Here is a 57,671-nt window from a genome sequence, read left to right on the forward strand (position 1 = left end):
GTATATTTGTAAATGCAAAAGCAATTGTTGCACAATGCTGAATGTACGGAACGCCGACGATATGACGGTCGGGAGCGGGATGACTTCAGTATGTGATATCGGATCGGACTGAAATGTCAGGGCTTTTCTGACGGGGAGCACGGAGTACATTCGTGAGCCTGCGCCGCTCGGGCAGGGAGGTCGGAAAAGATATAAAATGCGATTGCAGAGCACATAAAGAAAACTAAAGACACAAGTCTAGGTTATAGCTTCAAAGAACAGAAGCAAGGGAAGGCATAACGGTTGCAGGACGTCAGCGGTGAGCACAATCATCGGACAGAAAAAAGCCGCGATGTTGCCCGCACATTAATAATTCACGAATATAATACACAAGGATGTATTATATACATATTTAAGGAGGAAAAATCTCATGAACACACTTAAGAGAACTTTAGCTTTAGTAGCTACACTTGCAATGGCAGCTACAGCATTCGCAAGCTGTGGAGATGACAAGAAGGATTCATCTTCAAAGGCTGACGAAACAACAACAGCTGCAGCTGATACAACAGCTGCTGATACAACAGCTGAGCCCGAGCCCGACGGCTCACTCGATGCTTCAGTTGGCACAGGCGGAGACACATTCACAGTTGCTGCTTGGAACCACGACGACGTTCCTTACCTCATCGCTGAGTGGAAGGGCCTCGATTTTGATTCAGTAGTTGCTGATCTCGCTGACAACAAGGTTGACGGCATCAAGTTCATCGACTTCGGTGTAGGCGGCGGCCAGGCTTCCGAGAACTACGACCAGCTCTTCAATGACGGTGGAGACCTCGACGTATACTTCTGTGAGGCTGACTGGGCTCTCAAGTACATCAACGACGATACAAAGACTCTGGCTCTCACAAAGCTCGGTCTCGGCGACAGCGATTTCTCTAACATCTACAGCTACACAGATGAAATCGGTAAGGACAAGAACGGCGTTCGTAAGGGCGTTTCATGGCAGGCAGCAGCAGGCGGCTTCGCTTACAGAGCTGACCTCGCTGAGGAGTACCTCGGTGCTAAGACACCTGCTGAGATGCAGGAGCAGATCGGCACTTGGGACGATTTCGTAGCAGCTGCTAAGACAATTTCTGATAAGTCCAGCGGCGGTGTTGCTCTTGCTGATACTCTCGGCGGTCTCTGGCAGGCATTTGCTTGCGGACGTACACAGCCTTGGGTAGTTGACAACAAGCTCGTTGTTGACGATTTCTGCAAGGACTTCGCTGACACAGCTAAGGAGCTCTGGGACTGCGGCGGTATCACAAAGAACAGCCAGTGGACAGATGAGTGGACAGCTGCAGGCGTTTCCGGCAACTGCATGGGTTACTTCGTTTCAACTTGGGGCTTCGGCGGATTCTTCCTCGATGCTGCAGGCGGCGAAGGCGGCGCTCAGTATGGTAAGTGGGCACTCTGCCAGGGCCCGACACCTTTCTACTGGGGCGGTACATGGATCGTTGTTAATCCCAGCACAGATAACGGTGAAGAGGCTCGTGACTTCATCATCTCTGCTACATCAGACGAGGCTAAGATGTCTGAGTACGCTACAAAGAAGCCTGAGTATGTAAACAACTCTAAGGTTATGGATGACCTTATCGCTGGCGATACAGTATTCAACGAGAAGATCTCCGGCAACTTCAAGGACAAGCAGAACTACTTTGCAGAGCTTGCTGAGAATGCTAAGGGCATCGACTTCAAGGGTCTCATCACACCTTATGACTCAACTGTAAAGGGCAACTTCTGTGACGCTGTTAAGGAGAACTACCTCGATGGCGGCAAGGACTGGGATGCTACTGTTGAAGCATTCAAGGACAAGGTTGCTGAGTCAGTACCCGATCTCGACGTTGACTAATTTCTGTTAACTTTTACAGAACAACAAATGCAGATATGCCTACGGAATACTTTATGTATTCCGTAGGTGTATATTTATCTGTACTATTATTCCGAGAGGGTGTGTGTTATGGCATCAGGCGCGCAGAGACGTATAAAGTCTATCAGCTACGCTAAGTATGGCTATATTTTTATATTGCCGTTTTTTTGTGTTTATTTCTTTTTCCAGTTATGGCCGCTGATCAACACCTTTATTGTAAGTTTCCATGGCAACGGTAAAAACGTTGAAGCATGGGTCGGACTTCAGAACTATAAGGATATTCTTTTTGGCGGTGAAGGACGTAGAGTAAGAGTTATCCATGAGAGCTTTTTCAGATGTCTGAAGAATACTGTTATCCTTTGGGTAGGTAACTTCATTCCTCAGTTGGCTCTTTCACTTTCTCTTGCTGTATGGTTTACGGAAGCGCAGTTAAAGATCCCGGGCAAGGGCTTCTTTAAAGTTGTTATGTATCTTCCGAATATCATTACCGCTGCCTCTGTAGCTGTTCTTTTCCTGCAGCTCATGGGACAGTCGGAAACAAACCCCGGTGCTGTTAATTTCCTGCTTTATAAGATGGGAATAGTTCATCGTGACTCGGCATCAGGACTTTATGACTCCATTCCCTTCGTTGAAGGTATATGGCAGTCAAGAATCGTAATTATGTTCATACAGACATGGATGTGGTTCGGTAATACCATGATCATGCTCATGTCAGGTATCCAGGGTATCAACCCATCACTGTTCGAGGCTGCAAGCATCGACGGTGCAAGCTCGGGACAGGTATTCAGAAAGATTACTCTGCCCCTTCTGACTCCTATCATGGCTTATACACTTATTACTTCCATGATCGGTGGTCTCCAGATGTTCGATATTCCTTATCTGTATACTAAGACAGGTAACGTTAAGGATCATCTCAAGACTGTGGCTGTTATGATCTTCCAGTACTTCCATGCTCAGGCTGACGAAAACAAGATGGGCTATGCAGGTGCTGTATCGGTACTGTTGTTCTTCATTACTCTTGCCCTCGGTCTTATTGCGTTCTACATGACTCGTGATAAGGATGAGATCGCAAAGAAGAAGCAGCGCAGGAAGATCGCTAAGCAGAATAAGCTTGAAAGTAAACAGTTCGGAGGTATCAGTATATGAGCAAGGAAATGAAGTCTGTTTACGGAAAAGCTAAGGATAATTACACCTTCAAGATCAGACTGAAGTCAACTATCCTTTTTGTATGGTTCCTTATACTGACCATAATCTGTTTGCTTCCTATCTATATTCTTGTTATCAATGCAACAAGAACCCATACGGATATTGCTAACGGATTAAGCTTTATTCCCGGAACCAATCTGAAGGGAAACTGGCAGAAGGTTTTCAATGAGCCCGGTTTCAAGCTCTGTTATAACGCACTTCACGGTTATAAGAACAGCTTGATCATCACCTGCTGCTCAACATTCCTCACAGTTTTCTTCTCAGCACTTACTGCTTACGGTATCCACGTTTACGATTTCAAGATCAAGGAGTTAGCTTACTCTGTGATCCTCCTCGTAATGATGGTTCCTATGCAGGTAACGTCAGCAGGTTTTGTAAGCTTTATGTCAGACCTTAAACTTACAAATACATACTGGCCTCTTATAATACCTTCAATTGCAGCTCCCGCAGTTGTTTACTTCATGAGGTCATACATGAAGTCGTCATTCCCCCTCGACATCGTTGAGGCTGCAAGAATCGACGGATGCGGCGAGTTCAGGACTTTCTTATCTATTGCAATCCCTATGATGAAGCCCGCTATAGCAGTTCAGGCTATATTCGCCTTCATCGCAAGCTGGAACAACTTCTATACACCTAACATGATCCTCATCAGTGTTGATCTGAAGAAGAAGACCCTCCCTATGATGGTTTCCGCTCTCCAGTCATCTGATAAGTTCAATGATTACGGTGCTATCTATCTGGCTATTGCACTTTCTATTATTCCTATCATTATCGCTTACGTTCTCCTTTCGAGATTCATCATTGCCGGTGTAGCTCTTGGCGGCGTAAAGGAATGATCAAAAAAACTACAGCACACTTCGGTGTGCTGTTTTTTGTTATGTACACAGGGCGAGTCCTTCGGGACTTGCCCTTTTTTGTTCTATGTCCGTTTTCTGCTGCATAGTATTTAGTGTAAGGAGATGATACAAATGAACGGCAGTACAAGCTACAGGACAATAACAGACCATCTTCCGCAGAAGCTGAGGGATATGCTCCTCAGTTTGAACGAAGGCCTGCTTCATGGGCTTATGGAGGTCAGGCTCCGTTCGGGAGGGCCGGTTTATTTTGTGTATCCGGAAAGGATATTATTTCTCGGCAGGAACGGTGAACTGCGTTCCGACAGCAGGGAGCTTTACATTGTCTCCGCAGCTGAAATAAAAGCGATACTTGACAGGCTCTGTCACTTCTCGGTGCACAGCTGCCCGTCACAGCTGTCTCAGGGCTGGTTTGTCATAGGAAACGGCGTAAGAGTAGGCCTTGCCGGAATGTATTCCTCAACGTCTCCGCCTGTAATCACGGATCTAAGTTCACTTAACTTCCGTATCTCGCGGGAGGTCAGAGGCTGTGCTGACGGACTGTTTCCGCAGATATACGACAGAAACGTGATCATATGTGGCGGAGTGGGTTCGGGAAAGACCACCATTCTACGCGAGCTCTGCCGTCTTAACGGCAGCCTGCGAAAGACCGCGCTCATAGACGAGCGCAATGAGATATCCTGCTTCTGTGACGGTGCTCCGCGGTATGATGTTGGGCTCATGACCGATATACTGGTAAACTGTACCAGAAGCTTCGGTATCAGTTCAGCGGTCAGAACTATGTCTCCAGAGCTGATAATCTGCGATGAAATAGCTTCATCGGAAGATACGGAGGCCATTGTTTCGGGCATAGCCTGCGGTGTGCGCTTTATTGTCACGGCTCACGGTGAGAATATGCAGGAGGCCTGCAAGCGTCCCGAGCTGAGATATCTTACGGAAAGCGGCCTGTTTCATCGTATTGTATTCCTGAAAGGCGCATCCCGTCCGGGAGAAACAGGGGAGATAATAAGGCTATGATATACATTCGGTTTACGGCTGTTGTACTTCTTGTACTGTGCGGCGGAGCCTGCGGCATATATAATGCCGACAAGCTAAGAAGGCGTGTGGAGCTCTGCACCGAAGCTGAAAAGGCCATGCGGCTTTTTGAGGCGCTTATAAGGACAAGCGGTGCGGACGTTTACAGGCTTATTGCTGCGGTGAAGGCGGAAAGACCTCAGAGACTGGGCTTTGTATACGGTCTTCCCGACAGCTTTTCATCGGACTGTGATATACGCCAGTGCTGGCGGGAGCTCTTAATGCGGGAAAAAGACATACCCGACGAGGAAAAGCATATACTTCTCGATTTGGGAAATCTGCTTGGCACTACGGATATAGAGGGACAGCTCAGCTGCATATCAGCGCAGCTTGCTCTGATGTCCTCACTGCGTGAGCAGAGAGCCGCAGAATACCGACAAAAGGGAAGACTGTACCGCAGTCTCGGAGTAATGGCAGGGATATCAGTGGGAATTATAATGATTTGAGGGCAGAAAATGGACATAGATCTCATTTTTAAGATCGCAGGGACAGGCATAATCGTGGCGGTGCTGAATCTTGTTCTGAAAAGGGCTGAGAGAGAGGAACAGGCCATGATGACTACACTTGCGGGACTGATAGTGGTACTCGTGGTCATAATCGACGAGATAAGCGAGCTTTTTGAAAAGGTGAAAACGGTTTTCGGGCTATGGTAGACAATTGCTTTTCCGTAGGGATATTCTGCGTGTGCGGAGCGCTTATATCCGTCATTTTGAAACAATATTGCTCTGAGGAAGCCCTTGCGGTATCCGTAGGAGTCTGCGCTTCTGTGCTTATTGGCTTTGTAGTCATGCTGGACGCCCCGTTTGCGGAGCTCCGCGGCATGATGCTCTCGGCAGGCATATCTGAGGGCTGTATATCCGTGATATTCAAGGCTGTGGGGATATGCTGCATCACTCATATCTCTGCTGAGCTCTGTCGTGACAGCGGTGAGGGCGCCATGGCTGCGGCGGCAGAGCTGTGGGGACGGGGAGCCCTTATCGTTATTGCGGTCCCCGTTCTTGAGGAGTTTGTGGGCCTGCTGGACACACTGATATAGGTGGAATATGAAAAGATCATTTGGAATGCTTTTTATCATTATATTGCTGCTGTTTTTTGCAGTTCCGGTCAGAGCAAATGCGGAGGATGAAACTGCTTCCGGGTCTTGTTTCTGCACTGAGCTTGACGGCATACTCAGCGATAACGATATCGGGTACAGCACCGATGAACTGACCGATATGAGCTTTTCTCAGCTTAGCGGAGAAGTAGCTGACAGAGTCAGCGTCCGCGGTCTCCCGGCACTTCTGGGGACTATTATTCTTGTAACGGTAATAACGGCGGCTGTAAGATCAGCAGGCACATTGTCACCGTCCAATTCAGATATATCGGGAACCGTCAGCGTTCTTGCAGCTGTTACGGTCATATCTCCGCACCTGTTTGACGTTATGGGAGCTTCCGTTGAAGCAGTTCAGACGGGAGGAGCCTTTATCGCGGTATTCATACCTGTTTTTGCTGGAGTTACGGCGGCTATGGGAGGAATTACCTCGGCAGGTATCTACGATATGGCAGTGCTTGCAGCCTCTGAGCTCATAGTTCAGCTGACAGGGAGCCTTCTCATGCCGATAGTCAGAGCCTCAGTCATGCTTTCGGCAACGGGCAGCGTTTTCGGCGGTGAGGGTCTCGGCAGTCTTGTTAAGCTCATAAAAAAGCTTATCACATGGACTATGACGGTGGCGATGACACTGTTCAGCGGCCTGCTTACGCTGAAATGCACACTGGCAGGAAAGGCGGACGGAGCAGCCTCAAAGACAACCCGTTTCGTTATATCGGGACTTGTCCCCGTTGTGGGCGGAGCCGTAAACGACGCATATTCAACAGTCCGCGGCAGCATTGATATCGTGCGGAGCTCCGTGGGCACGGCAGGCTGTATCGCTGTTGCGCTGATCTTCCTGCCGCCCATAATACAGCTTCTGCTGTTCCGAGCGGTCATGTGGACAGGGGCAGCGGTGGGTGAGCTTTTTTCCGTGGAGAGTATGTCGGAGCTGCTCAGATCACTTGACGCAGCTCTTGCCATAGTACAGGCCGTTCTGGTCTGCTATGGCATGATGTTCATACTTTCCTCGGCCATACTATTACAGACGGCAGGTGGTTGAAATGAAGGAACTGACATCGGCAGCAGGGGGAGTGTGCGCAGTATCTGCGCTGATATGCGTTCTGCGCATGATATCGGGCGGCACAAGGCTGAAGTCTCAGGCGGAGCTGCTGATGAAGCTTATCCTCGGAATGGCTGTGGCGGCAGTTTTCACCGACGGTATATCGGACTTTGAGATGCCTGAAGCATTAAGCGGCAGCGGTACGGACTACAGTATCATGTCGCAGGTCTGTGACGAGGAGGTGGCTGCCAGGGCAGGGGAGAATATCTCGGAGGTGCTCCGCGGACAGCTCCGCGCGGCGGGGATAGATGCGGAAAAAATAAGGACAGAGGTTAATATTTTGCAGGACGGCAACATAACTATTAGTAGGGTCGTAATAAGCACAGAGGATATCGAAGCTGCCGCCGCAGTTATCCGCAGCAGTCTCGGGCAGGAAACGGAGGTCGTGAATGGAGATGGCTGAAAAAATAAGGGAGCTTATAAAACAGAGGAAATGGGCTGTATTCATGACAGTCTGCGGCTGCGGGGGAATGCTGCTGATAATGATATCGTCCCTTATACCTGATAAGGCGGAGCCTGTAAAAGCTGCGGACAGCAGTTGTTTCAGTATATGTGACGCCGACAGCTTCTGTCATGAGACAGAGCAGAGGCTGGCAGCATTCCTCAGCGATATCGACGGTGCAGGAGAGGTAAAGGTCTATCTTTCGGCAGGCAGCAGTCAGCGTTACATCTATGCCGCCGAGGGTCGCCGAAGCCGCTCCGACAGCAAAACAGAGGAGGAAGAAAAGTATGTTATGATCGGCAGCGGAAGTGAAAAGAGCGCCCTTGTGGAGACCGTTGAGCTGCCCGAGATAAAGGGCGCCGTCATAGTATGCGGCGGCGGAGACGACGCTGCCGTAAGGGAAAGGATGTACAAGGCCGCTTCGGCGGCACTGGGTATATCAACAGCGAAGATATATGTTTCAAAACTAAGATAAAAGGAGATAATTCTATGAAAAAACCATCACTTATCATCGGAAAAAAGCAGATAATCATGACCTGTCTCACACTTATGCTGGCGGTGGCGGTCTACATAAACTATACCGCTTCACCGAAGCTTCCCGACGATGGCGGCTCTGCGGTATTTTCGGAGGAGACCGAAAAGGTCAGATACGGCGAGACTGAGTTCGTCAACGCTGATGCAGAACCTATGGCCGCAGACTATTTTGCACAGGCGCGTCTCGATAAGCTGAAGGACAGGGACGAGGCTGTACAGACTCTCCAGACAATGATAGGAGGAGGGGACGTCACAGAGGACGAAATGGTGTCCAACGCCCTTGACGCCGTACAGGTATCGAAGCTCATTGAGAGCGAGGGCACCATAGAATCACTGATAAAGGCTCAGGGCTTTCAGGACTGCATTGCCTATCTTGATGGAGAGAATGCAAAGATAGTAGTCAAGACCGAGGGACTTGACAAGGGGCAGGCAGCGTCCATAAAGGAGATCATTCTGGAGGAAACAGATGTCCCCGCAGAAAATATCAGAATTTTTGAGGTAAAATAGTTGAACTGAGAGAAATTATTTGGTATAATATAATAGTAAGGGTGTAAGCACAGCTTTGATTAAAAAATACACTCAAATATTTGCCAACGGAGGTCCGACATGGAAGTTGAAGAGATGAAGCCTGAGGTATCAAGCAGACTTAAAATATCAGAGGACGTACTCATATCTGTCGCAAAGCTTGCGGCTCTTGATGTAAAGGGCGTTGCGAGCCTTGGCGGAGAAGTGGGCAAGATGAGCAAGCTTCGCAGGAACGGCCCCATAAAGATCAGTATGATGGGCGATGTAGCGGCTATAGATATGAAGATAGTCATTAAGAGCGGCGAGAAGGCCTGCAATGTAGCTCAGGAAGTACAGACCGCGGTCAAGGAGAATGTCCAGAATATGACAGGAGTTCCCGTTGCAAGAGTCAACGTAACAGTCAGCGGAGTTGTATTTGAATGATCCGCAGATACGCGCAGACCGATCTTGAGGGAGCAGCGGAGGTATTCCGTGCTGCCTTTGCGGGAGAGCCGTGGAACGAGGACTGGTCCTATGAGCTTGCAGCCCGCAGGATAAGCGAACTGATGTCCGCACCTCAGTCGGCAGGCTATGTGAATGAGGAAAACGGCGTTATCACCGCCATTCTCTGCGGAAGGGTACTGCACTATCTTCGCGGTGCCGAGTATGTCATTGACGAGTTCTGTGTTTCTCCCTCGTCGCAGAGACAGGGGACGGGAACAGCCGTTATTGAATACGCAGCCTCGGAGCTGAAAGCAGAGGGCGTTGCGGCAATGGCGCTCATGACCGCAAGAGGCTTCCCCAGCGAGAAGTTTTACCTCAGAAACGGTTTTGAAGGAAACGACGGTATGGTATTCATGTACCGTTCAATAAAAGGAGAATGTAAATGACAAGACGTGAAATAAGAGACAGCGCATTCAAGCTGGTATTTGAACAGCTTCTGCGCGACGATGATATAAACGAGCTCTACGAGATCGCCGAGGAGATTGACGAGATCACCGTCAACGACGAGGTGAAGAAGATCGTTGAGGGCACACTCACTCATGCAGAGGAGCTTGACGGTATAATCTCCAGATACAGCAAGTCCAGGAGCATTTCCCGTATCTCAAAGCTGAATCTTGCTATACTCCGTATCGCTATGTACGAGTCGCTCTATGACGACAATACTCCCATGAATGCGGCTATAAGCGAGGCGATAAAGCTCTCCATGATGTATACCTATCAGGAGGACACAGCCTTTATCAACGGAGTTCTCGGCGCATTTTCAAGAGATACCCGGAAGGCAGATGGCGAAGATGCCTGAGTTTCTCGGAATAGATACCAGCAATTACACTACCTCGGCGGCGGTATACGTCAGCGGGGAGAACAGGATATACCAGACGAAAAAGCTGCTCCCCGTCAGGGAAGGCGAGCTGGGACTGAGACAGAGCGACGCAGTATTCCATCACACAAAACAGCTTCCCGAGATGATAGAGAAGCTGTTCAGCGGAAACATTCTCGGGGCTCCCCGTGTTGTGACCGCTTCTGCGAGACCGCGGAATACCGAAGGCTCCTATATGCCCTGCTTTCTTTGCGGAGAGGGCTTTGCGCGTTCTTATTCGGCAGTAACGGGCGCAAGGCTGTACACCACCTCGCATCAGGTGGGACATATACTTGCGGCTCTGTATTCCGCGGACAGGCTGGATCTTGTCAGGGAGCCCTTCATTGCTTTCCATGTGAGCGGCGGCACAACAGACTGTCTGCTGTGTGAGCCCGACGAGGAGGAGGTGCTTCGCATCACCGAGATCGGAACTTCCCTCGATCTGAAGGCGGGACAGGCCGTTGACCGTGTGGGCGTTATGCTTGGACTTCGCTTCCCATGCGGCGCAGAACTGGAAAAGCTTGCCGCAGCCGCCGACAGGCACTATAAAGTAAAGCCTGTACTGAAGGACGGCAGCTGCTGTCTTTCGGGAGTAGAGAACAAATGCAGGAGTATGCTGGAAAAGGGAGAGACTCCCGGGAATATTGCGGCATACTGCCTTGATAATATTGCAGAGACAGTGATCGCCATGACGGCTTACGCCGTGGAGAACCGCGGGGAGCTCCCGCTGGTTTTCGCAGGGGGAGTGATGTCGGACGTCATTATCCGCGACAGGATAATTTCCCGATTCCCCTCGGCAAGCTTCGCACAGCCGCAGTTCTCCTGCGACAATGCGGCAGGAGTGGCGATATACGGCTATCTGAAAAGCACAGGAGATAAATGATGCCTGTAATCACAGTTACACAGATAAACAGATACATCGGCTCCATACTGAAAAATGACCGTAATATCCAGGGTATAATGGTCCGCGGAGAGATATCCAACTATGTGAAGCATTTCCGCAGCGGCCATGTTTATTTCACTCTGAAGGACAGCGAGAGCGCGGTAAAAGCCGTGATGTTCGCAAATTCCGCAGCCCGTCTGAAGTTTGAGCCCGAGGACGGCATGGCGGTGATAGTTTCGGGAAGTATAGGAGTATACGAACGTGACGGAGCCTATCAGCTCTACGTCAACGACATAATCCCCGAGGGTGCAGGCGCGGCAGGCGCAGCTCTGGAGCAGCTGAAGAAAAAGCTGCAGAAGGAGGGCATATTCGATACCGCCCACAAGCGGCCCATACCGCCCATGCCGAAGAAAATTGGCGCAGTAACCTCACTCAGCGGCGCGGCGGTCAGGGATATCATAAATGTACTTTCAAGGAGATACCCCATAGGCGAGGTCTATGCGGTAAATGCACAGGTACAGGGCGAGGGCGCTCCCGAGTCGGTATGCAGGGGCATACTTCGCGCAGAGGCCGCAGGCTGCGACGTTATAATCGTGGGACGCGGCGGAGGCTCCAGCGAGGATCTCAGCGCGTTCAATACGGAAAAGGTGGCCTATGCCATATACAACTGCAAGGTGCCTGTGATCTCGGCCGTAGGACACGAGACCGACTTTACCATAGCCGATCTGGCCGCGGACCTGAGAGCTCCTACTCCTTCAGCGGCGGCAGAGCTGGCAGCTCCCGATATCTCACTGCTGTATGAGAAGATATCCGTGCTGGAACGCCGCGAAGAAAAGGCTGCCCTTGCGGTCCTTGACAGGAGCACGGACAGGTTCATCGCACTGAATGCCCGGCTGGCAGCTCAGTCGCCCGACAACAGGCTGAAGTTGACCGAGGAAAGGCTTTCGTCTCTTGACAGACGCCGTGAGACCGCGTTTCTCCGCTATATGGAGAGCCTTGAGCGTAAGCTGGGCGAAAAGGCGGCAAAGCTTGACAGCCTTAGTCCGCTGAAGGTGCTTTCCAGAGGCTATTCTCTGGTCTACAAGGAAGACAAGCTGCTCAGCAGCTCCGAAAGCATAAGTAAGGGCGACAAGGTCAGGATAACCTTCGGAAGCGGCGGTGCTGAGGCCGAAATAACTGATAAATGGTGATAAAATGGCAAAGAAAGTAACTTTTGAGGATAATATGACGCGGCTGGGACAGATAGTTGCGGAGCTTGAAAAGGGCGATATTCAGCTTGAAAAGGCAGTGGAGCTCTACGGCGAGGGCGTAAAGCTCTCGGCAGCCTGCCGCAGACAGCTGGACGAGGCACAGATAAAGATAACGGAGGACGGCGGAGAAACACCGCCGGAGGATTAATTATGGCAGATTTCAAGGAAAAGCTCAATGAGTACATCACCTTCACGGAAGAAAACCTGAAGAAATACAATACACATTCGGACAGCATGGCTGCGCAGAAAAACCTTATCGACGCCATGAATTATTCTCTTGAGGCTGGCGGAAAGAGGATCCGTCCCGTGCTGGTCTACGCCTTCTGCAACGCACTTGGCGGAGACTACAGGAAGGCCTGCGCACCTGCTGCGGCTATCGAGATGATACACACATTTTCATTGATACACGACGACCTTCCCGCAATGGACAACGACGATTTCCGCCGCGGAAAGCCATCGTGCCACAAGGCCTTCGGCGAGGCTATGGCCATACTTGCAGGCGACGCTCTTTCGGTGCAGCCCTTTGAGATCATCGCCGACGACCATAACCTCACAGCAGAACAGAAAGTAAAGGTTATATCCTGTCTGGCAAAGGCAGTGGGCAGGGCAGGCATGATAGGCGGACAGGTCATTGACATGGAAAACGAGGAGCGCAGCGACGTGGACGAAGCAAATCTCCGCAATATGTACCGCCACAAGACGGGGCAGCTCATAGCTGTGTCCTGCATGATGGGCTGTATATGCGCAGGCGCCGACGAGGAAACTATAGCAACAGCCGCTGATTACGGCTTCAGGCTTGGCCTTGCCTTCCAGATAGTGGACGATATACTTGACGTCACAAGCACCACTGAGGAGCTGGGCAAGCCCGTGGGCAGCGATCAGGAGGAAAACAAGACCACCTTCGTGACGCTTTACGGCGTTGAAAAGGCTCAGGAAATAGCAAATGCAGTTACAGACGAGGCTCTCGGCTGCCTTGAAAAATTCGGAAACGATCCATTCCTCACACAGCTGACGGAAATGCTTCTGAAAAGAAAGAATTAACGTAAAGGAGCTGCGGAGTGTCTCCGCATTTCGTAAAAAATGAAGGAAAATATAAATAACAATGAAAAGGTGACCCTTGAGGAGCTGGAGCTCCCACAGGATCTGAAAAAGCTGACTATACCCCAGTGCTCGTCGTTGTGCAAGGAGATCAGGAACATACTTATATCCACCGTTTCAAAGACAGGCGGACACCTGGCCTCAAATCTGGGCGCTGTGGAGCTTACCATGGCTATACACCGCAATTTCAACTCTCCCGAGGACAAGATAGTGTGGGACGTCGGTCATCAGGCCTACACCCACAAGATACTTACGGGCAGACTTGACAGCTTTTCCACGCTCAGGCAGGAAAACGGCATATCAGGCTTCCCCAAGCCCGAGGAGTCGGAGCACGATACGTTCATAAGCGGCCACAGCAGCACATCCGTATCAGTGGCCTGCGGTATCGCAGAGGCTATGGAGCTCCAGGGCAAGGACAACTATGTTGTGGCAGTGATCGGAGACGGCGCCATGTCGGGCGGAATGTTCTACGAGGCCATGAACAACTGCGGCAGGGACAAGCAGAGAAATCTCATCGTCATACTCAACGATAACAATATGTCTATCTCAAAGAGCGTGGGTTCACTTTCAAAGTACCTCACCTCGCTGAGAAACACGGAGAAGTACCTCCACACCAAGCGTGCGGTTGAGCGCGGCCTGGAAAAGATACCGCTGGTGGGAACAAGTGTTGCCAAGGGCATCAAGAACGTGAAGGATTCGGTGAAATCCAATATCCTGGAGCAGAGCACCATGTTCGAGGACATGGGCTTTATATATCTGGGTCCTGTAAACGGACATAATCTCTCCGAGCTGGAGGAGATTTTCCACATGGCGAAGTCCTATCATCAGCCTGTTTTCATACACGTCAAGACCGTAAAGGGCAAGGGCTACAAGCCTGCCGAGGAAAACCCCGGAGAGTATCACGGCATATCCAAATTCGATATAGCTACGGGCAATCCCGAGGTAGCTGCCGCTGACAGCTATTCCACAGTATTCGGCAAGGAGCTGGTAAGGCTGGCAGAGAATGATGACAAGCTCTGCGCCATAACAGCGGCCATGAAGTACGGAACAGGATTGCAGTTCTTCCACTTCAAGTATCCGGATAGGTTCTTCGATGTAGGTATCGCCGAACAGCACGCCGTGACCTTTGCAGGCGGACTGGCCTCCATGGGCATGACGCCTGTATTTGCGGTGTATTCCACATTTCTCCAGAGAGCCTACGACCAGCTTGTCCACGATGTGGCCATAGGAAAGCTCCATGTGGTACTGGGAATAGACCGTGCAGGCATAGTTGGCGAGGACGGCGAGACCCATCAGGGACTTCTTGATGTGCCGATGCTTACGTCCATACCAAATACGGTAGTTTACTCGCCCTCATGCTATTCCGAGATGAAGATGTGCATGAAAAAGGCAATATATGAGGAAAAGGGACTTGCGGCCGTAAGGTATCCCAGAGGCGCCGAGAAGGTGGATTTCAGCGAATTCCACCTGACTACGGAGCACCTGTTCATACGCGAGGACAACAGCCGTACCCTTATCATCACTTACGGACGGCTTTACAATGAAGCCTACAAAGCTCAGCAGAAGCTGAAGGCCGAAGGCGTAAACTGCGATATACTGAAGCTTACAAGAATTTATCCCCTTGCCGACGATCTGGGTGAGTCCATCAGGAACTATGAGCGTATAGTATTCTTTGAGGAGTCCATCGGCGATGGCAGTATTTCCGAAAAGGTGGGAAATGTGCTTTCTGAGCTTGGCTACTGCGGAGATTACAGCAGAGTCACTGCCCACGGCTTCGTAAAGCAGGCCTCGGTAAGGTCATGTCTTGAAAAGCTGGGACTCACTGCTGAGAAAATGGCGGAATATATTATAAACAGGAGCAGCGCTCATGGCAAGGCTTGACAGTGAGCTCGTCTCCCGCGGACTTGCAAGGAGCCGTGAGCGTGCAAAAGAAATGATACGCTCGGGAAGCGTTACCGTAAACGGCGTCAGGGCGAAAAAGCCCTCCGACGAGGTGACGGCTGATGACAGGATAGAGTCCTCCGAGACGGATATCTATGTGGGCAGGGGAGCCCTCAAGCTTGAAAAGGCTTTTGAGGAGTTCGGACTTGACCTTAACGGCAGGGTCTGTCTTGATATAGGCGCTTCCACTGGCGGATTTACCGATTTCATGCTTCAGCACGGAGCGAGGAAGGTCTTTGCCGTAGATGTGGGCAACGGCCAGCTGGCGGAGTCTCTCAGGAATGATCCCCGTGTGGTGAATATGGAGGACACCGATATCAGGAACGTCACCGCCGAGGATATAGGCGGACAGGCAGATTTCATATCCGTTGACGTATCCTTTATCTCTCTTACAAAGATACTCCCCAAGGTCTGCGAGCTTCTGAAGGACGGCGCTGAGGCGGCCGTGCTCATAAAGCCGCAGTTTGAGGCAGGCAGGAGCGATATAGGCAAAAAAGGCATCGTCAAGGACAGAAAGGTTCATATCCGCGTACTTTCGGAGATAGACAGCTTTGTAAATGCAGTGGGACTTACGGCGGAGAGGTATACCTTTTCTCCCGTCCGCGGAGGAAGCGGCAATATAGAATATCTGGCAAAGCTGCGCAAAGCCGCAGGTGAGCCTGTGATACACGATTTCAGGGAGCTGGTGGACAGCTCCTTCAGTAAACTATAAGGAGTGCGTTTATGAAGGCAGCATTGTACCCTAATTTTCAGAAGCCCAATGCGCTCAGCTGTGCCCGCGAGGCCTGCGACGTTCTTGCGGAGTGCGGCATTGAGGTGACTGTAAGTGAGATGTTCAGGAAGGATTTTTCCGACAAGCCTCACGTCAGATTTGAAGATATAACCGAGTCTGCAAAGACCTCGGACATAGTGCTGGCCATAGGCGGCGACGGAACCATACTCCGCTGTGCCAAGCTCCTTATCGGTACAGATACAAAGCTTCTCGGCATAAATACGGGAACTCTCGGTTTTATGGCAGGCCTTGAGGCCGACCAGCTGGACAAGCTGAATCTCCTTACCACAGGAGAGTATGAGATATCCCAGCGCATGACCCTTGATGTGGTATACCACGGCAAGGACGGGGATATCACAGCTGCCGTCCTGAACGAGGTTTCCGCACGCTCGGGAAGCTTCCATATATGCGACTTTGAGGTCTTTGCGGACGATTATCTCATAGGCAGATACCGTGCGGACGGCGTTCTTTTCAGCACCCCGTCAGGTTCCACTGCCTATGCCCTTTCGGCAGGCGGACCCGTTATCGAGCCCGACCTTGAATGTATCGAGATGACTCTCATATGTCCCCATTCGCTGTTTTCAAGAGCCACCATGTTCAGCCCCGGGCGCAGACTAAGAATGACGGACACCACCACCCGGGAGGACTGCATGGTCATAAGCGTGGACGGAGAGCATTTCGCCAGCATTGGCATAGGGGAGTCCATAGACATCTGCCGCGGAAAGAACAACATCAATTTTGTGAACCTGATAGGGAATTCATTCCATGAATCTCTCTGCAAGAAAATGTGCAAGCCTATAAAATAAGGAGCAGCTTTGTATTATGAAGAACCGCAGACATGAAGCAATACTTGAAATAATCACGGAAAAGCCTGTAGCCACACAGGAGCTTCTTATCCAGCTCCTTGCGGAACGCGGCATAAAGACCACACAGGCTACGCTGTCACGGGATATACAGCAGCTCTCGCTTGTAAAGCAGAGGGACGACAAGGGAGTATACCGCTATTCGCTGCCTGCTGCGGCGGCTGCGGAGAAGTCCCTTTTTGAGGAGGCTGTCATATCCGTGGATTACGCCATGAACACCATAGTGCTGAAGTGCCGTGCAGGCATGGCGCAGGGCACCTGTGCCGCCATAGACTCCGTGGAGCACCAGGGCATAGTGGGTACTATCGCAGGGGACGATACCATATTTATCCTTGTCCGCAGCGAGGCTGACGCGAAAAAGCTCTCGAAGAAATTCCGCAGCGAGCTGTTTCCGAGGAGGTAAGCTCTCAGAATGTTAAAGGAGATCTATATACAGAATCTTGCCGTGATAAAGGAAGCAGTCATACCTCTCGGCGGCAGGCTCAATATATTCACAGGCGAGACAGGCGCAGGTAAATCCATACTGATAAACGGCATAAACGCTGTTCTCGGACAGCGCTGCACAAAGGATATAGTCCGCACAGGCTGCGACAAGGCGGTGATAACCGCCCTTTTCACCGATCTTTCCGACGAGGTATGCGGGAAGCTTGACGAGCTGGGCATCGCTCACGACGACAGGGAGATAACAGTTACCCGTGAGATAAGCGCCGACGGCGGCAGCGTTTCACGAATAAACCACAGGACAGCCTCGGCAGCTCTTCTCAAAGAGATCGGAGCCATGCTGATTAACATACACGGACAGCACGACAACCAGATACTTCTCGACAGCGACAAGCATCTGAAGATACTTGACGACTTCGGCGGAGATGATACGCTTCTCAGTGAATACCGCGTCACCTTCAGGGAGCTCCAGCAGACGGCCCGCAGGCTTGGCGAGCTTAAAAAGCAGGAGCAGTCCCGCATGGAGCGCAGCCGCTATCTCAACGGCATAATCGACGATATAGGCGAGCTGGAGCTCCGCGAGGGCGAGGACGATGAGATAGAGAAGGAGTACGAAACGGCTAAAAACTCCGAGAATACCATAGCCGCCGTAAAGAACGCTGTCAGCCTCATAACAGGCGATCAGGCCGCAAATGACATGATAGTATCGGCCGAGACAGAGATAGCACGATTTACCGACAGCAGTACTGCCATTAACAGCCTTTACGAGAGGCTTTCCGCCGCTGAGATAGAGCTTGCGGACATAGCCTCCGAGCTGGAGGCTCTTGCGGACAAGGTGGAGCTGGACGGTCAGCGCCTTGAATATCTCGCCGCAAGGCTGAACAATATCAACAAGCTGAAGCGTAAGTACGCTCTGGACTGCGACGGACTCATAAAGCTCTATGACGACGCCTGCCGTGAGATAATGCAGCTTGAGAGCTCCGACAGCGAGATAAAGGAGCTTGTACAGAAGCGCGAGGCTCTGCTCCACAAGGTCACCGAGCAGGCAAAGGCCCTGTACGATCATCGTGAGGCAGTTGCCGTTCGCTTTAAGGAGCGCGTCACCGAGGAGCTTGAATTCCTCAATATGGCGGGAGTCATAATAGCGGTACGCCATGAAAAGGGCAAGCTCACCGTGAACGGCATGGACACGGTGGAGTTCCTTATATCAGCCAACAAGGGCGAGGAGCCGAAACCCATATCCAGAATAGCCTCGGGAGGCGAGCTTTCAAGGATAATGCTTGCTCTGAAAAGCGTTATCGCCGACAAGGACTCTATCCCCACCATGATATTCGACGAGATAGACACGGGAGTCAGCGGAAAGGCTGCCCAGAAAATAGGCATAAAGCTGCGCAGCATAGGCAAGGTCCGCCAGGTCATCTGCGTTACACATCTCTCGCAGATAGCGGTCATGGCGGATAACCACCTGCTCATCGAAAAGCAGATAGCAGGCGACCGTACAGAGACCCATGTGATACAGCTGGATATGGATGGCAGAGTTGCCGAGATAGCGCGTATAATGGGCGGCGAGGATCCCAGCAGCCTGATGCTGGACAATGCAAGAGCCGAGATCGAGAAGGCTTCAGAGCTTTAATGGAGGAAGTATATTGATAATTTATTCCACAAGACACGGACAGACCTCCTTTAACAGACAGGAGATCATCTTAGGCACTACCGATATAGAGCTTGACGGGACAGGCGAGGAGCAGGCAGAGGAGCTTGCCGAAAGGATAGCCGCAATGGGAGAGATAGACATTATAATAGCCTCTCCCATGAAAAGAGCGCAGAGAACTGCCGCTGTTGTCGCAGGCCGCTGCGGACTTGACGTTGTCACCGATGAAAGGCTCCGTGAATGGGATTACGGCGATTTTGAAGGCAGGAGCCGTTTTACGGAGGGCTTTGCGGATAATAAGGTGAACTTCGGAGTGAGGATGGGAAGCAGCGGAGAATCCCTGCTTCAGCTCTCTCACAGGGTCTATTCCGCCCTTGACGATATCATAGAGAGATATCATGACAAGACCGTGCTGATCGTATCACACGGAGGAGTATGCCGCGTGATCGAAACATACTTCAACGATATGACAACGGATCGGTTCGCAAACTGGTTTATGGACAACTGCGGACTGATAAAGTATATTACAGAATGAGCGGAGGGATATAATGAAGATAGGCGTTGACTACTATCCCGAACAATGGGACAAGGCACTCTGGAAGGCAGATGCCGACCTGATGAAGAAAACAGGAGTAAAGCTAGTAAGACTGGGCGAGTTTGCTTGGTCACGGCTGGAGCCAAAGGACGGCGAGTTCGATTTTGACTGGCTCGACGAGGTGATAAGCACCTTTTCGCGCCATGCCATGGGTATAGTCCTCTGTACTCCTACAAGCTGTCCGCCTCTGTGGATGTATGAGTCTCATCCCGAGATAGTACAGGTGGGAGCTGACGGCAACAGGATCCAGACGGGCATAAGGGGACACCGCTGTCTCAATTCACCCGTGTTCCTTGGCTATGCAAAGAGGATAACGGAGCAGCTTGCAAAGAGGTACGCCAATAATGCCGCAATAGCTGCCTGGCAGATAGACAACGAGCTTGAGGCATATCCCTGCACCTGCGAGGTATGCCGAGGACTTTTCCGCGACTGGCTTTTGGATAAGTACGACGACCTTGACAGCATCAACGCCGCCTTCGGCAATATTGTATGGAGCGGAGAATACAGCGATATATCACAGATTCAGCCGCCCAATGCCTACCCGAAGGCCTGGCAGAACCCTGCCCTCTGCCTTGAATACGCAAGGTTCTCGTCGGATATGACAGCAAAGTTCGCCCATGATATGGCAATGATAATCAAGCGTGAGAATCCCAGAGCAAAGGTAACGACAAATACGCTGTTCTGCAAGGATACTCCCGATTTCTATAAACTGTTCGCAGGCCTTGATTTCGTCTCATACGACAACTATCCTCCTGTAAGGCTCAGGGACGGAAACGGACGCAGCTGCTCCCATGCACTGTATCTCGATCTTATGAGAGGCGTCAAGCAGAAGAATTTCTGGGTAATGGAACAGCTCAGCGGCCCTACGGGCAGCTGGATGCCCATGGGACCTACGCCCCGTCCGGGACAGATAAAGGGCTATGCCATGCAGGCAATGGCTCACGGAGCCGATACGGTCATGCACTTCCGCTGGCGTACAGCAAACAAGGGCGCCGAGATGTACTGGCACGGCCTTATCGACCACAGCAATGTTCCTGGACGCCGCTTCAGAGAGTTTGCGGAGCTTTGCAGGCTTTCATCGAAGCTCAGCGTTATCGAGACCACAGAGCTGGTATCCGAGATAGCCATACTCTACTCACCCGACAATGATACCGCATTCAGGATACAGCCCCAGACCGAGGGCTTCGACTACTTTGAGCAGATCAGGTGCTTCCATGCGGCCTTCTCCAGGTACGGAGTAAATGTGGATATAGTGTCTCCCTACAGCGATCTCTCCAAGTATAAGGCGGTCATAGCGCCGTCCATGTATGTTTATGAGAAGAACGCCGCAGAGAACATCTACCGTTATGTCATAAAGGGCGGAACGGTGGTCATGACCGCAAGGAGCGGCGTGAAGGATAACTGCAACAACTGCGTGATGGAGCCTCTGCCCACGGTATACAGGGAGATGATAGGCGCCGAGATATCGGAATACGATCCTATCGGCAATGAGGAGCAGACCATCGTTGATTTTGCAGGCAACTCCTACAAGTGCAGTCAGTGGTGCGATATTCTGGAGCTGGGCACAGCCCGTGCCTATGCGGAATACAAGGACTGCTTCTACAGCGGAAGTCCCGCAGTCACCATGAACCGCTATTGCAGCGGTGTGGCCTATTATATCGGCACTATATGCGGAATGGACTTTTATGAGAAGTTTGCAGGCAATATCATGAAGCAGACAGGCATACCACGTCTGAAGGACCTTCCCGAGGGAGTTGAGGTCACCACAAGGACAAACGGCCTGGACGACTATATCTTCTTCTTCAACAATTCGGAGCAGGAGGCGGATATAACACTTCCAAAGGCTATGTACAGCATTATAGACGACAGCGAGAAGGACAAGCTGAAGCTGAAGCCCTTTGACATGGATATCGTCAGAAAGTAGGAATAAATGAGGATCGTTTTGCAGAGAGTGACCTCGGCAAGGGTCACAGTTGACGGAGAGGTCACAGGAAGTATAGGCACGGGATTTCTGTTGCTTTTCGGAGTAGGCCATGAGGACACCGAGGAGGACTGCCGCAGACTGGCGGACAAGATATCGGGACTTAGGATATTCTCAGACGAGAACGACAAGATCAATCTTGATCTTGACAGCGTAGGCGGAGCTATACTGGCAGTGCCACAGTTCACACTGTATGCCGACTGTCGCAAGGGAAACCGTCCCAACTTCATACAGGCGGCGAAGCCCGGAAAGGCCAATGCTCTCTTTGAATACTTCGTGGAGTATCTCCGCGGGAAGGGCAAGCAGGTGGAAACGGGAGTATTCGGCGCCGATATGAAGGTAGAGCTCCTTAACGACGGCCCGTTTACAGTAATACTCGAATAAAAAACAAGGTCTGAGAACGCTTCGTTCTCAGACCTTTTCATTTATGTTACGAAAAAGTCAATATACCGTATAAAGCCGTGATTTCTGCCAAGACTTTAACAGAGGTGATGATATGGTCAGAAAACGCGGCGAACACGGCGTCATAGTTCTTACGGCGTTATTTTTCGTTGTATTCACGCTGATAGCCTGCAATTTCTACAGGCTGTCCTGCGGAGAGAACGGCGTACCTGCGGCCTATATCCGCAATACGGTCACAATAGAGGCAGGGAACTGTCAGGGGACTATATACGACAGGAGCATGAGACCACTTGTAAATGCGGATACCGAGCGGCTTGCAGTTGCTGTTCCCACGGCTCTGGACAGGGATATATGCGCGGAATATGCCACAGACAGGGAGAGCTTCCTTGCGGAATGGGATAAGGGGCAGCCCTTTGTTTTTCAGTGTACGGAAAAGGCTCTGGAATCGGAGGGACTTACGGTTTTTGAGGTGCCTGTAAGATATTCGGAGGATCAGACAGCACGCCATGTTATAGGCTATCTTTCCGAGGACAGAGGGGCGGACGGCATAGAGTATGCCTATGATTCGGTGCTGCGAAGCGATCTTCCGCAGAACAGCGTAACTTATAACACCGACGGCTTCGGCAATGTCCTCATAGGAGACAGCAAGAAGGTATTCCGTTCAGGCTCCTACAAAAGCGGAGTCGTGCTGACTATCGACAGGGATATACAGCGTATATGCGAGGAATGCGGCAGGGGGATATCTGCGGGAGCCATTGTCTGCGCCGATATAAAGACAGGAGATATACTTGCCATGGCCAGCTTTCCTGATTATTCTCCCGAGGATATGGAAAAGGCCATGACCGACGAGCACAGCCCTCTTATCGATCGCTGTCTCTACTCCTACAGTGTGGGCTCCGTATTCAAGCTGGTAACAGCCGCAGCCGCCCTTGAACAGGGGAACAGCGGTTATATGTACAGCTGCAGCGGAAGCATAGATATCGGCGGCAGAGTATTCAACTGCCATAAGCTTGACGGCCACGGATTGCAGGATATGCAGGCAGCTATGACGAATTCCTGCAACACCTACTTCATCGACCTTGCAAGATGTCTCGATATTGCGAAATACAGGCAAAAGGCCTCATACCTTGGCTTCGGCAGGGAAAACTATCTCTGCGCAGGGATAACGGGCTCGGGAGGAGTGCTGCCCACAGAGGAGGAGCTCTCTGTTCCTGCGGAGCTTGCCAATTTTGCATTCGGACAGGGGAGACTTACGGCAACGCCCTTACAGATAACACAGCTGACCTGCGCCATAGCCAACGACGGGAAAATGCCTGTATTGCGTCTTATTAAGGGCATGACCGCAGAGGGCACAGTCATAAGCGGAGAAAAGCCGCCCCAGCTTTCCGGGGTAATGAGCAGCGAGGACGCGGAAGCACTGAGAAAAATGATGATACTTGCAGTGCGTGAAAATGAGAACTCAAAGGCAAAAAGCCGCAAAATAAGCGTGGGAGCCAAGACCTCCACAGCTCAGACCGGCAGATTTGATGAAAAAGGGAATGAGCTGTGCCATGCGTGGATAACAGGCTTTTTTCCGGCAAGGAAGCCCAGATATGCAGTGACAGTTCTTGTTGAGGACGGCGGTTACGGGAATGATGTGGCAGCGCCTGTGTTCAGGAGGATAGCCGAGAAAATGACAGACCTTGAAAAACCGAAATAATGCAGTATTTTTTTTGAAATAGTTGACATTTCCGAAAAACAGCGCTATAATATTAAATGTATAGCGTTGAAGGGACTGACTGTCTGTAAGCGGAGTTCAGAGAGAAGGCGTCTGGTGCGAGCCTTTATCCGCAGGGCAGGTGCTTACCCTGAGCTACCTTTGGAAACAAAGGCGTATTTCTGCGTTAAGGATATCGAGGAGGGAGCACTGCTCCTTCAAATTTGGGTGGTACCACGAGAGCCTTCGTCCCATTTGGCGGCGGGGCTTTTTTTGTATTACTAAGTTTTATATTTTTATTAAAGGAGATATATTTATGCAGTGGACAGGTCTTAATGATCTTCGTGAAAAGTATCTTTCGTTCTTCGAGAGCAAGAACCATACAAGAATGGCAAGCGCTTCTCTCGTTCCCCAGGGTGACAAGAGCCTTCTCCTCATCAATTCGGGTATGGCTCCTCTGAAGAAGTTCTTCCTGGGTCAGGCTACTCCTCCCAACAAGAGAGTGACTACCTGCCAGAAGTGCATCAGAACTCCCGATATCGAAAGCGTGGGCAAGACTGCCCGTCACGGTACATATTTCGAGATGCTTGGCAACTTCTCCTTCGGCGATTACTTCAAGACCGAGGCTATCGAGTGGGCGTGGGAATTCCTTACAAAGACTCTTGAGATACCTGCCGAAAAGCTCTGGATCACAATATTCGAGAGCGACGATGAGGCTGAGCAGATCTGGGAGAAGCATATCGGTATCCCTCACGACAGGATAATCCGTCTCGGCAAGAAGGATAACTTCTGGGAGCACGGCTCAGGTCCCTGCGGCCCGTGTTCAGAGATTCACTTCGACCGCGGCGAGGCCTACGGTCCCTTTGAGAGCTTCGAGCAGGCCAGCGACTGCGACAGAGTGATCGAGATCTGGAACCTGGTATTCAGCCAGTTCGACAGCGACGGCGAAGGCCATTATGCCGAGATGAAGAACAAGAACATAGATACAGGTATGGGTCTTGAGAGACTTGCCTGTGTTATGCAGGGCGTGGACAATATCTTCGAGGTAGATACTGTTCAGAACATCATGAAGCACATCTCCTCCATTGCAGGTGTTGAATATAAGAAGGACGCAAAGAAGGACGTTTCCCTCCGTGTTATCACAGACCATATCAGAAGCACTACCTTCATGGTCGGCGACGGTATCCTTCCTTCAAACGAGGGACGCGGATATGTTCTCCGCCGCCTTCTGAGAAGAGCTGCCCGTCACGGCAGACTCTTAGGCGTTAAGAGACCTTTCCTCACAGAGGTCTGCGATACAGTTATCAACGAGAACGCCAACGCTTACCCCGAGCTTGCCGAGAAGCGCGACTATATCAAGAAGATCATCGGCGTTGAGGAGGAGGCTTTTGCCAAGACCATCGACAAGGGCACTGAGCTTCTCAACCAGTTCACAGACAAGCTTGCTGCCGAGGGCGGCAAGGTGCTCTCAGGCGACGACGCATTCAAGCTTTCCGATACATACGGCTTCCCCATAGATCTTACAGAGGAGATATGCGAGGAGAAGGGCTACACCGTAGACCGTGACCGCTTCACTGAGCTGGCTAAGGAGCAGAGAGCAAGAGCCAAGGCAGACCACGCTGCAAAGGCAGGCTCATCATGGGCTGACAACAGTATAAAGGTCGATGCTCCCGCTACCATATTCACTGGATATACGGACTTTGAGGCCGAGGACGCCGAGATCCTTGCCATATACAGGGACGGCGCAGAGGTTGAGACCGCTGTTGAGGGCGATAACGTTGTTATCGTTCTCGATGTTACTCCTTTCTATGCAGAGAGCGGCGGACAGGTAGGCGATACAGGTATGCTCCTCAACGGTGCAAATATCGCTGCTGTTGACGATACTATCAAGTCAGAGGGACACTTCCTCCACATCGCTACTATCGAGCAGGGAAGCCTCTCCAAGGGCGACAAGGTAACAGCTCAGATAGAAAAGGACCGCAGAATGGCTATCATGCGCAATCATACCACAGCTCATCTTCTCCAGCACGCACTGAGACAGGTTCTGGGCGATCACGTTCACCAGGCAGGACAGCTGGTCAACGAAAAGGCCTGCCGTTTCGACTTCAACCACTTCAGCGCTATGACCGATGAGGAGATAGCAAGAGTTGAGGATATAGTAAACGCTGAGATAATGTCTGCATTCCCCGTAACTATGGAGGAAATGCCCATTGATGAGGCAAGAAAGCTGGGAGCAATGGCTCTCTTCGGCGAGAAGTACGGCGATACAGTCCGCGTTGTAACAGCAAACAAGTCTGTTGAGTTCTGCGGCGGTACCCATATATCAAACACATCACAGATAGGACTCTTCAAGATAGTATCAGAGAGTTCCGTAGCAGCAGGCGTAAGACGTATCGAGGCTGTGACGGGTCTTAACGTTATAGCTCTCCTCAACGAGTTCAAGAGCACTATCGCAAAATCAGCAAAGGCTCTGAAGCTTGCCAACGTCAACGAGCTTCCCGAGAAGTGCGCTGCTATGGCTGCCGAGTCCAAGGACAAGGACAAGAAGATCGAGAGCCTTACACAGCAGATTGCCAACTCCAAGACGGCTGCTCTCTTTGACAATGCCAAGGAAGTAGGCGGCGTGAAGATAGTTTCCGCAAGAATGGACGGCTCTGCTCCCGACGCTCTCAGAAAGCTGGGTGACAGCGTAAAGGACAAGAACGAGGCTATAATAGCTCTCTTTGCAGGTACAATCGGTGAGAAGGGAACATTCTACTGCGTCTGCACCAAGGACGCTGTTGCAAAGGGCGCCAATGCAGGCAGGATCGTTCGTGAGATAGCAGCCGTAACAGGCGGTAAGGGCGGCGGAAAGCCCGACGGCGCTATGGCAGGTGCAGGCGATATAGCAAAAATCGACGAGGCTATGTCTAAGTTCGCAGACGTAGTTGCCGATACAATGAAATAATTCTGTAATAAAGGAGAATCAGTATGGATTGTTTATTCTGTAAGATAATCGACGGAGAAATACCGAGCACTAAGGTATACGAGGACGAATTCGTCTATGCCTTCAAGGATATCGCTCCTATCGCACCTATGCACATACTCATAATCCCCAAGGTGCATATAACAAGTGCAAACGATATCACAGAGGAGAATTCCTCCGTTGTTGCAAAGGTATTTGAAGCAGCCGGAAAGATCGCAAAGGAGCAGGGTTATGACAGCTACCGCATAATAAACAACTGCGGCGACGACGCAGGTCAGACAGTGAAGCACCTTCACTTCCACCTTCTCGGCGGCGTAAAAATGGGCTGGGGACCCGAGTCCCTGGGCAAAACTGAATAAGGAGCATAACTATGGCCGGTACATATAAAATGACTATTGCAGGAATGGAGAGGGAACTCCCTCTCTGTCCTCTCAATGACAAGATCGACATTGCGGCTTTCGTAATGTTTTCGGACGTGGAGCTTACAGTTGCAGCCGCAGAGCAGCTTCTGGAAAAGTCTCCCTACTTCGATGTTATCCTCACAGCCGAGTCAAAGGGCATACCTCTTGCATACGAAATGGCAAGACAGAGCGGAAAGCCCTATGTAGTTGCAAGAAAGTCCGTAAAGCTGTACATGACCGACCCAATTGCGGTCACAGTCAAGTCAATAACAACAGCTGCCGAGCAGACTCTTTATCTGTCTCAGGAGAAGGCTGCAATGCTGAAGGGCAAGAAGGTGCTCCTTCTTGATGATGTTATCAGCACAGGCGAGTCTCTCAACGCTCTCGAGAAGCTTACAGAAGCAGCAGGCGGCGAGATCTCGGGCAGATCTGCGGTGCTTGCAGAGGGCGATGCTGCGGACAGAAAAGACATCTGCTTCCTTGAGAAGCTGCCTCTTTTCTTTAAATAAGAATTAGATTATGAAGCGAAAAATGATTGGAGCTGCGGCAGCGTATATGGCGGGATTGTTTTTCGCTTCGTTTTTTTCGGATATCCCGCTGCTGGTCATAACGGCTGTGATACTTGCTGCTGCGCTTGTAACTGTAAGGAGATACGGCTTTAAAGCGGCGGACTACGGGATAATGGCTGTATTCTTCACGGCAGCGGTTATGGCTTTCGGCATACATACTGCTGTGAGGTACAGACCTGCTGTAAAAATGGACGGCAGAACAGGGAGCTTCCGCGGAGAGGTCGCGGAGGTGAGCCGCTATGAGGGCGGTAATTCCTCTTATATCCTGAAAGGCAGGATAAACGGCCGTATCCCTGCAAAGGTGACGTTCTATACGGGAGAGTGTGAAGCGGATATCGGTGATGTCATCGATATAGGAAGCTGTTCATTCTCGGTTCCCTCAAAGGACTATCTTTTTGACGGAGAGAGCTATTACAGGTCGGACGGCGTTTTTCTGTCCATAGGAAAGGCTTCGGATATCACCGCCGTAAAATGTGAGGGCCACAGGCTGAAACGGGCTGTTGACAGCTACAGGGAGCAGATGATATTCGATTTCCGTTCTGCTCTGGGAGCTCACAGCGGCCAGCTGCTGGCAGGTATGGTATTCGGCGAGAAGCGCGGTCTGGACGAAAACATAAGGACCGCCGTATACCGCGTCGGCATAGGTCATATGCTGGCTGTATCGGGACTTCATGTGTCAGTGGCAGTTTTTGTGCTTATGCGGCTGCTGAAACGGCTGCGCGTCAATAAGTACGCAGCCTTCGTGCTGATGGAATGTCTGCTGCTGTTTCTGGTGACGCTGGCAAATTACCCTGTATCGGCTGTAAGAGCGGCTATAATGATGAACTTCGTCTATGCAGCAGGCCTGTTCAGGCGGCAGAACGATACCTTCAACGCTCTTGCGGGAGCCGTCCTGCTGATCTGCGTCATACAGCCCTATGTTATCTATGACGAGGGCTTTATATTGTCAGTTGCAGGTACTTTCGGCATAGGAGTTGCCGCGCCCTGTCTTACAAAGGATATGCCGAAGGAAAGCATTGCGCAGAAGGCTCTTGTGAGCCTTGCGACAATGCTGTGTACTACCGTATGCGTGTTCCCGTTCTCACTGCTTTTCTTTGACGAGACCTCGCTGATATCGCCTGTAACCAATGTGCTACTTGTGCCTCTCTGCTCAGTATCTATGGCGGCAGGACTTCTCTACGCCCTGACAGGCGGAGCAGTCGATGTGCTTTTCATTTCAGATGTCATAAACGGCTTTATTCTGAATATCGCTGACTCTGCCGCAAGGATAGGCGTTACTCATTTTTCCTGCGGCAGCAGGCCTGTCGTATACGGACTGCTGATATGCGCGGTGATAGTTGTTTTCTCCTTTGCTGTTTTCAGGAGCAGGAGATTTACCTGTATCATCACAGCGGCAGCTTTTGTATTCCTGTTTACGGGTGCGGGCATAGAGCGTACACAGAGGAATGACGGACTTATCATCGCTGTGCTGGGAAAGGGGAGCAATTCGGCTGTAGTTGTCAGCTGTCACGGCTCTGCTCATGTGGTGGATCTCAGCGGCAATTACCGTTCTGCGGCATATGTAAGGAAGTATCTTACCCGCAACGGTATTGAAAGAGTGGAGGATATCGTCCTGACAAACAGGATACAGTCCTCTTATGCCAGCTACAGCGGCGAGCTGGATCTTGTGGACACGGGGAAATGGCTTGCAGCCGACAGCGGCATACCCTATGAGTCGGCAGGAGCTATTGACTATACCGACGGAGAGCCTGTTGTCATCGGCGGTGAAGACTATACCATGACCATTGACGCCGGCGTTCTTACAGTTGAGGGCTGCGGCGGAAAGGTTGTATTTGAAAAGGGCAGCGCGGAGCAGACTGCGGGAGCTCTTAACGTAAGATACGGCAGGATATCCGATGACGAACGTGTATCAGACGATACCATCTATACGGATAAAGGAAACAATTTCGAGATATGGCTCTCCGAGTCGGGAAGCTTTGATATAAGGAGGCTGTAATGCCACAGACAGACCCTAAGACCATAAAGGCTCAGCTGAGAAAAGGCGAGCTGAAAAATCTTTATTATATCTACGGAAGAAATATCCCCGAGGTTGAAAAGCTGACAAAGCTGATAATCAGTGCTGCGGTGGGCGATAACGAGGATTTTGCCCTCAACAGGCTTGACGGACGGTATCTCGATACCTCGGAGCTGTATGACATGATGCAGATGATGCCCATGATGTCGGAGTACAACTGCATTGTGGTGAACGACTACAATTTTGAAAAGCCCCGCGAGAATATGGCAGGTCTCAAAGCCGATGACCTCAACAAGAAGCTGATGGAGGTGCTGAAGGAGATACCCTCCCAGACCGTGCTGATATTCAATGTTACGGGCTTTGAGATAGGTCTGAAGACCGATTACAAGACGGGCAAAAGCACTGTAAAGGACAAGAACAAGAAGCTTGCGGACTATGCCGCCAAGGTGGGCGAATCAGTGGAGTGTCCCGTCAAGACTGAAAATGAGCTTGCGAAGGATATTGCAGCCAGTGTTTCTGCAAGAGGCAGTCTCATATCCCTTGACAACGCCCGTGAGCTTGCGGAGATGTGCCAGTCCGACACCCTTACCATACGCAGCGAGATAGACAAGCTCTGCTCCTATGCGGGAAAGAATGAGATCACTGCCGATATACTGCACAATCTGGTGCACAGGCAGAGCGACGCCACATTTTTCAAGCTGGCTGATGCTGTGGCCGCTTTCAATAAGCGTATGGCATTTGACGCTCTTGACGAGCTCATGCAGGACAGGGAGAACCGCGGCGCAGTTCTTGCAAATATCACGGCTTCCTTCATAGATATGTACCGCGCGGCCTGTGCACGAAAAAAGGGAAAACAGGTTGCGGACGTCAAGGCGGATTTTGCCTATGTATGGGAGTTCAAGGTGAAGAATGCCTTCAGGGACAGCTCCAGAATGAGCATAAAGCGACTTAGAGAATGTATCAGCATACTCAGGGACGCGAACATCACTCTCAATTCGGGAGGCTGTGACGAAAAGGTCGTGCTTGAGCAGACCGTTACCAGAATGCTTATGACAAAGAATTAGCGGAGGAGAACATGATAAGGATAGATGAAGCCATAATCGTGGAAGGAAAATATGACAAGATAAAGCTCTCGTCAATAGTTGACGCTGTTATCATAATCACCAACGGCTTCGGTATATTCAAGGACAGGGAGAAGCTTGAACTTATCCGCTATTATGCAGAAAAAACAGGGATAATAATACTTACGGATTCCGACGCTGCAGGCCGCAGGATAAGAGGCTATATCAAAGGCGCTGTCGGCGGCGGAAGAGTGATAAACGTGTACATTCCCGATATTCTGGGAAAAGAAAAGCGCAAGACAAAGCCCTCCGCAGAGGGCAAGCTGGGAGTTGAGGGAATTGACCCGCAGATACTGCTGGAGGCATTTAAAAAGTCGGGCATAACCGCTTCTCAGGGCGGCAGCCGCTCTGATATAACAAGGCTCACTCTATATGAGCTGGGACTCAGCGGAGGACCTAACAGCAGCGCTCTCAGGGAAAGGCTCCAGGTACGTCTGGGGCTGCCGAGACAGCTGTCGGCAGGCTCTCTCATCGAGGTACTTTCAACAATGATGGACAGTGCGGAGCTTGCGCGTATCACAGAGGAGATAAAGGAGGAAAGCAATGATATATAGCAGCCTGCTGTTTATATACGGGTTCCTGCCCGTTTCCTTACTGCTGTATTATCTTACGCCGAAGAAGCTCCGCGAGATCATGCTGCTCATTCTGAGCATTGCTTTCTGCGGTCTGGTAAGCCTTTACTTCATGATTTTCATACTTTGGTTTACTGTTGTGAACTACCTGTTCACCCACCTTATCGGAAGGGCAAGGAAGAACGAGAAGCTTGCTGCTGTACCTCTTGCGGCAGGAATAATCATAGATCTTGTGGCCTTGCTGGCCTTCAGGACGGAGTATGTATTATGGCTCCGCAGGCTGATAAGAGCCCCCGAGAGCTTCTATCCCGTGGGTATATCCTTCTTTGCTCTGGGAGCCATAGGCACCCTGATAGATGTCTACAAGGGCAGGATAAAGGCTGACAGGTGCTTTACCCGCTACGGGCTTTACATAATGTTTTTCCCGAGACTTATTATGGGACCTCTCCTGCGGTACAGGGTATTCACCAATATCCTCGACAACCGCTGCGAGAGCCTTTCGGGAATGGGCGTGGGTATGTCCCTGTTCGTGAAGGGACTTGCCAAGAAGGTGATAGCGGCGGATACGCTTTATATGCTTTACACAGCCGCAGGAAACGAGCCCGTGGACGAGATGTCCGCTGTTACGGCGTGGCTTGGCGTGGTGGCCTTCATATTCTGCCTTTACTTTGAGCTGTCGGGACTTGCCGACATGGGCATGGGAACTGCCTACTGCTTCGGACTGAAGCTGCCTCAGAGCTTCAATTATCCGCTGCTCAGCACAAGGATAAAGTATTTTACTACCCGCTGGCAGTCACAGACAGTACAGTGGATCAGAAGATATATAACAAAGCCTCTTTACGGCGTATGCCCGAAGAAATGGATTCGGGAGACTGTTTTTGTTGCAGGCTGGGGAATTTTCGGCCTGTGGTACGTCTTTGATCTGAACGGTCTCATATGGGGTCTGCTCATGGGACTTGCCGCGCTCATCGAGAGCAGGCTTTCAAGGAACAAGGTCATGAACTTTACGGGTATCATCTATACCTTCCTTGTTGTTATCCTGTGCGGAGTGTTCCTTTCGGGAGACAGTCCCGCATATTCGGTCAGATACCTCTTTGCCATGATAGGCGGAAACGGAGTTATTGCCGACGCACAGGCCTTCTATCTGTTCAAGTCGTATATCGTGCTGCTGCTTGTGACTATGTACGCTTCTACGGATCTTTTCAGGAATCTTATGACAAGATCGGGCAGGAACAGGTTCAAGACCGCCGTAATGGTGGTATCGCCTGTACTGGTACTGGCGGTGCTGATTATCTGCACGGCGCTGATATCATACAGCGGAAGCTCGGAAATGCTTCTGATGAAGCTTTAGGGAGGTGGAGATACAGTGAAGATCGTAAGCAGGATCACGGCTGTGCTTACTCTTGCTTTTATAGCAGTATTCGCAGTCATGACATTTTTCGGCGATAAAAAGGATTTCTCCGCCGAGGAGAACCGCTGCCTTGCAGCTGTTCCAGAGCCTGACAAAGACGGGCTTTACGACGGCAGCACATCTGTTCAGCTTGGCAGCTATGTCACCGATCATTTCGCTTGCAGGAACAGCTGGCTGGCGGCAGGCAGCCTGATACAGACGCAGCTTTCCGAGAGCATAGTAAACGGTGTATATGTGACCGACGAAAGACTCATTGACACACGGAACAGCGGAGAAAGCATCGTGCCTGCTGCCGATGTGTTCAACAGCTTTGCCGAGGATAACGACGGCATGGTCTATATAGTTGCCGTTCCTACCTCGGCAGGCGTGTACGGAGACGTTCTGCCCCACCATATAGTTAGGCGCTCGGAGAGCCAGCAGATAAGCGAGTTCTATGACGCGCTGAACAGCGATATCCGCCGCATAGACGCATACAATATACTGAAAATGCTGAAGGATAACTATATTTACTACCGCAGCGATACTAAGTGGACGGTATACGGGGCATACTGTGTTTACAAGACGGTGATACAGAAGCTGGGTATGCTGCCCACGGCATATGATAAATTTACCATAGAGCACGTTACAAACAGCTTCCGCGGCGATCTGTACAACAGGACTCTGTCGGAAAAGCCAAAGGCTGATATCATGGATATATACGACAACCGTGACGGCACGGAGGTGGTATCCTGTACGGTGATCCACAGTGACGGCTCAACGGGCGAGGGTGTTGTATACGACAGGAGCAGGCTCGGTACGGGGGATATGTACTCCATGTATCTCGGCGAGTCGGTGCCCGTTATGAACATCAGGACCACAAACAACAGCAACAACAAGCTCCTTGTTGTAAAGGACAGCTTCGGGGACTGCTTCGTGCCGTTCCTCCTCCAGCATTACAGCGAGATCACGGTTGTATCTCCTGAGGATCTGGAAGGCAAGCTGTCTGATTACGTCAACGTTGGAGATTATCCCCAGACTCTTTTCCTTTTCGGGACAGACAGTCTGGAAAACAGAGAGATGCTCAGCAGGATAAAAGCATGAACATGAAAGGAATGATATAAATGAAGGCATTGGTCACAGGCGCTACTTCGGGTATTGGACAGAGTATCGCAAAAAAACTGGCAAAGAGAGGCTGGGAGCTCATTCTTACGGGACGCAACGAGGCAGCTCTCAGGGAGCTTCAGAGGACTCTCAGAACGGAAACGGAGATCATCACAGCCGATCTCTCAAAGCGTGAGGACGTATTCAGAGTATATGACTTCTGCAAGGGCAAGGAAGTGGATATGCTCGTCAACAATGCAGGCTACGGACTTTTCGGAAAATTTGAAGAGACAGATCTCGATGACGAGCTCAATATGATAAACGTCAATATAACCGCCCTCCATATCCTTACCAAGCTTTTCCTCAGAGACTTCAAGAAGCAGGATCACGGCACCATACTGAATGTGGCATCTGCCGCAGGCTTTATGTCGGGACCGCTCATGTCGTCATACTACGCTTCCAAGAACTATGTGCTGCGTCTTTCTCTTGCTATATATGAGGAGCTCCGCAGGGACAAGTCCAATGTGAGCATAACCGTGCTCTGTCCGGGTCCTGTGGACACCAATTTCAACAACCGTGCGGGAGTAAGCTTCTCGGTGAAGCCCATAACTGCTGACTATGCAGCCGAATATGCGCTGCATAAGGCGCTGACAGGCAAGTTCTTCGCTGTTCCGGGTCTTACCGTAAGACTGGGCACATGGGGAGCACGATTCCTGCCCCATAAGATGCTTTCGGCAATAGTATACAACATTCAGCAGGCCAAGACCACCGCTGACGGAAAGGAAAAGGCACTGAAAAAATGAGGGACATAAGCTACAGAGTAGCGCTGGGAGGAATAGTTTCCGCACTTTGTCTGGTGACTATGTTCCTTGCGGGAGTCATCCCCGCGCTTTATCTGCTGCTTCCCGGCATCGCAGGCATACTGCTGATGATAATTGCAGTTGAGGTGAATATACCATGGGCTTTTCTCACTTATCTTGCGGTGAGCCTGCTATCCATGATAATTACCTTCGACAAGGAAGCTGCACTGATATTCATAATGTTTTTCGGGCATTATCCCATAATCAGGTTCTATATACAGAAAATACCGCTGAGGCTCCTGAGACTTGTCATAAAGCTTGCGGTATTCAATATCTGTATCATAGGCTATTTCTATGTCACAGTATTTATATTCGGCCTTGACGAGATGCTGGAAGAGTTTGATGATCTGGGCAGGTACGGTGCCTATATCATGCTGGGAATATGCAACTTCATATTCCTGATATACGACCTTGATCTTGATTTCATGTACAAACTGTACCGTAAAAGGCTGATGCCCAAATTCAGGAAGAAGAGATAGACCGCACCGTTATGTGTTACGGAGCGGTCTTTTGTTTGTACTTGATTTATTAATAAATATGTGTTATAATGAAAAAGTAAATTTGTTTTTTGGAGTGATAACAATGAAGACTATAGCAATAATCGGAGCAATGCCTTCTGAACTGGCAGATATAAGAGAGATCCTCGGTGAGGCTGAGATCAGGCGTATCTCGGGCTTCGATTTCTACATCAATGAAAAAGACGGCAAGACTGTGATCAATGCCTGCTGCGGTATAGCCAAGGTAAATGCAGCGCTTTGTGCACAGGTAATGATAGACAATTTCCACCCTGACTGTATCATCAATACGGGTATTGCAGGCGGTATGAACAGTGCAGTAAAGGTCTGCGATATCGTTATATCAACAGAGGTACTGCCTCATGATCTTGATCTTCATTTCCTCAGGGATTATCCTCCCTACTGCGGTATCTTCAAGGCAGACAGTGCGCTTATGGATACTGCCGAGAAGGTATGCGGTGAATTTGGCGTAAGATCGTTCAGAGGCAGGATCGTTTCGGGTGAGGCGTTCATTTCCAGCAATGAGGTTAAGAACGCTATTCAGGAAAAGTTCGATCCCTATGCCGTTGATATGGAGAGCGCCGCAGTGGGACACTGCTGCTATCTCAATGAGCTTCCCTATGTCAGCGTAAGATGTATTTCCGATAATGCCGACGATGAGGGAGCTATGTCATTTGACGAATTTGAAAAAATTGCAGCCAAGCGCGTTGCGGAGATAGTCCTCCGAATGGCAGAGCTGCTTTGAAAGGAGTAATAAACCATGAAAAAAATCATATCAGTCATTTCATCTCTTGTACTTGCTGCGGGTATGACATCTGCTTTTGCAGTAAATGCAGCTGATGAATACAAGCCCACTTTTTACATAAAGGGCGAGGCGGGAACAGGAGTTGAGATACTCAAGTACGGTACAGTATACGTTAACAAGTCCGTTGCAGGAGAAGGCGCAAAGATCCCCGCTGCTGTATACTTCAAGGACGACGAGAAGATCGCAGGCCAGATCTTTGTAAAGTGGACCTGTGAGAACAAGGATCTCCAGCTCACCGACATTACAGGACCTTTCGCAAAGACAGGAAATGCTCCTTATAAGATATCGGGCGTTAGTTCGGATGCTGATCTTGTAAACTGCCTGAAGAATTTCACAGACCTCAATATAATGGCTGCGAACTACAGCGAAACCGACGCTACAAAGACTCTCCAGCTCACAGGAGATACGTCTGACGCATATCCGCTTGCCTGCTTCAGTGCGTCCTTCAAGGACAACGCACCCGGCGGAAGCTATGATATCGAGTTCTACGATAAAGGAGCTTACTTCACAAGCGTTATTCCGAGGTATCTCGACGATCCTACGAAGACTGTGGAGGTATATCCAGCAGAGTACAGCGAGGGACTTCGTATCAATGCTTCTGACAGGCTCCTCGGAGACGTAGACGGCGACGGCGATATTGACGCAGTAGACGCTTCAAAGATACTTTCGGCATATGCTGCTATCGCAACAGACCAGCCTTCGGGCTTTACTCCCGAGCAGGAGGCAGCTGCCGATGTTGACGGCAACAGAAGCATCGACTCTGTTGACGCCAGCGGAGTTCTTGCATACTATGCATTCGGTGCCACAAGCGATGAGAACAAGTCTCTCAATCAGTTTATAAAGGGCGAATAATTATAAAAAAAGCAGCCGCAAACGGCTGCTTTTTTATGTCCGGATACATGAAAAGCTCCCCGACATCTCATCGGGGAGCTTTGTTGTTATTACTTTGCAGAAAGACTGCTGAATGCGTTATCGACTACCTTCTTGTCGGGAGCCTTTGTGAATGCGCTCACTACAGGCACAATGATAAGTGAGATTATCATTGCAAATGCACCTGCATTAATGGGTGAGAGCAGGTTGAGTGGACAGTTAAGGTCGATGATCGACTGTTTAAGACCGTTGAAAGCCTCGATATTCATGCTGAAAAGAACCATGTGTGCAACGCTTATGCCCACACCTGTGAAGAAGCTTGCCCAGCAGGCTGCCTTTGAAGCCTTCTTCATGAACAGACCGTAAAGGAACGGGCCGAGGAATGCGCCCGAAAGAGCTCCCCATGAGTAGGACATGAGTGTGGAGATGGAAGCGTTCTTGTTGCAGGCGATGATTACGGAAATGATAAGGAATACCGCAATGAATATTCGCATGAATGTGATCTGCTTCTTGTCATCGAAATTCTTTACGCGGGGCTTGATAAGATCGTTTGTGAGTGTGGAGCTTGATGTGAGCACCAGTGACGAAAGAGTGGACAGTGAAGCTGAAAGCACCAGAACAACAACAAGTCCAATGAGCAGATTAGGCAGAGCCTGCTTTATAAGCGAGGGCACCATAGTGTCGTATACGGGCTTGCCGTTTACAGTATCAATAAAGGTCTTGCCTGAAGCATCTGAACCGTCAAGAGTACAGTAGAGTCTTACGAAGCCGCCCATGAAGTATGAGCCGCCTGCAACTACGATAGCGAAGAATGTGGAGATTACTGCGCCCTTTTTGATAGCCTGCTCGTCCTTGATAGCATAGAACTTCTGTACCATCTGAGGAAGTCCCCATGTACCGAGAGAGGTGAGTATAACAACTCCCAGGAGGTTGATGGGATCGGGTCCGAAGAGTGAGCCGAGAGTTCCTGTTTCTGTCTTGCTGTCGGAGATTGCGTTCAGTGCGTCGAGAGCAGCCGAGAGGCCGTCCTTTTTCTGTACTGTAAGAGCAACTACGGTACCGATACCGATGAGCATAATGATTCCCTGGAAGAAATCGTTGAGAGCTGTTGCCTTGTAGCCGCCCAGAGTAACATATATAGCCGAAAGAACAGCCATAGCGATTATGATGTACGTACCGCCGTTTTCACCAAGATCGAATACCATGCCGAACAGTCTGGAAAGACCGTTGTATACCGAAGCGGTATAGGGGATAAGGAAGATGAAAACGATAAGTGCGGATGCTGTTTTCAGCTTTTTTGAGTCAAATCTGTGCTCGAAGTATTCAGGCATAGTCTTTGCACCAATATGATTGGTCATAAGACGGGTACGCTTTCCTATGAGGAAAAATGGGATAAGGCTTCCGATTATGGCGTTGCCTATACCTACCCATGTTGCTGAAGCACCGTACATCCAGCCGAACTGACCTGCATAGCCGATGAAAACAACGGCTGAGAAATAAGTGGTTCCGTATGAGAACGCTGTGAGCCATGAGCCAACGTTTCTGCCGCCCAGCATGAAGTCCTCGGTGGACTTGGTCTTTCGGGACATATAGATTCCGATTCCGACCATGATAGCGACATAGATGGCAAGGATGACAAATGTTGCGGCTTGTGAGCCCATTGATATCAAGACCTTTCCTTTTTGATTTACAGTGTTGAATGATAAACCTGTAAAGCTTTAAATGAATAAAGTAATCAACTGACACTAATTATACTATATTACAACAATAATGTCAATAGAAATCTGTAAAAAACTGTAATAAAGCGATATAAAAAGTTTATGGAGGATATAGCAGATGTATAATGCCGTATGTAAAAAAGCAATTATCGACCGATAATAGCTGTGAAACAATAAAAAGCGCAATTATTGGTTAGTGAAGCGCGAAATAATGCTTATCTGCACAATAAATTACTTGAATTATTTGCTGTTTGGTGGTATTATTTGTGTATAAAGCCCAAACGGCTTTATGATAATGATATAAGGACAGGAGGAACAATTATGAACAAACTATTCAAACGTATAGCATCTGCTGCAATGGCTGTTTCTATGTGTATGCCTGGGGGAATTATTACATCGGTCTACGCAGATAACAGCGACGGTTTGCTTCTGCTGACAAATGCCGATATGGATGAGACAGGCAATGCCCGCGGACAAAGAGGAATGTATGATTATGAGATGTGGAACAGTTATCCTGACGATGACGCTGAGCTGGAAATGAGCATCGGCAACAGAGGCGCTTATAACTGTAAGTGGAGCAATGCAACGGATTGTATGTTTATGACAGGCCACAGGTATTGTGAAGAGGAAAACGAGTATCTCAACGAATCCGACATTTATATGTATTATCGTGCAGCAGTTGACTGTGACGGTTATTATACTGTAGGTGTTGACGGCTTTATGAATGATGCTTCCGTAGAGTTTCTTATCATTGACGACTGGGGTACCACGAGACCCTGCGGTACTCTTGAGCCTGTTAGCGAACTCGAGACCGAAACCGGCGTATATGACGTTTATAAAGAGAGAGTAAATTTTGCACTTTGCAGTCTTGGCGGTCTTCCTACATACATGGATCGCTACTGGAGCGTCCGCAGAGAAAAACTCTCGGAGGATTACAGCACTTTCCAGAACAAGATCTGCATTTCCGATCATATAGATGCCTGGAAGGAAGCAGGTCTGACCGTTCGTCAGATACAGCAGATCATGCTTAATGTGGAGCCATATGAGTCCAGCGGAAAGGCAAATGTTCTTGCAAACGATATTTACTACATCAGCAATACCGTTCCCGAGGAAGAACCCACTCCCTTTGGTGATCCCGTTGAGTTCCCCGATACACTCAATGATGTTACCTTCACTCAGAACGTTTGTGACGAGAGAGGCGGATATACTTTCGGTCTGTATAAGGATTTAACCTCTGAAGAGGGCGATATAAGACTGGATGTTCTTGACGGAGGAAAGTTCAGCTGTCAGTGGACAGATACCAAATACAGCCGTTTCTACAGAGGTATCGAGTACTGTAACTCTGAGAATATCACAAGATCGGTGGTAAGGAACTATAACGGTGAGGAGCTTACTATCGACTATGCCGCTGATATCGACAGCGACGGTTCATTTATTGTTGGCAGCTACGGTTGGCTCAATCATGGCACTGTAGAGTATTATATAGTTGACGGCTGGAAGAACTGGCAGATAGCTCCCGAATGTGAGCATCTCGGTACGGTAAGCATCGACGACGGTATATACGAGCTTTACAAGAAGCCCTTCAACGGCTTCTACACCGAGATCTGGAGCGTCCGCCGCAATAACCTGCTTTCCGCAGATGGCAGCATCGAAGGAAATATCGATGTTACAAAGCATCTGTATGCATGGGTAAAGTACGGACTTGACATTGTCGATCCCGATTCAGTATTCTTCTGCATCAGCGGCCTCAACGGAACAAGCGGTTCTGCAGCTGTTACAAAGAATATCGTAAGCATAGACGGTGAAGATATTGCCATATCCGCAGGCATTGTTCCTGAGGAGACTACCGAGCCTACAACAGCCTCGGAGGAGGATCTCTATATCCCCGGCGATCTCAACTACGATCTCTCCGTTGATTCATTCGATCTTATAATCGCCCGTAAGGAGCTTATTAAGGCGATAAACGGCGAAAATACAATTGCCGAAGCAGATATAGACTGCAGCGGCGCTACAAAGATAAACGATCTTGTTCTTATCACAAGGATCGTACTTGGTGACGAGGTATCTGTTCCCAAGACAAGACCCCAGCGTGTTAGCTGATACTTAAAAGTCCCCGTGCGCAGACTGCATGGGGGCTGTGCTTTTTTTTGCGGACAGACGCAAAAAAGGAGCATACATTGTATGCTCCTTTTTTCAGTGCCGCTGACCGGACTTGAACCGGTACGGTATTGCTACCGAGGGATTTTAAGTCCCTTGTGTCTGCCAATTTCACCACAGCGGCGTATAAAAGACGGTATATCATCATGAAATACCGTCCCGTATGGTCGAGGTGACAGGATTTGAACCTGCGGCCCCTACGTCCCGAACGTAGTACTCTACCAAACTGAGCCACACCTCGACAGCATTAATATTATACTACAAACGGGGAGTTATGTCAAGGGTAAATATTTTTTATGCTATTATTTTTATTTTTTTACAATACAAAATGAGCAGCCCGAAGGCTGCTCATTATCATTACTTTATAACGATGGGTTCCGACCAGTATTCCTGGTTGTAGATATCGGAGAATCGATAGAGGATATGGCAGGCGCCGTTTCCTACATCGGTATTGCTGATAGTCATATTCTCGGAATAAGTTACCTGATCGCCGATGAAGTAGCTGTCCTGATACTCCATATCGTATGAGTAGTAGTCGCAGATGAAGTCCAGCTTATCGCCGACAGTGAGCTCTGTGAGGTTCTTTGCAACTGCCTCGGTCTCGCCGCCGACATAGTCTGTGGAAGCTCCTGCGATGTAACCGTCGGGATGATCGCCGTCAAATACGATTATGAGGTTTACTCTTTCGTTGTTGAGCAGGGCGGGAACATAGCCTCTGATTATCTGTTCAGTACCGTTGTAGGTAGTATCTGTGTGATAGTATGCAACAACGTTTCCGTTGATAGAGAGCCAGTTCTTTTCCGTATCGGCGACGAGAGCGCCGTTATCGTCGAAGGTGAACAGGTTGTCCAGACCAAGGTCGATATAACCTGATCCGTCGTCGTAGAACATATTAAGGTCGAGCTTGTGTACCATTTCCCACTGAGCGTTCTCAAGCTTCATGGTGTAGGTGCCGTTGTTCTCGGTCCATACGAGGTTTGAGGGATCGAAGTAGTGAGTTGAAAGGTACTCTGCTGTGCCGTCCACATCAGTGTCGTCCATGAACTCGGTATTTGAGCTGTCGAGACCTTCGATGCTCCTGCCGCCTCCGCCGAGGAAGCTTGAAAGGAGTGAGCCAATCATATCGGAGCTGCCGGATGAGCCCGATGAACCGCCCATGCCGAAGAGTGAGCTCAGAGCCGAGCCTGTGCCGCCTGCTGCGATCTGACCGCCTGTCTCAAGCTTAGCGAACTGCTTGATACACTTGGAATATTCGGAGTCCATACCTATCTTGTCGTAGGTCTTGCAGGCTGAGTCAACGTAGGAAGTACGCTGATAGGGGAAGTATATGGAAACGCCGTAAGCATTTGTCATATTTGAGGAGGTGAGATTGTACTTAACAGCCTTTCTGAGAGCCTCAGCAAGTGCCTTGCCCTCGGAAGTGCCGACATTCTCTGCAAGATTTACCAGATCGACCTGGTCAATGCGTGTGCTCTCCGCAAACTCGCGGGTAGCGTATCTTGCGTTGGAGATATCCTTGTACTCGTTGTTTGATATCTTTGTGCTGACGGACTTTGCAAAATCGGAAAGCTTTGCGGGAACTGTGTTTGAGAATTCCGCAAGGTCGATAACAGAGAGAGTCGTCTTCTGGCCTCTGCACTTCTTGCCGCATTCGGAAACGAAATCGTCAACGATGTTCTTGCCGATGTCAAGTGTAGGCATAGATGTATTCTTACCGAGATTTGTCAGCCATCTTGTATAGAACCAGCCGATACCGGGCTCTGTCTCCTCGGAGGCGATAAGGTAGTCAGCATGGTCGTTGAGCATGAGTGCAGTTTCAGCTGTAGCCATAAGACAGGCGTCAAAACCGATGAAGTCGAACTGTACGCCGCCGCTGGTGAGAGCCTGCTTGATGCCTGCAAGGCTCATAGAGCCGCTGCTCTTGTTCTTCTCGTCGTAGCCGTAGCCTGTAACAGATCCGCCGCCGTGATCCCAGAGGATGAGCTCGTTTCTGTTGGCAGGGAAGTTCTTTGCACAGAACTGTATGAATGAAGCAAGGTTATTGGGGTCGGTCATGGGCTTGCTGCCCGCATCGTCAACAAGTCTGCCGATCTGGCCGTTCTTGATCTGGTAGATCTGGTTGACCTTGTTGCTTATACCGTTTACCTTCCACTTTGAGCAGCCGCCGGTGAATACGATGATATTAACGTTATCGCCGTATGTGGCAGCTCTCATTTCCTCCATATCGGAGGAGGCCATGCCGTACTTTGATTCAAGGTCAGTACCGCACATATATACCATAATGGTAACTACGTCCTCGTTATTGCCCTTGATGACAGTTCTCTTGTCGCGTGAACCTGTTGCAACGCTGGTGTCAACGCTGGCGTCGCTGGTAAGGTTTCCTGCGGCAGTATCCTCAGTGCTGAAGCCGAAGCCCGAGGGCACCGAGCCGATGTCCACGCCGCCGTTTCCGCCGGTGAGGGATCCGAGAAGATCTCCGCCGCCGCCGCCGCTTCCGCTGAACAGCTTGAATATGATGAAGCCGATTATGATAAGGGTGACGAGACCGCCGCCGCCTGCGGCAGCTCTCTTGGCTCCGCCGCCGCCACCGCCTGTCTGACCGCCGTGATAGCTGCCTGAACCTACGGGACCTGTGCCGAGACCGTCGCCGCGTCTATGAGCTCCGTTTCCGCCAGAGGTGACATTCTTGCGTCTGCCCTGGGGTCTGTTCTGATTAGGATCCATAATAACCTCCGTATTTCTTCGCATTGTCAGGCATGAAGCCTGTTTAAGTATATTTTACACGCTTTTATGGAGAATGTCAAGTTAAAAACGGTTACAAATGAAAAACCTGTCAAAAAAGCGCAGCTGCAATTATGGTCTGCGGCTGCGCTTATGGTCAGTTCCGTGATACTATCAGCTTTCTCAGACTGATATTGTCAAATACGTCTATTACTCCGTCCTCGTTTATGTCTGCGGCTTCGTTGTCGATGACGGTCTCAAGCTTCAGCAGATAGCGCTGGAGGAGAACAAGGTCGCCGACGGCGATACGGCCGTCGCCTGTAACATCACCCTTCAGTCTGGGCAGCTCCTCGGGGATAACGGGTTCAAGAACGAATTTCTCGCGGTAGTCTCCCGTTAAGAGAGCCACTTCCATTTCGGCTTCGGTATCGGAGCTCAATGCGTAGAAAGCGGCACATTTATTGTCCTGCGCAAGGCAGTAGCTGCCGTCCTTGTTGCATATTACCGTGAATTTCTGCTCCTCGGCTCCTGTATATTTTTCAAGTTCAAAACTGAGCCAATCCGTGGAGGTAAGGGCTCTTCCGCGCTGATCCGTTATTGTGTATCTTCCGTCGTCGAGCCGTGTCAGGCTCCATATCTGGTCGTTGAGTGTAAAGGGCTGATTCCCGTTCATATCGGGCTGTACGCTTACGCCTCTTGCATCGAAGCGGATGATCTTTCCCTCCATATTGAATACGAATTGTCCGTTGCTGAGAGTGCGGAGCATATAGCTTCCGTCGGTGACCTGCGGGTGGACGGGGATTATGCTCCACAGCTGGCAGCCGCCCTCCCAGTAGTTCCACTGGTTGATATTGCCGCCGTTTTCCTTTGACCATTCATATACGTCAAGACCGCCCTTGTCCTGTGAGCATTTGGAAACTATACCGTAGTCCATGCCGCATCTCACTATCCTGAACAGCTGATTGTCGGCTCTGCTGTATTTCTGGAGCTCTATATTCACGCCGTCCTCTGCTGAGCTTTCGGCGACAGCGATGCACATGGATTCGTCGCCTGCGGACATTATCCTGCAATAGTTCTCGTCAACGGAGATGATACGCCACTGCTGTGCCCAGCTTCCGTTTTTCTCCCATTGCTGGATATTTGTACCTTCGTCAAGCTTTCCGTTGGGGAGGTCTACAGCCATTGAGCTGTTCTGGTTGATGATATAATAGGACACACCGCTGAGCAGGTCGGTGCCGCTGAGATATGTGTCTGAGCCTGCGCCCGAAACTGTATCGGCCTTGTTTATGAGATGAGAACTGCTGTCGGTATGATCGGCGCTGTACTGACGGACAGTACCTGAGAACTGCTTTGTCTGAGCGCCCCATATGCTGTGATTGTTAGTGCCAACAGCAGTGAATGACATGACTTTTTTACCTGTTTCGTCCTTTGCAGCCAGGAAGTAGCCGTGATAAACCTGTCCGCCAACGGTTATCTCGGCTGCGGAACTGTCATTTGCCTGCGACCATTTCCCGGAGATACTTCCGCTAATGGTACCGTCGCTGTTGAGAGATATGGTGCTGTAGTTGATTATCTTTCCGTCGGTGGAGGTGCCGTGATCTATGAACTCATATTCTCCGGCGATATCATTTTCATTGTAGCCATTCTCGGCGATGAAATCGTAGGAATACTCAAAGGGAGCCACAACAGGCCAGCCCTTTTCGTTGAAGTACATGGAGTGTACTCTCACCTCATGGAATTCGGCGCCGTCGTCAAATCTTGTATGGTATATCAGGAACCAGCGGCCGTCGTCGTCGCGAAGCACCGAATTATGCCCGCAGGCCATATAGGCCTTGTCAAGAGAGCTGAACTTGTAATTGCCCATAACCTTCAGTCCTGTTGAGTCGAGATCGGGATTTGTGGGCAGAACTGCCTGTCTGCCTGCGGGATCGGTAAAGGGACCCGTAGGTGATGAGGAGCGGAATACTCTCATGTTATATCCGCCTGTGGAGGTAAGACCGCCATAAGTCACCCACAGGTAATAATAGCCTGTATCGGCATTGTACTCGATGAAGGGACCCTCGCCTGATTTACCGTAGCCGCCCGATATCTTTGTGCCGAAGTAGCTGTCGATCATTCTTCCGTCGGAGGTCTGTCCTGTTTCCGGGTGTATGCACTGACCTGTGGCGGGATCTATCTCCAGAGTGAATATGCCTCCCGACCATGAGCCGTAGCACATATACATCTTTCCGTCGGTATCGGTATATATAGTGGGATCGATGGCATTGGGGAACAGCTGATTGTTGTAATTGCCCTTGTTGAACCAGCTGCTGTTGAAGCTTACCTTACCCTCGGCAATGAGCTCGTCGATGTTGGTGGAGGTATATTTGCGGTTCACATTTTTGGTATTGCTTTTTGCATAGCTGTCATTCTCGGTAAAGCCCGAATAGATGAGGGTATCCACAAAGGTATAGGGCCCTTCCACGTTCTTTGAGGCGGCATAGGCTATGACAGACCGCATATATGTGGAGGAGGTGCAGAAATACATCAGGTATGCGCCTTTTGAGCCGTCGCTGTTTATGTAATCGGCGTCCCAGAAAACGTCGGGAGCCCATACCGCGAAGCCTCCTTCACAGTCCTCCAGATCCTCGCCTGCCCAGGCAAAGGCTTTTTGCAGATTTTGCGAGAGGTTGCCGAATTCAACATTATTTGTCTTGGCATAGCCGTTTGAAAAACGTCTCCAGTTCATGAGATCGGTGGATTTTGCTGCTTCGATATGAGAGCCGAAAATGTAATAGGCACCGTCCGCTTTGACGATAGAGGGATCGTGTACGGATACTCTGGTCCCCGAAGCAGATGTGGGGAGTACAGAAAACGCAGTAAGTGCCAGACAGCCCGAAACCAGGGCTGATATGAGCTTTTTGAATTTCATCCCGATTTCCTCCTTGCATAGATCTTTTTATATAATTATAAAGACTATTGTGAGAAATGTCAATAAAACAGCAGTGCAGAAAAGTGTTCTCACCGTTACAGATAATGTGAAATACAGACAGGTCGTCAGTTTCATATATTTGTCCGCAAATAATACGGGGATTTTGTCAAAAGTTCCGATTTTTCGGGAAACTATTGGAAATCGGGAAAAACTGTGATATAATGTACAGGTATTCATGAATATTACATATTTAAAAGGTGAACGGTGCTTCCTATCGCGCAAGCGGTGCAGGAAGGTAAAAGGGAAGCAGGTGAAAGACCTGCACGATCTCGTCACTGTGACCGTACAGCATTATCCATGTGCCGTCTGGTGCAGCCACTGCTATAGCGGGAAGGCGGAGAAATGTGCTATTGTACGGAAGTCAGGAGACCTGCCGTTTATCGGTACACGGCTCACAGCCGCGATCACGAGGCATTGATCGTACCGTTGCTCTTGATATGAGCTTTATTGTCATGCCTTCTGCTCTGCGGAAGGTGTTTTTTGCGCACGACCTATGTCTCCTTGAAAAACAGGAGGAAAAAATGAAAAAGATCATTGCAGCTATTTCTGCCATCACACTGACAGCAGCCTGCTTCGCTTCATGCAGCAGCGAAAAGAAGGACAGCAAGTCCGAGTCCGCAGCAGAGACAACTACTGTTGCAGAGACAACCACAGAGGAAGCTACAGAGGCTGATACCACTGAGGCTGAGGAAGAAGAGGAAGACGAGGAGAACTACGATACAGGCGACGCTTCTCTTGACAATGTCCGCAATCAGGACGAGATAGGCGATAACGAGCTTCTCGTAGTAAGCTTCGGTACAAGCTTCAACGACAGCCGCCGCCTTACTATAGGCGCTATCGAGGACGCTCTTGAGAAGGCTTTCCCCGATTATGCAGTACGCCGAGGCTTTACCGCAAATATCGTAATCGACCATGTAAACAGACGTGACGGTATCCTTATAGACGACCTTGACGCTGCTCTCAAGAGAGCTGTTGACAACGAGGTAAAGACCCTTGTTGTTCAGCCCACACACCTTATGAACGGCTTTGAGTATGAGGAGCTTTCAGGCAAGATCGCCGAGTATTCCGACGCCTTCGACAAGGTGGTCATCGGTGAGCCCCTTCTCACCAGCGATGATGACTTTGCAAGAGTCGAGAAGGCTATTACAGACTGGACAAATGAGTACGATGACGGCGACACCGCTATCTGCTTCATGGGTCACGGTACAGAGGCTGAATCCAACGGCGTATACCAGAAGATGCAGGATCTGCTCACAGCTGACGGCTATAAGAATTACTTCATCGGTACAGTCGAGGCTGAGCCCTCACTGGAGGACGTTATTGCCAAGGTCAAGGAAGGCGGCTACAAGAAGGTAGTTCTCGAGCCTCTCATGGTAGTTGCAGGCGACCACGCAAACAACGATATGGCCGGCGATGATGAGGATTCATGGAAGTCTGCATTTGAAGCCGAGGGCTTAGAGGTAGAGTGCCTCCTCAGAGGTCTGGGCGAAAACGAGGATATCCGCAGCATATATGTAGATCATGCACAGGCTGCAATAGATTCTCTCAACTGAAAACAATATGCAGCCGACTAACAGTCGGCTGCTTCTTTAAAAAGGTGAATATATGAAAAAAAGAATTATTATGGCAGCGCTGGCTGCGGCAGCTCTTTCGCTTTGTTCGTGTTCGGATAAAGGCAGTTCTTCATCGGAAAAGGCTGATGTAACCACAACTGCGGCTGAAACTACAGCGGAGGCGACGACTGTGGCGGAGACCACTGCGGAGACCGCTACGGAACAGGTGACGGCTCCTCAGAAGGAGGTAGGCTACAAGGGCATGGAGGCTGTCACAGCCGATGGCGTCAGCGAGGGCGAGTACGATATAACCGTTGATTCAAGCTCCACTATGTTCAGGATTACGGAGTGCAGGCTGGTGGTATCCGGCGGTGCCATGACAGCAAGAATGACCATGAGCGGCAGCGGCTATGAGTATCTGTTCATGGGTACGGGCGAGGAAGCAGGAAAGGCTCCCGAGACCGAGTATATCCCTGCCGAGGAGGAAGGCGAAGTTGTTGCCTTTACTGTACCTGTTGAGGCTCTGGACAAGGAGATCGACTGCGCTGCCTTCAGCAAAAAGAAGCAGCAGTGGTATGACAGGAAGCTGGTATTCCGCGCCGACTCACTTCCCGAGGGTACGCTTTCGGGCAGGAGCAAGGTGACCGCCGAAGAACTGGGACTTGCCGACGGTGAGTATACGGTAGAGGTAAGTCTTGAAGGCGGCTCTGGAAAGGCGTCGGTACAGTCTCCCGCAAAGCTTACCGTAAAGGACGGACAAGCCACTGCCGAGATCATCTGGAGCAGCAACAAGTACGATTATATGGTAGTTGACGGCGAGAAGATACTTCCGGTCTCGGTTGACGAGTTCTCGGTATTCGAGATACCCGTTACGGAATTTGACGGTAGAATGGACGTATCTGCCGATACAACGGCTATGAGCACACCTCACGAGATAAGCTATACCCTTATTTTTGATTCGGAGACCATAAAGTGATATGATAAAAAGATTGTTATATGCAGGAGCGGCTGTCATACTGCTTGCAGGCTGTTCCGCAAAGAAGAGCTCTGCTCCCGTAAGGCCCGTAACAGGCAGCGGAATAATGCTGGATCATGCAAAGCAGTTCACTGCCAGTCGTACCGAAGACGGCTGCACGCTTGTGGATATAAACGGGGACAGATATCTGATAGTGCCCGAGGACGCGGAGCCGCCTGCCGATACTTCGGGAGCTGTTGTGATACAGCAGCCTGTTTCCTGCGTATACAATGCGGCTTCGTCCGCAATGGATCTCATTGACGGAGCGGGAGCCCTTGACAGGGTAGCAATGACCTCCACTAAATATGAGGACTGGTGCCTTGATTCGGTCACATCTGCAATGGACAGCGGAGACATAACTTACATAGGCAAGTACAGCGCTCCCGATTACGAGGCTCTTCTTGAGGGCGGCTGCGGACTTGCCATCGAGTCTACTATGATATATCACAGTCCAGAGGTAAAAGAGCAGATAGAGGCTCTCGGCATACCTGTACTTGTGGAGCGTTCGAGCTATGAGACGGATCCTCTTGGACGAATGGAGTGGATAAAGCTCTACGGTATCATATTCGGCTGTGAGGAGCAGGCGAACAGGCTCTACGAGGAAAAAACGGGACAGCTCAACAGTATCCTTACCGATGAAAAGAGCGGGAAAAGAGCAGCCTTCTTCTATATCAATTCCACGGGCGGAGTGGTTATACGCAAGCCCTCGGATTATGTACCCGAGATGATGAGAATGGCAGGAGGAGAGTACATCTTTTCCGCTGACGATCTCGGCACGGACGAGAATGCGCTTTCCACCATGACCATACAGCCCGAGGTCTTTTACGAAAAGGCATGGGATGCAGACTTTCTCATATATAATTCCGATATCACAGGGGGGATAGATTCTCTCAGCTCTCTCCTTGAGAAGTATCCCGTGCTGGGAGACTTTACGGCTGTACAGAGCGGAAATATCTGGTGTACGGAGAAAAATATGTTCCAGCAGACCACAGGTGCTGCGGAAATGATAGAGGAGCTTCACAGCATATTTACAGGTGAGGCTGAGGACAGAATGGAGTTTATTTACAGACTGGAGGGTTAATGATGAAGGCACAGCGGCTTCGGCTCATTGCAGGCTATACGGCGCTCATACTGCTTGTAATAGTGCTTGGAACTGTGAATATCTGCGCCGGAAGTGCGGATATCTCCCTTTCCAGACTGAAAGATGCACTTACCGATCCCGATTCCGACAGGATAGCCTATAATATCATAACCCAGCTGAGGATCCCCCGCACCTTTGCGGCTGCTGTCCTCGGAGGAGCGCTGGCTGTATCGGGCTTTCTGCTCCAGAACTTCTTCTCCAATCCCATTGCAGGTCCCTATATACTCGGCATATCCTCTGGAGCGAAGCTGGTGGTGGCGCTGCTCATGGTGTTCTCGCTGTCTCAGGGCTTTGCACTCAGCTCCTTCGGCATGATAGCCGCAGCCTTTGCGGGCTCCATGATGTCTATGGGGATAATCCTGCTGATCTCGGGACGGGTACGCCGTATGTCGGTGCTTATCGTCTGCGGAGTCATGATAGGCTACATCTGCTCGGCCATAACAGAGCTGGTAGTGAATTTCTCGGACGATTCCAACATCGTAAACCTTCATAACTGGTCAATGGGAAGCTTTTCGGGCATAGGACAGAGCGAGGCTCTCATATCTGCGGCAGTAGTGCTGCCTGCCTGTGCGGCAGCCTTCATGCTTTCAAAGCCCATGAACGCCTATCAGCTGGGGGAGAGCTATGCTGTAGGCTCGGGAGTACGCATAAAGGCCTTCCGCGTGTCGTTGATACTGCTTTCGAGCCTGCTTTCCGCCTGCGTTACAGCTTTTGCAGGTCCTGTTTCATTTGTGGGTGTAGCTGTTCCCCATATCGTAAAGAGCGTTTTCGGGACAGCCAAGCCTATACGCATACTTCCTGCCTGTTTTCTGGGCGGAGCGGTATTCTGCCTGCTATGCGACCTGATAACCAGAACGCTCTTTGCGCCTACAGAGCTGAGTATAAGCACGGTCACGGCTGTTTTCGGAGCTCCTGTGGTTGTGTATATGCTGCTCCGCCGCGAGAGGAGGAACGGCAATGTCTGATACTGTACTTCGTGCGGAGAAACTCTCCGCAGGCTACGGCAGCACCGTTATCGTGGACGGCGTCAATATCTCCGCACAGAGCGGAAAGATACTGACTCTTATAGGCCCCAACGGCGCGGGAAAATCCACTGTGCTGAAAACCATCTGCCGTCAGCTTAAACCTTTGGGGGGCGCTGTGTATATCGGCGGCGAAAGGATTGAAGACCTTGGAAGCATTCAGCTGGCCAGGTCCGTATCCGTGCTGCTGACAGGCCGTGTAAGAACGGAATATATGCGCTGTTCCGATGTTGTGGAGACGGGAAGATACCCGTATACAGGCAGGCTCGGCGTGCTCACGGCAGAGGACAGGAAATTGGTGCGTGAGGCCATGGAGCTTGTGGGCGTGTCTCACCTTGCGGACTGTGATTTTGAGAGGATAAGCGACGGCCAGCGCCAGAGAGTTCTGCTGGCAAGTGCAATATGCCGCCGTCCAAGAGTGCTTATACTTGACGAGCCCACCACATTCCTTGATATAAAGGCCAAGCTGGAGCTCATGAGCATACTGAAAAGGCTTGCAGCAGGGCAGGATATGGCTGTGATCCTCTCTCTACATGAGCTGGAGCTGGCTCAGAGAGTTTCTGATACCATAATATGTATAAAGGGCGCGGCTGTAGACAGGACAGGCACTCCCGAGGAAGTATTCTCGGGGGGCTATATCGGTGAGCTCTACGGTGTTCCGTCGGATAGCTTCTGCGAGGTATACGGTACTCCCGAGCTGGGACGTCACGGGGGCGAGCCGCAGATCTTCGTCATCGGAGGCGGCGGGAGCGGAGCTGCTCTGTACCGCAGGCTCAGTCGTATGGGTATACCCTTTGCTGCGGGAGTATTACACGAAAATGATATAGAATATCCCGTTGCTGCGGCACTTGCCGCAGAGGTGGTGACCGAAAAGGCCTTTGAGCCCGTTTCGGAGGAGTCCTTCCGTAAAGGGCAGGAGATTATGAAGAAATGCGGACGGGCAGTATGTGCTGTCAGGACCTTCGGTACTATGAACGAGGGCTGCCGCAGACTTGCTCATGAGGCCGAAAAACTGGGCATACTCGTGAAAGAGGAGGAGCTATGAAGGAAGGATCGCTGCTGACAAGAAAGGCCGTTGTGATACCGCTCACCCTGCTCTGCTGTTTGCTGTGGGGAAGCGCTTTTCCCTGCATAAAGATAGGGTACGGCTATTCAGCCATAGCTTCAGATGATACGGCATCACAGATATTCTATGCAGGGCTCCGCTTTACGCTGGCAGGCATACTTGCACTTGTTATGGGAAGCATCATGGCGCGGAGGCTCCTTCTGCCAAAGAGGACAGCCGTGCCGAAGTTCATGGCGCTCTCTCTGTTCCAGACCATATTGCAGTATACCTTCTTCTATATCGGACTTGCTCGCAGCACGGGCATGAAAAGCTCCGTGATAACCGCGTCAAACGTCTTTCTCTCTATACTTGTGGCTTCGCTGATCTTCAGGACAGAGAAGCTGACGATACGCAAGGTCATAGGCTGCGTCATCGGCTTTTCGGGCGTTGTCCTCATCAATCTCGGCGGTATTGACGGAGGCTTCAGGTTCACGGGGGAGGGCTTTGTTTTTCTCTCTGCGCTGTCCTATGCCTTTTCTGCCGCCCTTATTAAACGCTTTTCCGCGTCGGAGGATCCCGTTATGCTCAGCGGCTGGCAGTTCGTTTTCGGCGGAGCTTTTATGACTGCACTGGGTCTTGTGCTCGGAGGGGGCATGACTCAGGTAAATCTGCGTGGTATCCTGATGCTGATATATCTGGCATTTGTTTCCGCGGCTGCATTTTCCATATGGGGAACTCTGCTGAAGCATAATCCCGTATCGGTAATATCGGTTTTTGGGTTCATGAATCCCGTTTTCGGAGTTATCCTGTCATTCCTGCTGCTCTCGGAACGAAGCGCTGCGGGACCTCTGTGCGTTACAGCCGCACTTGTTCTCGTTGCTGCGGGGATAATGACGGTAAATTATGCTCCTTCAGCACATAGAGCAGAAGATGGGAATATTTAAGACTAATTTAAGATTGGTTTAAGGATTGAGTATTATCATAATGTCAACGATATGATATGTGGGGGTATTGACATGAGAAAGTTTCTGGTGCTTGCAGCGGTCACAGTTGTTACCGCTTCACTCTGTTCGTGCGGAACAGAGATAACTATGCCCGAGGATGAGAATGGAAGCGGTTCGGTGATCTATGTTTCGCCTGCGGATTCGTCAGGCACTGAAATAGTAACAGAGGAAGAAACGACGACTACGGAATCCAAGGCTAATATGAATTTTTTCGTAAGTATCAATTGAAGAAGGAGCAGTTCACAGGGACTGCTTCTTCTTTTTTTGTTGCATTTCAGCGGGATATGTGTTATCATAGTAGATATAATATAGCAAACGGAGTTGGAATACTGTGAACAGAATACTGCTTGTTGAAGATGATAAGGAAATAATCGCTAACCTCACCGAATTTCTCACCGGCGAGGGCTTCAGCGTAAAGAACGCCAACGGACAGACAAAGGCTCTGGAAATGATAGAGAATGACAGCTTTGATCTGGTGCTTCTTGACGTATCTCTTGCGGAGGGCAACGGATTTGCCGTATGCTCCGCTATAAAGTCAAACACCTGTATACCCGTCATATTCCTTACGGCCTCCGGGGACGAATTCAGCACAGTTACGGGATTCGATCTGGGAGCCGACGATTATATCGCAAAGCCCTTCCGTCCCCGTGAGCTGGTTTCCCGTATCAAGAACGTATTGAGACTTACGGGCAGCACAGGCTCGGTGACGCAGCTGGGTGATGTGCTGGTGGATACCGTCAAGGGTACTGCCAGCAAGAACGGCAGGGATCTCTTTCTCTCGGCGCTGGAGTACAGGCTCCTGCTTGTATTCATCAACAACAGGGGAGCTGTCATGACAAGGACGAAGCTGCTTGAGTCCATATGGGATATAGCAGGGGAGTTCGTCAACGATAACACCCTGACAGTTTACATCAAGCGTCTGCGCGAGAAGATAGAGGACGATCCCGCAAATCCGACCATAATAAAGACCGTAAGAGGTCTTGGCTACAGGGTGGACTGACATGAAGCTGCTGAAAAACACAGAGGTAAAACGTACTGTTTTTATAATGGCATTCCTGGCGGTATTATCGGCAGCAGGTGCGTATATTTATGACAGGATACTTGTTGTTCCGGTGATATGTCTTTGCGGAGCCTTCATTGCGGTATATCTCATATCTACCGCTCTGCGCTACAGGAGGATCACAAAGCTGTCCGCAGATATCGACCGTATACTTCACGGTGATGAGAACATCAATATCGAGAACTATTCCGAGGGAGACATTGGCGTGCTTCAGAGCGAGGTCTACAAGATGACCATACGTCTGCGGGAGCAGCAGTCTAATCTTATGCAGGACAAGGTGTTCCTTGCCGATCTGCTGGCTGACATATCCCATCAGATAAGGACGCCGCTGACCTCAATAAATCTGCTGGTGTCCATGATGTCCGATCCGGGTATGTCGGCAGAAAAGAGGGAGCAGACCGTTCATAAGCTATACGGGCTGCTTTCGAGGATCGACTGGCTCATAACGGCGCTGCTGAAAATGTCTAAGCTTGACGCGGGAACGATCAGGTTCCGTAAGGAGACCGTGACCATGCAGGAGCTTCTGGACAAGGCCTGTATGCCTGTAAGAGTGCCTATGGAGCTGCGCGGTCAGGAGCTGGTGGTATCTGCCGAAGGAGAGGTGGAATGCGACCTGTCATGGACCTGTGAGGCCATAGGCAATATCGTCAAGAACTGCATGGAGCATACTCCCGACGGAGGCACTGTCACGGTAAGCGGCATAAGAAATCCGCTGTATTCCGAGATAATAATAAAGGACAGCGGCAGCGGCATCTCCGAGGAGGACCTTCCCCATATCTTCGAGAGGTTCTACAAGGGCAGAGCGTCCGAGGACAAGGGCGGCTTCGGCATCGGCCTTGCTCTTGCCCGTATGATCGTGACTGAGCAGAACGGTACCATAAAGGCCGAGAACTCTCCCGGGGGCGGAGCGGTATTCAGTATCAGGATATACGAGAACACTATATGAGGCAGGAAAAACCTGCCTTTTTCTTTTGTGACATATTTGTTATAATAAAGTCACCTCTGTGTCATATTGAAATGATAAGATATACACATAACCTCGGAAAGGATGATACTATCATGGAAATACTTAAAGTTGAAAATCTTTGCAAGACATACGGCCGCGGAGAGAACGAGGTAAAGGCTCTGGACAATGTGAGCTTTTCTGTGGAAAAGGGAGAGTTTATAGCAATAATCGGTCCTTCAGGTTCGGGAAAATCAACGCTTCTGCATATTCTCGGAGGAGTTGATAAGCCCACTTCGGGAAAGGTCTTTATGGACGGCAACGACGTATACGCCCAGAACGACGAGCAGCTTGCCATATTCCGCCGCAGACAGGTTGGACTTATATATCAGTTCTATAATCTTATCCCCGTTCTTAACGTTACGGAGAATATAACCCTTCCCGTGCTTATGGACGGTCAGCAGGTAAACAACGAAAGACTCAACGAGCTTCTTGACATACTGAAGCTCAAAGGCCGTGAGAATCATCTTCCCAATCAGCTTTCAGGAGGACAGCAGCAGAGAGTATCCATAGGCAGAGCGCTCATGAATGCACCTGCGGTGGTACTTGCAGACGAACCTACAGGAAACCTTGACAGCAAGAACAGCAAGGAGATAGTTGACCTTCTGAAGATTTCCAACAAGAAGTACAACCAGACCCTTGTCATCATCACCCACGATGAGAATATCGCCCTTCAGGCTGACCGTATCATCGCCATAGAGGACGGAAAGATTATCCGTGACGAGGTGATACGCAAATGAACATATTCAATAAAGTGACCCTGCAGTCACTGAAGAAGAACAAGGCAAGGACTATCGTTACGATAATAGGCATCATGCTTTCCACAGCGCTGATATGCGCGGTCACTACTTCATTTGCGTCTGTGCGAGATTATGCCATAGGCTATTACGAGTATACAGAGGGCACATGGCACGGCATGGAAAAACAGACTGACAAGCGCACATACGATATCGTCAAAGGCTCCGATAAAGTAAGGAGCAGCGGAGCAGTCAGCTATATCGGCTATGCAGGATCTAACAGCGTAAACGATTATAAGCCTTATATATATGTTGCGGGCATAGAGGAGTCGGAGGACGGACTTATACCCGTACACATCATATCCGGACGTATGCCCGAGAACAGCAGCGAGATAATCCTGCCGGATCATCTCTACGAAAACGGCGATGTTGCAATCACCGAGGGCTCGAAGCTGTCGCTTGGCATAGGCGACAGAAAGATAGATAAAGAGAAGCTTGCCGAACTGGGCGCAGACGTTTTTCGTGATCTGAGCGATGCTTACGGCGGAATGCTTGATGAAATGATGCTGGATCAGGACACTCCCTATATTGCAGTGGACGATGACGAGGGCAAAGCGGTCACAGCCGAATATATAGACGTCAGAGAGACAAGGGAGTACACTGTGGTGGGCTTTTACGAGCGTCCGGATTTTGAGGATTACTTCGCACCCGGATATACGGCTCTGACCGTTCCCGACGAGTACACCGACGATTCCCGTATGACCCTGTACTACCGTATGAAAAATCCCAATGATATATACGACTTTATGGCGGAAAACGATCTTGACGGAAAGACTCACAGAGAAGTACTCATGTTCAGGGGAGTTTCAAGGTATAATTCCTTTTACAGGCTCATATACGGACTTGCGTCCGTGGTGATAGGCCTGATCGTATTCGGCTCGGTAATGCTCATATACAACGCCTTTTCTATTTCCGTTGCCGACAGGACAAAGCAGTTCGGACTTCTTGCCTCTGTGGGAGCCACCAAGAAGCAGCTCCGTAAAATGGTGCGCTTTGAGGCAATTGCTGTAAGCTTGATCGGTATACCTCTCGGTATACTTCTCGGTATCGTGGGAATGTGGGTCACGTTCCTTGCTATCGGAAGCAAATTTGCAGTATTTGCAGGCGATGATTATCCCGAGCCCATGCGTATCTGTGTATCTCCCGTTGCTATAGGAGCAGCCTGTCTGATAGGCTTTATCACAATAATGCTCTCAGCATGGATCCCCTCCGTAAGAGCTACAAGGATATCTGCTGTAGAAGCTATACGCCAGAACAACGACATCAAGCAGAAGAAGTACATCAAGACTCCGAAGATAATATATAAACTGTTCGGTATTTCGGGAATACTTGCCCACAAATACTTCAAGCGCAGCAAGAAGAAGTACCGCGCGACTATCATCAGTCTTTTCCTGAGTATAGTTCTGTTCATATCCGCATATTCTTTCACCGCATATCTTGTGAGTGCCATTGCGGACGCTAACAATAACTTCGGCATGGATTATGTTCTCACTCTTTATAATCCCGACGGCGTGGAGGAATCGGGCATTGACCCGTATGAGGTGCTTGCCGATATCAAAAATACCGAGCACATAACCAAGGCCTCCTTCAATGCGCGCAACTATCTGCCGTACATATATGTTAATAAAGACGATCTGCGCAGTGAAGTGCTTGAGGGTGA

54 protein-coding genes, 2 tRNA genes and 1 riboswitch (1 of these 57 only partly in view) are annotated in these 57,671 nt (G+C 50.2%); of the genes, 51 read left to right on the forward strand and 5 right to left on the reverse strand.

Translation table 11 applies throughout. The features are described from left to right. The first annotated feature begins 409 nt into the window (after positions 1-409). The 39 genes from Q0Y65_RS00225 to Q0Y65_RS00415 all read left to right on the forward strand — a co-directional run bounded on the left by Q0Y65_RS00225 (position 410) and on the right by Q0Y65_RS00415 (position 36,786). The gene (locus Q0Y65_RS00225; RefSeq protein ID WP_297955312.1) at positions 410-1,867 is read left to right on the forward strand and encodes an ABC transporter substrate-binding protein; all 1,458 of its coding nucleotides are present in this window, start codon (positions 410-412) and stop codon (positions 1,865-1,867) included. Between the two features lie 108 nt (positions 1,868-1,975). Next, positions 1,976-3,031: a carbohydrate ABC transporter permease gene (locus Q0Y65_RS00230; protein WP_297955315.1), complete on the forward strand. Its 1,056-nt coding sequence runs from the start codon at positions 1,976-1,978 to the stop codon at positions 3,029-3,031. Next, positions 3,028-3,927, forward strand: a complete 900-nt coding sequence (locus Q0Y65_RS00235; protein ID WP_297955318.1) for a carbohydrate ABC transporter permease — start codon at positions 3,028-3,030, stop codon at positions 3,925-3,927. The genes Q0Y65_RS00230 and Q0Y65_RS00235 overlap by 4 nt, the downstream gene beginning before the upstream one ends. A gap of 132 nt (positions 3,928-4,059) precedes the next feature. Then, entirely contained in the window at positions 4,060-4,962 is a 903-nt protein-coding gene (locus Q0Y65_RS00240) for an ATPase, T2SS/T4P/T4SS family (protein WP_297955321.1), read from the forward strand. Further along, entirely contained in the window at positions 4,959-5,465 is a 507-nt protein-coding gene (locus Q0Y65_RS00245) for a stage III sporulation protein AB (protein WP_297955324.1), read from the forward strand. The genes Q0Y65_RS00240 and Q0Y65_RS00245 overlap by 4 nt, the downstream gene beginning before the upstream one ends. Before the next feature lie 9 nt (positions 5,466-5,474). After that, a complete protein-coding gene (spoIIIAC, locus tag Q0Y65_RS00250) occupies positions 5,475-5,672 on the forward strand; it encodes a stage III sporulation protein AC (protein WP_297955327.1) in 198 nt (65 codons plus the stop codon). Between the two features lie 113 nt (positions 5,673-5,785). Continuing rightward, a complete protein-coding gene (locus Q0Y65_RS00255) occupies positions 5,786-6,055 on the forward strand; it encodes a SpoIIIAC/SpoIIIAD family protein (protein WP_297955330.1) in 270 nt (89 codons plus the stop codon). A 7-nt stretch (positions 6,056-6,062) separates the two neighbouring features. Then, positions 6,063-7,148, forward strand: coding sequence for a stage III sporulation protein AE (locus Q0Y65_RS00260; protein ID WP_297955332.1), 1,086 nt, complete (start codon positions 6,063-6,065; stop codon positions 7,146-7,148). Position 7,149: 1 nt separating this feature from the next. Continuing rightward, positions 7,150-7,611, forward strand: coding sequence for a hypothetical protein (locus tag Q0Y65_RS00265; protein WP_297955334.1), 462 nt, complete (start codon positions 7,150-7,152; stop codon positions 7,609-7,611). Next, entirely contained in the window at positions 7,598-8,125 is a 528-nt protein-coding gene (locus Q0Y65_RS00270; RefSeq protein ID WP_297955337.1) for a hypothetical protein, read from the forward strand. The genes Q0Y65_RS00265 and Q0Y65_RS00270 overlap by 14 nt, the downstream gene beginning before the upstream one ends. Positions 8,126-8,139: 14 nt before the next feature. After that, entirely contained in the window at positions 8,140-8,691 is a 552-nt protein-coding gene (locus Q0Y65_RS00275; protein ID WP_297955340.1) for a SpoIIIAH-like family protein, read from the forward strand. 99 nt (positions 8,692-8,790) lie between these two features. After that, positions 8,791-9,132, forward strand: a complete 342-nt coding sequence (locus Q0Y65_RS00280) for an Asp23/Gls24 family envelope stress response protein (protein WP_297955343.1) — start codon at positions 8,791-8,793, stop codon at positions 9,130-9,132. Beyond that, positions 9,129-9,578: a GNAT family N-acetyltransferase gene (locus tag Q0Y65_RS00285; protein ID WP_297955346.1), complete on the forward strand. Its 450-nt coding sequence runs from the start codon at positions 9,129-9,131 to the stop codon at positions 9,576-9,578. Before Q0Y65_RS00280 ends, Q0Y65_RS00285 begins: the two co-directional genes overlap by 4 nt. Further along, positions 9,575-9,991, forward strand: a complete 417-nt coding sequence (gene nusB, locus Q0Y65_RS00290) for a transcription antitermination factor NusB (protein WP_297955348.1) — start codon at positions 9,575-9,577, stop codon at positions 9,989-9,991. Before Q0Y65_RS00285 ends, nusB begins: the two co-directional genes overlap by 4 nt. Next, the gene (locus tag Q0Y65_RS00295; RefSeq protein ID WP_297957031.1) at positions 9,984-10,931 is read left to right on the forward strand and encodes a peptidase M22; all 948 of its coding nucleotides are present in this window, start codon (positions 9,984-9,986) and stop codon (positions 10,929-10,931) included. Before nusB ends, Q0Y65_RS00295 begins: the two co-directional genes overlap by 8 nt. Then, entirely contained in the window at positions 10,931-12,121 is a 1,191-nt protein-coding gene (gene xseA, locus Q0Y65_RS00300; RefSeq protein ID WP_297955350.1) for an exodeoxyribonuclease VII large subunit, read from the forward strand. Before Q0Y65_RS00295 ends, xseA begins: the two co-directional genes overlap by 1 nt. Positions 12,122-12,125: 4 nt before the next feature. Further along, positions 12,126-12,329 (forward strand): exodeoxyribonuclease VII small subunit, encoded by a 204-nt coding sequence (gene xseB / locus Q0Y65_RS00305; protein ID WP_297955353.1) that lies wholly within the window; start codon positions 12,126-12,128, stop codon positions 12,327-12,329. 2 nt (positions 12,330-12,331) lie between these two features. Then, a complete protein-coding gene (locus Q0Y65_RS00310) occupies positions 12,332-13,222 on the forward strand; it encodes a polyprenyl synthetase family protein (protein ID WP_297955356.1) in 891 nt (296 codons plus the stop codon). 39 nt (positions 13,223-13,261) lie between these two features. Further along, entirely contained in the window at positions 13,262-15,160 is a 1,899-nt protein-coding gene (gene dxs, locus Q0Y65_RS00315) for a 1-deoxy-D-xylulose-5-phosphate synthase (RefSeq protein ID WP_297955359.1), read from the forward strand. Next, positions 15,147-15,932 carry a TlyA family RNA methyltransferase gene (locus Q0Y65_RS00320; protein WP_297955362.1) on the forward strand — a complete coding sequence of 262 codons (786 nt, stop codon included), beginning with the start codon at positions 15,147-15,149 and terminating at the stop codon, positions 15,930-15,932. The genes dxs and Q0Y65_RS00320 overlap by 14 nt, the downstream gene beginning before the upstream one ends. Positions 15,933-15,943: 11 nt before the next feature. Further along, positions 15,944-16,798, forward strand: coding sequence for an NAD(+)/NADH kinase (locus tag Q0Y65_RS00325; protein ID WP_297955365.1), 855 nt, complete (start codon positions 15,944-15,946; stop codon positions 16,796-16,798). 16 nt (positions 16,799-16,814) lie between these two features. Then, positions 16,815-17,258 carry an arginine repressor gene (gene argR, locus Q0Y65_RS00330; RefSeq protein WP_297955368.1) on the forward strand — a complete coding sequence of 148 codons (444 nt, stop codon included), beginning with the start codon at positions 16,815-16,817 and terminating at the stop codon, positions 17,256-17,258. Positions 17,259-17,267: 9 nt separating this feature from the next. Continuing rightward, entirely contained in the window at positions 17,268-18,929 is a 1,662-nt protein-coding gene (gene recN / locus Q0Y65_RS00335) for a DNA repair protein RecN (RefSeq protein WP_297955371.1), read from the forward strand. A gap of 13 nt (positions 18,930-18,942) precedes the next feature. After that, the gene (locus Q0Y65_RS00340) at positions 18,943-19,482 is read left to right on the forward strand and encodes a histidine phosphatase family protein (RefSeq protein ID WP_297955374.1); all 540 of its coding nucleotides are present in this window, start codon (positions 18,943-18,945) and stop codon (positions 19,480-19,482) included. Positions 19,483-19,495: 13 nt separating this feature from the next. After that, the gene (locus Q0Y65_RS00345; protein WP_297955376.1) at positions 19,496-21,466 is read left to right on the forward strand and encodes a beta-galactosidase; all 1,971 of its coding nucleotides are present in this window, start codon (positions 19,496-19,498) and stop codon (positions 21,464-21,466) included. A gap of 6 nt (positions 21,467-21,472) precedes the next feature. Continuing rightward, entirely contained in the window at positions 21,473-21,907 is a 435-nt protein-coding gene (gene dtd / locus Q0Y65_RS00350) for a D-aminoacyl-tRNA deacylase (protein WP_297955378.1), read from the forward strand. A gap of 112 nt (positions 21,908-22,019) precedes the next feature. Continuing rightward, a complete protein-coding gene (locus Q0Y65_RS00355; RefSeq protein WP_297955382.1) occupies positions 22,020-23,624 on the forward strand; it encodes a penicillin-binding protein 2 in 1,605 nt (534 codons plus the stop codon). A 313-nt stretch (positions 23,625-23,937) separates the two neighbouring features. Beyond that, the gene (gene alaS / locus Q0Y65_RS00360) at positions 23,938-26,568 is read left to right on the forward strand and encodes an alanine--tRNA ligase (protein ID WP_297955384.1); all 2,631 of its coding nucleotides are present in this window, start codon (positions 23,938-23,940) and stop codon (positions 26,566-26,568) included. A 23-nt stretch (positions 26,569-26,591) separates the two neighbouring features. Beyond that, complete coding sequence (locus Q0Y65_RS00365; protein WP_297955386.1) at positions 26,592-26,945, forward strand: histidine triad nucleotide-binding protein; 354 nt, start codon at positions 26,592-26,594, stop codon at positions 26,943-26,945. Between the two features lie 11 nt (positions 26,946-26,956). Next, a complete protein-coding gene (locus Q0Y65_RS00370) occupies positions 26,957-27,496 on the forward strand; it encodes a phosphoribosyltransferase family protein (RefSeq protein ID WP_297955388.1) in 540 nt (179 codons plus the stop codon). Positions 27,497-27,506: 10 nt separating this feature from the next. After that, entirely contained in the window at positions 27,507-29,552 is a 2,046-nt protein-coding gene (locus tag Q0Y65_RS00375; RefSeq protein ID WP_297955391.1) for a ComEC/Rec2 family competence protein, read from the forward strand. Next, complete coding sequence (gene holA / locus Q0Y65_RS00380) at positions 29,552-30,634, forward strand: DNA polymerase III subunit delta (protein ID WP_297955394.1); 1,083 nt, start codon at positions 29,552-29,554, stop codon at positions 30,632-30,634. The genes Q0Y65_RS00375 and holA overlap by 1 nt, the downstream gene beginning before the upstream one ends. 11 nt (positions 30,635-30,645) lie before the next feature. After that, a complete protein-coding gene (locus Q0Y65_RS00385) occupies positions 30,646-31,245 on the forward strand; it encodes a toprim domain-containing protein (protein WP_297955396.1) in 600 nt (199 codons plus the stop codon). After that, positions 31,235-32,614, forward strand: coding sequence for a hypothetical protein (locus Q0Y65_RS00390; RefSeq protein ID WP_297955399.1), 1,380 nt, complete (start codon positions 31,235-31,237; stop codon positions 32,612-32,614). The genes Q0Y65_RS00385 and Q0Y65_RS00390 overlap by 11 nt, the downstream gene beginning before the upstream one ends. Positions 32,615-32,629: 15 nt before the next feature. After that, on the forward strand, positions 32,630-33,754 hold the full coding sequence (locus tag Q0Y65_RS00395; protein WP_297955402.1) for a DHHW family protein: 1,125 nt from the start codon (positions 32,630-32,632) through the stop codon (positions 33,752-33,754). A 20-nt stretch (positions 33,755-33,774) separates the two neighbouring features. After that, complete coding sequence (locus tag Q0Y65_RS00400; protein WP_297955404.1) at positions 33,775-34,557, forward strand: SDR family oxidoreductase; 783 nt, start codon at positions 33,775-33,777, stop codon at positions 34,555-34,557. Beyond that, positions 34,554-35,093 (forward strand): hypothetical protein, encoded by a 540-nt coding sequence (locus Q0Y65_RS00405; RefSeq protein WP_297955407.1) that lies wholly within the window; start codon positions 34,554-34,556, stop codon positions 35,091-35,093. Before Q0Y65_RS00400 ends, Q0Y65_RS00405 begins: the two co-directional genes overlap by 4 nt. 103 nt (positions 35,094-35,196) lie before the next feature. Continuing rightward, positions 35,197-35,874, forward strand: coding sequence for a 5'-methylthioadenosine/adenosylhomocysteine nucleosidase (locus Q0Y65_RS00410; RefSeq protein ID WP_297955410.1), 678 nt, complete (start codon positions 35,197-35,199; stop codon positions 35,872-35,874). Between the two features lie 15 nt (positions 35,875-35,889). Continuing rightward, complete coding sequence (locus tag Q0Y65_RS00415) at positions 35,890-36,786, forward strand: dockerin type I domain-containing protein (protein ID WP_297955413.1); 897 nt, start codon at positions 35,890-35,892, stop codon at positions 36,784-36,786. An 89-nt stretch (positions 36,787-36,875) separates the two neighbouring features. On the opposite strand, the gene Q0Y65_RS00420 is transcribed toward Q0Y65_RS00415, so the two are convergent. Beyond that, positions 36,876-38,465: a sodium:solute symporter gene (locus tag Q0Y65_RS00420; protein ID WP_297955416.1), complete on the reverse strand. Its 1,590-nt coding sequence runs from the start codon at positions 38,463-38,465 to the stop codon at positions 36,876-36,878. Positions 38,466-38,843: 378 nt separating this feature from the next. Here Q0Y65_RS00420 and Q0Y65_RS00425 point away from each other — a divergent pair, with 378 nt between their 5' ends. Beyond that, positions 38,844-40,622, forward strand: a complete 1,779-nt coding sequence (locus Q0Y65_RS00425) for a glycoside hydrolase family 11 protein (RefSeq protein WP_297955419.1) — start codon at positions 38,844-38,846, stop codon at positions 40,620-40,622. 97 nt (positions 40,623-40,719) lie between these two features. On the opposite strand, the gene Q0Y65_RS00430 is transcribed toward Q0Y65_RS00425, so the two are convergent. The 4 genes from Q0Y65_RS00430 to Q0Y65_RS00445 form a co-directional block, all read right to left on the reverse strand. Then, positions 40,720-40,803 (reverse strand) — tRNA-Leu (locus Q0Y65_RS00430). A 40-nt stretch (positions 40,804-40,843) separates the two neighbouring features. Next, positions 40,844-40,920, reverse strand: a tRNA-Pro gene (locus Q0Y65_RS00435). A 116-nt stretch (positions 40,921-41,036) separates the two neighbouring features. Then, on the reverse strand, positions 41,037-43,403 hold the full coding sequence (locus Q0Y65_RS00440) for a clostripain-related cysteine peptidase (RefSeq protein ID WP_297955421.1): 2,367 nt from the start codon (positions 43,401-43,403) through the stop codon (positions 41,037-41,039). A gap of 154 nt (positions 43,404-43,557) precedes the next feature. After that, positions 43,558-46,311 carry a family 43 glycosylhydrolase gene (locus tag Q0Y65_RS00445; RefSeq protein ID WP_297955424.1) on the reverse strand — a complete coding sequence of 918 codons (2,754 nt, stop codon included), beginning with the start codon at positions 46,309-46,311 and terminating at the stop codon, positions 43,558-43,560. A 245-nt stretch (positions 46,312-46,556) separates the two neighbouring features. Beyond that, positions 46,557-46,764, forward strand: a riboswitch (cobalamin riboswitch). A 128-nt stretch (positions 46,765-46,892) separates the two neighbouring features. Between Q0Y65_RS00445 and Q0Y65_RS00450 the strand changes: the two genes are divergently transcribed. The 11 genes from Q0Y65_RS00450 to Q0Y65_RS00500 form a co-directional block, all read left to right on the forward strand. Next, the gene (locus Q0Y65_RS00450) at positions 46,893-47,924 is read left to right on the forward strand and encodes a sirohydrochlorin cobaltochelatase (RefSeq protein ID WP_297955427.1); all 1,032 of its coding nucleotides are present in this window, start codon (positions 46,893-46,895) and stop codon (positions 47,922-47,924) included. 52 nt (positions 47,925-47,976) lie between these two features. After that, a complete protein-coding gene (locus tag Q0Y65_RS00455; RefSeq protein WP_297955430.1) occupies positions 47,977-48,900 on the forward strand; it encodes a hypothetical protein in 924 nt (307 codons plus the stop codon). Position 48,901: 1 nt separating this feature from the next. Continuing rightward, positions 48,902-50,020 carry an ABC transporter substrate-binding protein gene (locus Q0Y65_RS00460; protein ID WP_297955433.1) on the forward strand — a complete coding sequence of 373 codons (1,119 nt, stop codon included), beginning with the start codon at positions 48,902-48,904 and terminating at the stop codon, positions 50,018-50,020. A 2-nt stretch (positions 50,021-50,022) separates the two neighbouring features. Next, the gene (locus Q0Y65_RS00465; RefSeq protein ID WP_297957034.1) at positions 50,023-51,045 is read left to right on the forward strand and encodes an iron ABC transporter permease; all 1,023 of its coding nucleotides are present in this window, start codon (positions 50,023-50,025) and stop codon (positions 51,043-51,045) included. After that, a complete protein-coding gene (locus Q0Y65_RS00470) occupies positions 51,038-52,147 on the forward strand; it encodes an ABC transporter ATP-binding protein (protein WP_297955434.1) in 1,110 nt (369 codons plus the stop codon). The genes Q0Y65_RS00465 and Q0Y65_RS00470 overlap by 8 nt, the downstream gene beginning before the upstream one ends. After that, entirely contained in the window at positions 52,144-53,091 is a 948-nt protein-coding gene (locus tag Q0Y65_RS00475) for a DMT family transporter (RefSeq protein ID WP_297955437.1), read from the forward strand. The genes Q0Y65_RS00470 and Q0Y65_RS00475 overlap by 4 nt, the downstream gene beginning before the upstream one ends. A gap of 72 nt (positions 53,092-53,163) precedes the next feature. Then, positions 53,164-53,379 carry a hypothetical protein gene (locus tag Q0Y65_RS00480; protein ID WP_297955439.1) on the forward strand — a complete coding sequence of 72 codons (216 nt, stop codon included), beginning with the start codon at positions 53,164-53,166 and terminating at the stop codon, positions 53,377-53,379. Positions 53,380-53,482: 103 nt separating this feature from the next. Then, complete coding sequence (locus Q0Y65_RS00485; protein WP_297955442.1) at positions 53,483-54,151, forward strand: response regulator transcription factor; 669 nt, start codon at positions 53,483-53,485, stop codon at positions 54,149-54,151. Position 54,152: 1 nt separating this feature from the next. Continuing rightward, on the forward strand, positions 54,153-55,157 hold the full coding sequence (locus tag Q0Y65_RS00490; protein WP_297955445.1) for a HAMP domain-containing sensor histidine kinase: 1,005 nt from the start codon (positions 54,153-54,155) through the stop codon (positions 55,155-55,157). Between the two features lie 113 nt (positions 55,158-55,270). Continuing rightward, a complete protein-coding gene (locus tag Q0Y65_RS00495) occupies positions 55,271-55,954 on the forward strand; it encodes an ABC transporter ATP-binding protein (protein WP_297955447.1) in 684 nt (227 codons plus the stop codon). Beyond that, positions 55,951-57,671: the 5' portion of an ABC transporter permease gene (locus tag Q0Y65_RS00500; RefSeq protein ID WP_297955449.1), read on the forward strand. Its footprint extends 1,048 nt past the window's final position; 1,721 of the gene's 2,769 nt are visible here — the first part of the coding sequence; its start codon is at positions 55,951-55,953; the stop codon falls past the right edge of the window. The genes Q0Y65_RS00495 and Q0Y65_RS00500 overlap by 4 nt, the downstream gene beginning before the upstream one ends.

It is taken from the genome of uncultured Ruminococcus sp. (assembly GCF_947301925.1).
GTDB lineage: Bacteria > Bacillota > Clostridia > Oscillospirales > Ruminococcaceae > Ruminococcus.

What these genes read in the sequence shown, in the direction of transcription:
- Q0Y65_RS00225 (WP_297955312.1), top strand. Translation starts at nt 410, where the DNA reads ATGAACACACTTAAGAGAACTTTAGCTTTAGTAGCTACACTTGCAATG.
- Q0Y65_RS00230 (WP_297955315.1), top strand. Translation starts at nt 1,976, where the DNA reads ATGGCATCAGGCGCGCAGAGACGTATAAAGTCTATCAGCTACGCTAAG.
- Q0Y65_RS00235 (WP_297955318.1), top strand. Translation starts at nt 3,028, where the DNA reads ATGAGCAAGGAAATGAAGTCTGTTTACGGAAAAGCTAAGGATAATTAC.
- Q0Y65_RS00240 (WP_297955321.1), top strand. Translation starts at nt 4,060, where the DNA reads ATGAACGGCAGTACAAGCTACAGGACAATAACAGACCATCTTCCGCAG.
- Q0Y65_RS00245 (WP_297955324.1), top strand. Translation starts at nt 4,959, where the DNA reads ATGATATACATTCGGTTTACGGCTGTTGTACTTCTTGTACTGTGCGGC.
- spoIIIAC (WP_297955327.1), top strand. Translation starts at nt 5,475, where the DNA reads ATGGACATAGATCTCATTTTTAAGATCGCAGGGACAGGCATAATCGTG.
- Q0Y65_RS00260 (WP_297955332.1), top strand. Translation starts at nt 6,063, where the DNA reads ATGAAAAGATCATTTGGAATGCTTTTTATCATTATATTGCTGCTGTTT.
- Q0Y65_RS00265 (WP_297955334.1), top strand. Translation starts at nt 7,150, where the DNA reads ATGAAGGAACTGACATCGGCAGCAGGGGGAGTGTGCGCAGTATCTGCG.
- Q0Y65_RS00270 (WP_297955337.1), top strand. Translation starts at nt 7,598, where the DNA reads ATGGAGATGGCTGAAAAAATAAGGGAGCTTATAAAACAGAGGAAATGG.
- Q0Y65_RS00275 (WP_297955340.1), top strand. Translation starts at nt 8,140, where the DNA reads ATGAAAAAACCATCACTTATCATCGGAAAAAAGCAGATAATCATGACC.
- Q0Y65_RS00280 (WP_297955343.1), top strand. Translation starts at nt 8,791, where the DNA reads ATGGAAGTTGAAGAGATGAAGCCTGAGGTATCAAGCAGACTTAAAATA.
- Q0Y65_RS00285 (WP_297955346.1), top strand. Translation starts at nt 9,129, where the DNA reads ATGATCCGCAGATACGCGCAGACCGATCTTGAGGGAGCAGCGGAGGTA.
- nusB (WP_297955348.1), top strand. Translation starts at nt 9,575, where the DNA reads ATGACAAGACGTGAAATAAGAGACAGCGCATTCAAGCTGGTATTTGAA.
- Q0Y65_RS00295 (WP_297957031.1), top strand. Translation starts at nt 9,984, where the DNA reads ATGCCTGAGTTTCTCGGAATAGATACCAGCAATTACACTACCTCGGCG.
- xseA (WP_297955350.1), top strand. Translation starts at nt 10,931, where the DNA reads ATGCCTGTAATCACAGTTACACAGATAAACAGATACATCGGCTCCATA.
- xseB (WP_297955353.1), top strand. Translation starts at nt 12,126, where the DNA reads ATGGCAAAGAAAGTAACTTTTGAGGATAATATGACGCGGCTGGGACAG.
- Q0Y65_RS00310 (WP_297955356.1), top strand. Translation starts at nt 12,332, where the DNA reads ATGGCAGATTTCAAGGAAAAGCTCAATGAGTACATCACCTTCACGGAA.
- dxs (WP_297955359.1), top strand. Translation starts at nt 13,262, where the DNA reads ATGAAGGAAAATATAAATAACAATGAAAAGGTGACCCTTGAGGAGCTG.
- Q0Y65_RS00320 (WP_297955362.1), top strand. Translation starts at nt 15,147, where the DNA reads ATGGCAAGGCTTGACAGTGAGCTCGTCTCCCGCGGACTTGCAAGGAGC.
- Q0Y65_RS00325 (WP_297955365.1), top strand. Translation starts at nt 15,944, where the DNA reads ATGAAGGCAGCATTGTACCCTAATTTTCAGAAGCCCAATGCGCTCAGC.
- argR (WP_297955368.1), top strand. Translation starts at nt 16,815, where the DNA reads ATGAAGAACCGCAGACATGAAGCAATACTTGAAATAATCACGGAAAAG.
- recN (WP_297955371.1), top strand. Translation starts at nt 17,268, where the DNA reads ATGTTAAAGGAGATCTATATACAGAATCTTGCCGTGATAAAGGAAGCA.
- Q0Y65_RS00345 (WP_297955376.1), top strand. Translation starts at nt 19,496, where the DNA reads ATGAAGATAGGCGTTGACTACTATCCCGAACAATGGGACAAGGCACTC.
- dtd (WP_297955378.1), top strand. Translation starts at nt 21,473, where the DNA reads ATGAGGATCGTTTTGCAGAGAGTGACCTCGGCAAGGGTCACAGTTGAC.
- Q0Y65_RS00355 (WP_297955382.1), top strand. Translation starts at nt 22,020, where the DNA reads ATGGTCAGAAAACGCGGCGAACACGGCGTCATAGTTCTTACGGCGTTA.
- alaS (WP_297955384.1), top strand. Translation starts at nt 23,938, where the DNA reads ATGCAGTGGACAGGTCTTAATGATCTTCGTGAAAAGTATCTTTCGTTC.
- Q0Y65_RS00365 (WP_297955386.1), top strand. Translation starts at nt 26,592, where the DNA reads ATGGATTGTTTATTCTGTAAGATAATCGACGGAGAAATACCGAGCACT.
- Q0Y65_RS00370 (WP_297955388.1), top strand. Translation starts at nt 26,957, where the DNA reads ATGGCCGGTACATATAAAATGACTATTGCAGGAATGGAGAGGGAACTC.
- Q0Y65_RS00375 (WP_297955391.1), top strand. Translation starts at nt 27,507, where the DNA reads ATGAAGCGAAAAATGATTGGAGCTGCGGCAGCGTATATGGCGGGATTG.
- holA (WP_297955394.1), top strand. Translation starts at nt 29,552, where the DNA reads ATGCCACAGACAGACCCTAAGACCATAAAGGCTCAGCTGAGAAAAGGC.
- Q0Y65_RS00385 (WP_297955396.1), top strand. Translation starts at nt 30,646, where the DNA reads ATGATAAGGATAGATGAAGCCATAATCGTGGAAGGAAAATATGACAAG.
- Q0Y65_RS00390 (WP_297955399.1), top strand. Translation starts at nt 31,235, where the DNA reads ATGATATATAGCAGCCTGCTGTTTATATACGGGTTCCTGCCCGTTTCC.
- Q0Y65_RS00400 (WP_297955404.1), top strand. Translation starts at nt 33,775, where the DNA reads ATGAAGGCATTGGTCACAGGCGCTACTTCGGGTATTGGACAGAGTATC.
- Q0Y65_RS00405 (WP_297955407.1), top strand. Translation starts at nt 34,554, where the DNA reads ATGAGGGACATAAGCTACAGAGTAGCGCTGGGAGGAATAGTTTCCGCA.
- Q0Y65_RS00410 (WP_297955410.1), top strand. Translation starts at nt 35,197, where the DNA reads ATGAAGACTATAGCAATAATCGGAGCAATGCCTTCTGAACTGGCAGAT.
- Q0Y65_RS00415 (WP_297955413.1), top strand. Translation starts at nt 35,890, where the DNA reads ATGAAAAAAATCATATCAGTCATTTCATCTCTTGTACTTGCTGCGGGT.
- Q0Y65_RS00420 (WP_297955416.1), bottom strand. Translation starts at nt 38,465, where the DNA reads ATGGGCTCACAAGCCGCAACATTTGTCATCCTTGCCATCTATGTCGCT.
- Q0Y65_RS00425 (WP_297955419.1), top strand. Translation starts at nt 38,844, where the DNA reads ATGAACAAACTATTCAAACGTATAGCATCTGCTGCAATGGCTGTTTCT.
- Q0Y65_RS00440 (WP_297955421.1), bottom strand. Translation starts at nt 43,403, where the DNA reads ATGGATCCTAATCAGAACAGACCCCAGGGCAGACGCAAGAATGTCACC.
- Q0Y65_RS00445 (WP_297955424.1), bottom strand. Translation starts at nt 46,311, where the DNA reads ATGAAATTCAAAAAGCTCATATCAGCCCTGGTTTCGGGCTGTCTGGCA.
- Q0Y65_RS00450 (WP_297955427.1), top strand. Translation starts at nt 46,893, where the DNA reads ATGAAAAAGATCATTGCAGCTATTTCTGCCATCACACTGACAGCAGCC.
- Q0Y65_RS00455 (WP_297955430.1), top strand. Translation starts at nt 47,977, where the DNA reads ATGAAAAAAAGAATTATTATGGCAGCGCTGGCTGCGGCAGCTCTTTCG.
- Q0Y65_RS00460 (WP_297955433.1), top strand. Translation starts at nt 48,902, where the DNA reads ATGATAAAAAGATTGTTATATGCAGGAGCGGCTGTCATACTGCTTGCA.
- Q0Y65_RS00465 (WP_297957034.1), top strand. Translation starts at nt 50,023, where the DNA reads ATGAAGGCACAGCGGCTTCGGCTCATTGCAGGCTATACGGCGCTCATA.
- Q0Y65_RS00470 (WP_297955434.1), top strand. Translation starts at nt 51,038, where the DNA reads ATGTCTGATACTGTACTTCGTGCGGAGAAACTCTCCGCAGGCTACGGC.
- Q0Y65_RS00475 (WP_297955437.1), top strand. Translation starts at nt 52,144, where the DNA reads ATGAAGGAAGGATCGCTGCTGACAAGAAAGGCCGTTGTGATACCGCTC.
- Q0Y65_RS00480 (WP_297955439.1), top strand. Translation starts at nt 53,164, where the DNA reads ATGAGAAAGTTTCTGGTGCTTGCAGCGGTCACAGTTGTTACCGCTTCA.
- Q0Y65_RS00490 (WP_297955445.1), top strand. Translation starts at nt 54,153, where the DNA reads ATGAAGCTGCTGAAAAACACAGAGGTAAAACGTACTGTTTTTATAATG.
- Q0Y65_RS00495 (WP_297955447.1), top strand. Translation starts at nt 55,271, where the DNA reads ATGGAAATACTTAAAGTTGAAAATCTTTGCAAGACATACGGCCGCGGA.